Genomic DNA, 55,616 nt, shown 5'->3' with positions numbered 1-55,616 from the left:
CGGCCACCGCACCGTCGCCGGCCGCCACCACGCCCGCTTCGGGCGGCGGCGACGGTGCCCGTTGCCCGAACCCCCCGACATCGACCTCGACGTCTCCGTCGACATCCTTACCGGCAGCCACCGCGCCACGCCCCGCGGCGACGACGCCACTGGATGCCTGGTTGAGGGAAAGCCACACCTGCGAGCCGATGAGCACGACCGCGGTGACCGCCAAAGCGACACCCCAGGTCCAGCTCCACGCGTCGGTCAGGACGTTGGTGGCGTAGCCAGCGCCGAGACCGGCAGCGGCCGACAGGGCCGTCAGTACCGCTCTGCCAAGCCCACCCGCCACGACGTCTCCCGCCTATGCGAACGTCGGCTGTTACCACGGCCGTCGCATGCGCAATCTAGCGGTGGGCGCCTTCTCGCTCAACGAGGTGACGGGTTTCGGACCGACCACACCCACCGGCGGTGATCGGGACGGTCACTGTCCGGCCGCCCCGACCGCCGGTGGGAATCAGCTCATCTCCTCCTGGAGTCGCACCAGGAGCATCTTCTTGCCCTGCTCGCCCGCCTTGCGGTTGTTCTCCTGCATCTTCCGGAACCAGGTGGCCAGTTCCGTGTCGCCCCGCGCGTCGGCGTCGGCGATGTAGTTCTCCAGCTGCCAGATGTGCTGCAACGACATCTGCAACGCGTGGATCAGGTCGTAGTTCTGGTCCTTCACCGGGCTCGCCGGCTCCCTGACCATCGTGGCCACGGCACACCTCCCCGTCTCGGTGATCGGTGGAGGCAGCGCTTACCCGGCCCGGCCCCGATCACGCCCCGGGCGCGGGGCCCGGCGGCGACGGGAGGGTGCGGTTACCCGGGGCGGGCTCCGGGTAGGGGTTGCCGCATGGCGGAACTGGCGACGCTCTGGATCGTCCGGCACGGCGAGAGCACGGCGAACGTGGCGGCCACGGCGGCCGAGGCGTCCGGCGCCGAGCTGATCGACCTGACCCACCGGGACGCGGACGTGCCGTTGAGCCCGACCGGGGAGGAGCAGGCCCGGGCCACCGCGCGGTGGCTGGCCGGGCTGCCCGAGGCCCGCCGGCCCGACGTGGCGGTGGTGTCGCCGTACCTGCGGGCGGTGCGGACCGCCGAGCTGGCCCTGACCGGCACCGGGATCCCGCTCAGCCGCGACGAGCGGCTGCGCGACCGGGAGCTGGGCATCCTGGACGGGCTGACCGGGCAGGGGGTGCGCCGGCGGCACCCCGAGGAGGCGGCACGCCGGGACCGGCTCGGCAAGTTCTACTACCGGCCGCCGGGCGGGGAGTCCTGGACCGACGTGGCGCTGCGGCTGCGCGCCCTCCTCGGCGACCTGCGCCGCGACCACGAGGACCGGCGCGTGCTGCTGTTCGGCCACGACGCCCTGGTCTTCCTGACCCGCTACCTGGTGGAGGGGCTCACCGAGGCGGAGCTGATGGCGCTGACCCGCGAGCACGTCATCGCCAACTGCTCGATCACCGGCTGGTCCGCCGACGCCGACGGCCGGCTGACCCCGGACGTGTTCAACGACGTCGGCCACCTGCGGGAGCAGGGCGCCCGACCGACCAGGGAGGACGAGGTCCATGCCGAACCGGTCTGACACCCGGGTGATCACCCCCGGCCTGCTGCGGGACTGGGCGCTGCCCGTGCCGACCGGCGGCAAGGAGGCCCGGGGCACGGTGCTGGTGGTCGGCGGCTCGCGGTTCACCCCCGGTGCGGTGCTGCTCGCCGGCGTGGCCGCGTTGCGGGCCGGGGCCGGCGTGCTCCAGCTCGCCGCCGCCGAGTCCACCGCCTCCGCGCTGAGCATCCAGGTGCCCGAGGCGCTGGTGGTGGGGCTGCCGGAGACCCCCGAGGGCGCGGTCGCGGGCCTGCCCGGCGAGCTGCTGGGCGACCTGGTGGCGGAGGCGGACGTGGTGGCCCTCGGCCCCGGCCTGAAGGACATCGACGAGACCGGCCGCCTGCTGCGCCTGGTGCTCGACGCGGCCGGCCCCGAGACGTCGCTGGTGCTGGACGCGTACGCCCTCGGGGCCCTCAGCCACGCCCCGGACCTGCTGGTCGGGTCCGACCGGCCGGCGGTGCTCACCCCCAACCTCACCGAGGCCCGGCACCTGCTCGGCCGGGAGCCCGGCGACGACCTGGACGCCGAGGCGACCGAGCTGGCCCGCCGGTACGACGCGGTGGTCTCGCTCTACGGCCACATCGCCACCCCCGACGGCCGGAGCTGGCGGGAGGAGAGCGGCGACGCCGGCCTGGGCACCTCCGGCAGCGGAGACGTCCGCGCCGGCCTGCTGGCCGGGCTGCTGTCGCGGGGGGCGGAGCCGGCACAGGCCGCGTGCTGGGCGGCGTTCGCCCACGCGGTCAGCGGTCAGCGGCTGGTCCCCCGGTTCGGCCGGATCGGCTTCCTCGCCCGGGAACTGCTCGACGAGATTCCCCACACCCTCGCGACCGTCTGACACTTCCTGTCTGACCGAACGGATGTGTGTAACGCCACAGGCCGCTCCTACGCTGGTGGATCGGAGGAGGGCATCCCGCCCGCCTCCCGCCGGCCGCTCCCCGCCAGGGAGCGCACCCCGGCTGCAAACAGCCCCTGGGAGTCTGTGTGAAGAACCTCCGTCGCAAGACACTGGCTGCCGCGTCCGCCGTGACGCTCGGCGTCGGCCTCGCCGTCGCCGGCGGGGTGGCCCCGGCGGCGTCGGCCGCCGGCCCGGACACCACGTTCCTGGTGCTCGCCCCGCAGGGTGCCAAGACCGACAAGGCGGCCGCCCGCGTGGCCGCCGCCAACGGCACCGTGGTGGCCAGCTACGACCAGATCGGCGTGCTCGTCGTCCGGTCGACCAACCCCGACTTCGTCACGGACGTGGCGGGCGCGGGCGTCGACTCGGTGGCGTCCACCGCCGGCCTGGGCACCGCCCTCCAGGAGGGCGAGACCCTGGAGGTCTCCGCGGCCGAGGCGGCCAACACGACCGCCGACCCGACCAAGGAGCCCCTCTTCGGTCAGCAGTGGGACATGCCGATGATCGACGTCCCGCAGGCCCACGCCGTCAACGCCGGCCGCGCCGACGTGGTGGTGGGCGTGCTGGACAGCGGCATCTCCTCCAGCCACCCCGACCTGGCCAGCCAGATCGCGAAGAACAAGAGCACGTCCTGCCTCGGTGGGGTCTCCGACACCACCGAGTCCGCCTGGAACCCGACCACCTCCGACCACGGCACCCACGTGGCCGGCACCATCGCCGCCGCCGTCAACGGCGTCGGCGTGACCGGTGTCGCGCCGGGCGTCAAGGTGGCCGCCGTGAAGGTGGTCAACAACGACGGCTACATCTTCCCGGAGGCTGCGGTCTGCGGGTTCATGTGGGCCGCCGAGCAGGGCATGCGGGTGACCAACAACAGCTACTTCATCGACCCGTGGGAGCTGAACTGCCGCAACGACGCGCGCCAGCGTCCGGTGTGGAAGGCGGTCCAGCGGGCCCTGCGTTACTCGCAGAGCAAGGGCGTGCTGCACGTGGCGTCCGCGGGTAACAGCAACTGGGACCTCGCCCACAAGATCACCGACACGGGCAGCCCGAACAACGGGACCCCCGAGGAGCGCGAGAACCTCGCCAACTCCTGCCTCGTCCTGCCGGGCGAGGCGCCGGGCGTGGTGACGGTCTCGGCGGTCGGCCCGACCGGGGAGAAGAGCTACTACTCCTCGTACGGCCAGGGCGTGGTCGAGGTGACGGCGCCGGGTGGCGACACCCGCTTCCGTACCCAGGGCCGCAGCTCGACCCTCACCGACGGCATCCTGTCCACCACCTACAACACCACCACGAAGACCAACGGCTGGGGCTACAAGCAGGGCACCTCGATGTCCTCCCCGCACGCCGCCGGTGTGGCCGCCCTGGCCGTCTCGGCGCACCCGGGCATGACCCCCGGCCAGCTGTCGGCCTTCCTGGGCACCACCGCCGAGGCGATCTCCTGCCCCGGCGGCGTCTACAACCCGGTGCCGCTGATCGCCGCCGGCCCGAACGCCTACGACGCGACCTGCTCCGGCGGCCAGCGCAACGGCTTCTACGGCGCCGGCATGGTCAACGCGTACAACGTGGTGAAGTAACAACACGCACGACCAGTGGTGGGGCCCGGCGGTGATCCGCCGGGCCCCACCCGTTTTCGCTGCTCACAGCGGGGGTACGGGAGGAGGTGTCCGACGAGCGAGGAGGTCAACGGTGTCCACCGATGCCATCGTGGTGTTGAAAGAGGACCACAAGGAGATGCGCCGCCTGTTCAAGGCCTTCCAGGACGCCGAGGAGGGTCCGCCGGCGCGGCGGCAGAAGCTGGTGAACGAGATCCTGGAAGCCCTCACGGTGCACACCTACCTCGAGAACGAGGTGATGTACCCCGAGGTCCGCAAGCTCCTGCCCGACCTCGAGGACGACATCCTCGAGTCGTACGAGGAACACCACGTCGCCGACGTGCTCTGCGCCGAGCTGTTCACCATGGACGCCGGCGACGAACGCTTCAACGCCAAGACCACGGTGCTGATCGAGAACGTCCTGCACCACGTCGAGGAGGAGGAGCAGGAGTGGTTCCCCAAGATGCGCGAGGCGCTCGGCCGTAAGCAGCTCCAGGAGATCGGCGAGCGGATGATCGCGCTGCGCGCGGACGCGCCGCGCAAGCCGACCGACCCGAAGGCGATCAAGAAGTCGCTGGACGCGGTGACGGCCTGAGCGGACGGGATGTCACGGGCCCCGGTGCGCCGGGGCCCGTCGCCGTGCCCGGGGGCGCGGGCAGGATCCGCCGCAGCGCCGGGGGCGCGGCCCGGGGCCGCCACTCCCGCGGGTAGCCCACCGAGACCTCCTCGAACCGCACCCCGTCGTGCCAGGTGGTGCGGGGGATGTGCAGGTGGCCGTAGACCACGGCGGCGGCGTCGAAGCGCAGGTGCCAGTCGGCGGTGGACTCGGTGCCGCACCACTGGGCGAAGATCGGGTAGCGCAGCACCCGGGTCGGCTCGCGCAGCAGCGGCCAGTGGTTGACCAGCACCGTCGGCAGCCCGGGCTCCCGCTCGGCGAGCCGGCGCGCGGTCTCGGCGACCCGGGCGGCGCACCACGCGGACCGGCTCGGGTACGGGTCGGGGTGCAGCAGGAACTCGTCGGTGCACACGATCCCCGTCCGGTACGCCTCGGCCAGCGCCGCCTCGGGGGTGTCGAAGCCGTCCGGTCGCCAGCTGTGGTCGTAGAGCAGGAACAGCGGCGCCACCAGCACCGGCCCGCCCGCCCCCCGCCACACCGGGTACGGGTCCTCCGGGGTCAGCACGCCCAGCCGCCGGCAGGCGTCGACCAGGTACGCGTAGCGCGCCGCCCCGCGCAGCGCCACCGGGTCGGCCGGCGGGGTCCACAACTCGTGGTTGCCCGGCGCCCAGACGACCCGCGCGAAGCGGCGGCTGAGCAGGCCGAGGGCCCACTCGACGTCGGCCACGGTGTCGCCCACGTCCCCGGCGACCAGCAGCCAGTCGCGCGGCGAGGTGGGGCGCAGCCCCTCCACCACCTCGCGGTTGCCCCGGTGACCGACGTGCAGGTCGCTGATGGCGAGCAGGCTGCCGCCCTCGCCGTCCTCCCCCGCCATGCCGCTGATCCTAGGCAGCGACGCGCCCGGCCGCGAGGCCCCCGTCCCGACGGCGGGCCGCACGACCCGCCGCCGGGACCCGGAACCGATCAGCTGCCGGAGCCCGGCTCGGCCATCCTGCGGTGCTGCGCCGCCTTGAGCTTGTCCGGGACGATCTTGCCGGCGGCGGTCTGCACCTTGTTGAGCAGCGAGCCCGCGGTCACCGTCTGGTCGCCGCGCATCATCGCCGCGAAACCCTGCTCGGCCACGGTGCGCGGGTCGTCCTTGCGCCCCGAGCCGACCCGGGTGTCCTCCATCTCGGCACGGCTGAAGAACTCCGTGTCGGTCGGCCCCGGCATCAGCGAGGTCACCGTCACGCCGGTCTCCTTCAGCTCGTTGCGCAGCGCCTCCGCGAAGGACTGCACGAACGACTTCGAGGCGTTGTAGACGGCCTGGAAGGGGCCCGGCATGGTGGCGGCGATCGACGAGGTGAACAGGACCCGGCCGGCGCCGCGCCGCACCATGCCGGGCAGCAGCAGCTTGGCCAGGTGCACCGGCGAGCGCACGTTCAGGTCGACGACGGCCAGCTCGTCCGCGAGCGCGGTGCCCCCGACGAACTCCCCGCCGGCGCCCCGCCCGGCGTTGAGCGCCAGCGCGTCGACCGGCCGGCCGGTCCCGGCCACCGCCGCCGCCAGCTCCTCGACCCCCTCGGCGCGGGTCAGGTCGACCCGGACGGGGTGCACCCGCGGCCCGCCGTCGCGGCGCAGCCGCTGGGCCGCCGTGGCGATCCCGTCGTCCTCGGCGGCGACCACCAGGTCGTACCCGTGCTCGACGAACTGGACCGCCAGCTCGTACCCGATGCCGCTGGACGCGCCGGTCACCACGGCGAACGGCCGGTCCGTGCCCGATGTGGTCATCTGCTCGTCACTCCCCTCGTCGGCGGGCGGTCCGCGCGCACCGTGGCCGCTCCGGGTGTGCTGTGCCCCGGTCCGGGTCGGTTAATCCCGCCGTCGGCGCCCGCCCACCTCGCCGGGGCCCACCACCCGGGCGAGGTGGGCCGGGAACCGCCGGGGCCGACCCGGTAGGATCGGCACGGGCCGTGACTGGCGCGTAGGGATGGAGAACCATCGGGAAGCGGTCCCGTCATGAGGACGCATGCCGAGCGCCTGGGCCTTCCGCACGTCACTGGAGGTCGCATGTCGCTGAACGCCGAATCCACCGCCTTCCGCAGCGCCCTCGAGGTGATCCGCGCCGTCGAGCCGCGGGTGGCCGACGCCATCGGCGCCGAGCTCGCCGACCAGCGCGAGTCGCTCAAGCTCATCGCCAGCGAGAACTACGCCTCCCCCGCGACCCTGCTGACCATGGGCAACTGGTTCAGCGACAAGTACGCCGAGGGCACCGTCGGCCGCCGCTTCTACGCGGGCTGCCAGAACGTCGACACCGTCGAGGCGCTCGCCGCCGAGCACGCCCGGGAGCTGTTCGGCGCCGCCCACGCGTACGTGCAGCCGCACTCCGGGATCGACGCCAACCTGGTCGCGTTCTGGGCGATCCTGGCCGACCGGGTGGAGTCGCCCGCGCTGAAGAAGGCCCAGGTGCGGCAGGTCAACGACCTCACCGAGGCGGACTGGTTCGCGCTGCGCCGGGAGCTGGGCAACCAGCGGATGCTCGGCATGTCGCTGGACGCCGGCGGCCACCTCACCCACGGGTTCCGGCCGAACATCTCCGGCAAGATGTTCGACCAGCGCAGCTACGGCACGGACCCGGTCACCGGCCTCGTGGACTACGACAAGGTCGCCGAGGCCGCCCGCGAGTTCAAGCCGCTGATCCTGGTCGCGGGCTACTCGGCGTACCCGCGGAAGGTCAACTTCCGGATCATGCGGGAGATCGCCGACTCCGTCGGCGCCACCTTCATGGTCGACATGGCGCACTTCGCCGGCCTGGTCGCCGGGAAGGTCTTCACCGGCGACTTCGACCCGGTGCCGCACGCGCACATCGTCACCACCACCACGCACAAGTCGCTGCGCGGCCCGCGCGGCGGCATGGTGCTCTGCCAGCCCGAGCTGGCCGACCAGGTCGACCGGGGCTGCCCGATGGTGCTCGGCGGCCCGCTGCCGCACGTGATGGCCGCCAAGGCCGTCGCCCTCGCCGAGGCGCGCCGCCCCGACTTCGCCGACTACGCCCAGCGCATCGTCGACAACGCCCAGGCGCTCGCCGAGGGGCTGCTGCGGCGCGGCGGCAAGCTCGTCACCGGCGGCACCGACAACCACCTGGTGCTGATCGACGTCTCCGGCTACGGGCTGACCGGCCGGCAGGCCGAGCAGGCGCTGCTCGACTCGGGCATCGTCACCAACCGCAACTCCGTGCCGCAGGACCCGAACGGCGCCTGGTACACCTCGGGCATCCGGGTCGGCACCCCGGCGTTGACCAGCCGGGGGCTGGGCACCGCACAGATGGACGAGACGGCCGAGCTGATCCACACCGTGCTCAGCCAGACCAAGCCGGGCGCCAACCCGGACGGCACCGCGTCCAGGGCCAAGTACGTCCTCGACGCGGCCGTCGCCGACCGGGTCGCCAAGCAGGCCAGCGACCTGCTGAGCGGCTTCCCGCTCTACCCGGCCGTCGACCTCGGCTGACCGCTCCACCCGACGCCCCCGCCCGGCCCGACCGGGCGGGGGCGTGGGAGGTCAGTGGGGGCGGTGGCGGAGGGCGCGGAGGCGGTGCAGGACGTCGGTGCCGCCCCGGCCGAAGTGGTCGTGCAGGGCGCGGTAGTCGGCGTACAGCTCGTCGTAGGCCGCCGCCCGGGCCGGGTCGGGATGCCAGGTCTCGCGCCGGGCGGCACCCATCGCCGCCGAGGCGGCCGGCACGTCCGGGTACGCCCCGGCGGCGACCGCCGCGTGGATGGCCGCGCCCAGCGCCGCCGGGTGCGCGGAGTCGACCACGTGCAGCGGCCGGCCGAGCACGTCGGCGTAGATGCGCAGCAGCAACCGGTTGCGGGTCAGCCCGCCGGCCACGGTCAGCTCGTCGACGCTCACCCCGGCGGCGGTGAAGGCGTCGACGACGGTCCGGGCGCCGAAGGCGGTGGCCTCCAGCAGCGCCCGCCAGATCTCCTCGGGCCGGGTGGCCAGGGTCAGCCCGACCAGCACGCCGCTCAGCTCGTGGTCCATCAGCACCGAGCGGTTGCCACTGTGCCAGTCCAGGGCCAGCAGCCCGTGCCCGCCCACCGGCTGGTCCGCAGCGAGGGTGTCCAGCAGCTCGTACGGGCTCAGCCCCCGGCGACGCGCCTCGTCGGCGTAGCCGGCCGGCAGGGCGTTGCGGGCGTACCAGGCGAAGATGTCGCCGACCCCGCTCTGTCCCGCCTCGTAGCCCCAGGCCCCGGTGGTGACGCCCCCGTCGACCACGCCGCAGACGCCGGGCACCTCGCGGTACGTCTCCGCGTTCATGATCAGGCAGGTGGAGGTGCCGAGCACCGCCAGCATCCGGCCGGGCTCGACCGCGCGGGCCGCCGCAGCGGTGACGTGCGCGTCGATGGCGCCCGCCGCGACGGCTATGCCGACCGGCAGCCCGGTCCACGCGGCGGCCGCGGCGGTCAGCCCGCCGGCCCGGGCGCCCGTCGGCACGAGCGGGCCGTCGACGCGGGACAGCAGCCCGTCGAGGCGGGGGTGCAGGGCGCGCAGGAACTCCGCCGACGGGTACCGCCCGTCCTGCCGCAGCCCCTTGTAGCCGGCGGCGGAGACGTTGCGGGTCTCCCGGCCGCAGAGCTGCCAGACCAGCCAGTCCGCGGTCTCGATGAAGCGCTCCGCCCGGTCGAAGAGCGCCGGATCCTCCTGGAGCACCTCCAGCGCCTTGGCGAGCTGCCACTCGGCGGAGACCCGGCCGCCGTAGCGGGGCAGCCAGCGCTCGCCGCGGGCGGCGGCGACGTCGTTGATCCGGGCGGCCTGCCGCTGGGCGGCGTGGTGCTTCCACAGCTTCGGGTACGCGTGCGGCCGGCCGGCCAGGTCGGGCAGCTCGCAGAGCGGGGTGCCGTCGGCGAGGGCGGGCAGCATCGTGCAGGAGGTGGCGTCGACGCCGACGCCGCACACGTCCTCGGCCCGCACCCCGGCGGCGCGCAGCGCGGCGGGCACCGCGACGCGGAGCACCTCGCGGTGGTCGTCGGGGTGCTGCAACGCCCAGTCCGGCGGCAGCGGCGTCCCGTCGGGCAGCCGCTCGGTGATCACCCCGTGCCGGTACGGGTGGACGGCCTCGCCCCGCACGGCGCCGTCGGCGACGTCGACCACGACCGCCCGGCCGGAGAGGGTGCCGAAGTCGACGCCCACGACGAACCGGGGTGACCCGGCCGCCGGCCGCGCCGCGTCTCCTGCTGCCGCCACGGCTCCTCCTCCCGCCGCGCGGCGTCGGTGCCCCGGGCGGGCGGCCGGTCGGCGACGGCGGGAGGAACGCTAGCAACAACGCCGCGCGCCCGGCACGCCGCCGACGGGTGGCGGCGTGGTACGAACCGGCGCCGGGGCGGCGTCGTGCGAACCGGACCCGGGGCGGGCCCGAGCCTCACCCGGGGCGGACCCCGGGCGGCGGGCCGGAGGAGACGGGCCGCGGCCTCAGGCGACGGGCCGCTTCAGGTGGTAGCGGTGCACCTCGGTGCTGCCCTGGACGTTGTTCACGTCCTCGGCGGCGGAGACCAGTTCCCAGCCCTCCCGGCCGGCCCGGTTGAGGTGCGCGATCGCCGTGTCGCCGTACGCGGTGATGTCCCGGCGCGACCCGTCCGGGCCGTACCAGATGAAGCTGACATGGAAGTTGCGGCCCTGCCCCTGATAACGGCGGACCAGCAACGCGTACTCCCAGGCGACCATGGCGTCCATTATGAGTGTCCACCCAGGACGGCGGAACACGGGCAGTCGCCCTTTGCCGTGCGGTGAACGCGGTGTGTCATCCCACGCCGGCGGTCGCCGCCCGTCGGGCCGTCTCGTCGGCCACCAGCGCGGCCAGCCGGTCCAGCCCGAGGTCGATCTGCTCCGGGGTGACCGCGCTGACCGACAGCCGCAGCGCGTCCACCGGGGCGCCGTCGTCGTAGAAGTGCGCCATCGGCGTCCAGAGCAGCCCGTACTCGCGGGCGGAGCGGTGCAGCAGGGCGTCGTCGACGGCGAACGGCACGGTGACCACGACGAAGAACCCGCCGGCCGGCACGGTCCACCGCACCGGCGAGGTCTCCGCCGGGAAGCGCCGGGCCAGGCCGTCGACCAGGTGGCGCAGGTTGCGGCCGTACGCGGCCCGTTCCCGGACGGTGGCCGCCACGAGGCTGCACCCGTGCTCCAGCAGCGCCCCGCCGACCACCGCCTGGGCGATCGCCGAGGTGTTCACCGTGACCATGCTCTTGATCTTGGCGAGCTGGTCGGCGAGCAGGCCCACCGTGCCGTCGGCGCCGGCGACGCGCTGGTCGGCGACCACGTAGCCCACCCGGGCGCCGGGCAGCACCGTCTTGGCGAACGAGCCCAGGTAGACCACCCGCCGCGCGGTGTCCAGCGCCTTGAGCGTGGGCAGCCGCCCGGCGTCCCCCGCGGGGAAGAGACCGTACGGGTTGTCCTCCAGCAGCAGCAGGTCCTCCTCGGCGGCCAGGTCGAGCAGCCGCCGCCGGTCGGCCAGGCCGATGCTGGTCCCGGACGGGTTGGCGAAGTCCGGCATCACGTAGCAGGCGCGCGGGCGCAGCCCCGCCGCCCGGGCCAGGCGCACCTGCTCGCGCAGGTCGGCCAGGTCGATGCCGGCCGGGCCGCCGGCCACCGGTCGCACCGGCAGGTCCAGCAGCCGGGCGGCGCCGGTCAGCCCCACGTACGTCGGCGCGACGGCGAGCAGCACGTCGCGCGGGTCGGCCCGCAGCGCCCGCAGCACCAGGAACATCGCCTCCTGGCAGCCGACGGTCACCACGATCGCCTCCGGGTCGACCGTGACGCCCTCGTCGACGGCGAGGTTGCGGGCGACGAGGTGGTGCGCGATGCCCTTGGTGCGGCCGTACTGGAACAGCGTCCGGTGCACCTGCGCGGGGCTCTGCCCGAGGTCGTCGGCCAGGTGCCGGCGGAACGTCTCCAGGTGCCGGTGCAGCGCCGCGACGTCGAAGAACTCCTCGTACGGCCGGCCGGCCGCCAGCGACACCGCGTCGGGGTAGTGCTGGGCCACCTCGTTGAGGAAGTTCATCGAGTTCAGCGCGGGGTCGTCGACCGCCGGGTGCAGGTCGGCGACGTGCAGGTCCACCGGATCGGCCACCGCTCAGCCCTCCCTCAGCACGCGCAGCTCGCGGGCGGCCTCCGGATCGGCGCAGCCGGCCAGCGCCAGGGCGTCGCGGAACTCGCCGGCCAGCAGCGCCAGCGCCGTGCGCGCCCCGGCCCGGCCGCCGGCCGCGAGCGCCCACAGCATCGGCCGCCCGACCAGGACGCCCCGCGCGCCGAGGGCGAGCGCGCGCAGCACGTCGACGCCGTCGCGCACGCCGCTGTCCAGCAGCACCTCGCACCGGTCGGCCACCGCCGCCACCACCTCCGGCAGCACGGTGGCGGTGGCCGGCGCGCCGTCGAGCTGCCGGCCGCCGTGGTTGGAGACCACCACGGCGTCCGCGCCGGCGGCCACCGCCAGCTCCGCGTCGCGCGGGTCCAGCACGCCCTTCACCACCAGCGGCAGGGCGGTACGGCCGCGCAGCCACTCCAGGTCCGCCCAGGTCAGCGCGGGCGCGAAGACGTCGCCGGTGTGCGCGGCGATGGCGGAGACCCCCGGGGTGGCGGTGTGCGCGAGGTCGTCCCGGCCGGCCGGCAGGTTGGCCGCCACGACGTGCGGCGGGATGGCGAACGCGTTGCGCACGTCGCGTCGCCGCGGGCCGAGGATCGGCACGTCCACGGTGACCGTCAGCGCGGTGCAGCCCGCCGCGTGCGCCCGGTCCAGCAGGTCGGCGACCAAGCCCCGGTCGCGCAGCCAGTAGAGCTGGAACCAGACCGTCGCGCCGGTCTGCGCGATCTGCTCGATGGGCACGCTGCTCAGGGTGCTCGCCACGTACGGCACGCCGGCCGCGCCCGCGGCGGCGGCCAGCGCCAGCTCCCCGTCGGGGTGCACCAGCCGCTGGTACGCCATGGGCGCCACGGCCACCGGCATGGCGTACGAGGTGCCGAGCAGCCGCGCCTCGGTGCGGGGGGTGTGCACGCCACGCAGCACCCGGGGCAGCACGGCCACCCGGTCCAGCGCGCGGCGGTTGGCGGCGAGCGTGGTCTCGGCGCCGCTGCCGCCGTCGACGTAGTCCCACACGTCGGGCGGCAGCGCCGCCCGGGCCGGCCCGGCGAAGTCGGCCAGGCTGGCCGGCGACGGCTGCGCCACCGGCAGGTCCGACTTCGGCAGCACGCCCTCAACCATCGCCAGTCTCCCTTCCCACCGGCACCGCCCCGCTGGCGGTCGCCCCGCCGCCGGCCGGTCCGCCGCCCGCCGCGCCGTCACCCGTCGCGCCGTTGGCCGCCGCGCCGTCACCCGTCGCACCGTTCGCCGCCATGCCGTCGCCCGTCGCACCGCCGCCCGCCGCACCGTCACCCGTCGCGCCGCTGGCCGCCGCGCCGAACCGGCCGCGCAGGAACGCGGCGGCCTGGTCCTGGGCGCGCCCGCCGTCGTCGAACGCCCCGGGCATGGCGAAGAAGCCGTGGATCATGCCCGCGTACCGGGTGTGGGTGGTGGGCACGCCGGCGTCGCGCAGCCGCTGCGCGTACCGCTCCCCCTCGGCGCGCAGCGGGTCGTGCTCGGCGGTGATCACCAGCGCCGGCGGCAGGCCGGTCAGGTCCGCGGCGAGCAGCGGCGACGCCAGCGGGTGCCGCGCGTCGGCGGGGTCGGCGAGATAGTGGCCCCGGTACCAGGCGACCGAGCGGCGGTTGAACAGCAGCGGGTCCTCGCCGTCGCCGTCGGGTTCGCCGGTCTGGTCGGTGTTCGGGTACACCAGCAACTGGGCGGCGAGCCCCGGCCCGCCGCGCTCGCGGGCCAGCAGGGTGACGGCGGCGGCGAGGTTGCCGCCGGCGCTGTCGCCGCCGACCGCCACGCGCCGCGGGTCGACGCCGAACTCCTCCGGGTGCGCGGCGATCCACCGCGTGGCCGCGTGGCAGTCGTGCACGGCGGCGGGGAAGGGGTGCTCCGGGGCCAGCCGGTAGCCGACGGTGACCACCTGGCAGGGCACCGCGTTGGCCAGCCGCCGGCAGATGCCGTCGGCGGTGTCGACGCTGCCCAGCGTCCAGCCGCCGCCGAAGAAGTAGACGAGGGTGGGCAGTGGCCCCTCCCCCGCCGGTCGGTGGATCCGCACCGGCAGGTCGCCCGCCGGGCCGGGCACGCGCGTGTCGCGTACCTCGTGCACCGGCTCGACCGCGCCGCCGCCGGCGCGGATCGCGGCGAGGTCGGCGGCGCGGGCCTCGGCCAGGGTCTGGGTGTAGAGCGGCGGGCTGCCGGCCGCCTCGCGGGCGGCCCGGTACGCCGCCACCTGCGGATGGACGCTCACGCGGGCCCTCCTCGGGTGTGCACGGCCAGCTTGTCGACGCCGCGCAGGAAGAGGCTGCCGCTGTACGTCGGCGCCTCGGCGACGGTGAGCCCGGGGAAACGGGCCAGCAGCCTGGGCAGCGCGAGCCGGCCCTCCAGCCGGGACACCGCGGCGCCGAGGCAGAAGTGCAGGCCGGCGCCGAAGGCCAGCGACGGCGGGCCGCTCCGGCGCGGGTCGAAGCGGGCCGGGTCGGGAAAGCGGGCCGGGTCGCGGTTGGCGGCGGCGAGGATCAGCAGCACGTTGCGGTCCCGCCCGACCGGCACCCCGCCGACCTCGGTGTCGCGGGGCGCGGCCCGGGCCAGGAAGTGCACGGGGGCCTCCAGCCGCAGGATCTCGTCGACCGCGCCCCGGGTCAGCGCGTCGTCGCCGGGCAGCGCGGCGGCCACGTCGGGGTGGGCCAGCAGCAGCGGCAGCCCGTTGCCGAACATGTAGACGGTGGTGACGAAGGCGGCGTTGAACAGCACGATCAGGTTGCTGACCAGCTCGTCGGCGGCCAGCTCCACGTCGCCGGAATCGACCGCCTCCACCAGCGCGCTGATCAGGTCCTCAGCCGGCCGCCGGCGCCGGTGCGCGATCAGCTCCGTGTAGAAGTCGCGCAGCTCGGCGGCGGCGGTGTTGGCGGCGGCGAGGCGCTGCGGGGTCTTGCCCGCCACGTCCAGGAAGTCGTCGATCCGCTCCACCCGCTGCCGGTAGAAGTCCAGCTCCCCGGCGGGAATGCCGATGAACTCCGCCATCACCAGGGCCGGCAGCGGGTACGCGAACTCCGCGACGAAGTCGAGGGCGGCGTCCCCGGCGTCGGCCATCCGGTCCAGCAGCCCGTCGACGACCCGGTGCACGGTCGGCTCCAGCGCGCCCAGCCGGCGCGGGGTGAACGTCTTCGCGAACACCGCCCGCATCCGGGTGTGCTCCGGCGGGTTGACGAACATCATCGAGGTCTGCAGGGTGCGCAGCACCTCCTGCTCCTGCCAGCCCGGCGGGGCCTGCTTGTACCACTGCGGGTCGCGCAGCACCTGGCTGACGAGGTCGTAGCCGACGGCCACGGCGTCGACCGAGCGGTGCTCGGCGCGCGCCGGCACCGGGCTGACCGGCCCCAGAGCGTGCAGGGCGGCGTAGCAGGGGTACGGGTCCTGCCGGCCCTCGTCGCTGTAGAGCCGGGTCAGCAGCTGGGTGACGTCCATCCTCGTTCGGTCTCCCCCATCGACGGTGCGGCGGGCGGCGGGATCGCCCGCCGCCCGCGCCGAGGTCACAGGCCCAGCAGTCGCAGCGGCACGGCGTCGGCCAGTGCCTGGTTGCCGGCGTCGTTCGGGTGGATGTGGTCCCCCGAGTCGTACGCGGGCAGCAGCCGGCTCGGCTGCGCCGGATCGCGCAGCACCCGGTCGAAGTCGAGCAGCCCGTCGAACTCGTCGCTGCCGCGCAGGTACGCGTTCACGGCCTGCCGGGTGGCCTCCTTCTCGGGCGTCCACACCCCCGGGTTGCCGTGCCCCTCGTACGGGGTGAGCGTCGACACCAGGCTGCGCAGGCCGCGCGCCTTCACCTGCTGGTTGACCTGCCGCAGCGAGGCGATGATCTGCTCGGCGGAGTCGCCGGACATCCAGATGTCGTTGATGCCGAGGTGGGTGATCACGGTCCGGGCGTCGGTCTGCGCGAAGACGTCCTCGTCGAGCCGGGCCAGGGCGTTGGGGCCGAGTTCGTGGTAGCCGGGGAAGCCGCCCGCCCCGGGCTCGGGGCCCTCGTGGTTGAGCCGGTTGCCGGCGAGGCTGAGGTTGAGCACGCCCGGCGTGCGGACGTCCGGGCGGGCGTCGAGGAGCCGGTCGGCGAGCAGGTCGGGCCAGCGCTTGTTGGCGTTGACGGTGCTGCCGTTGCCGTCGGCGATGGAGTCGCCGAAGACCACCACCGAGCCCGGGCTGTGCCGGCGCTGCACGTCGATGCCGGAGAGGAAGAACCAGCAGCAGTTGGGCCGGATCGTGAACCCGGCCCCGCCGGCGGCGGAGGTGAGGTCCGTGGCGCCGATGAAGTTGGTCTGCCGGGACTGGCCGTGGAAGGTCACCGGCCCGGTCGGGGTCGGGAAGTGCACCGTCAGCACCAGGTCCTGCTGGTCGCCGACCGGCAGTGCGACGGGGTCGCTGACCAGCTCGACGCCCCGGTTCATGGTGGCCGAGGTGGCGCCGCCGAAGGTCAGCGTCCGCAGGGTCGAGGTGTCGATGTCGGACAGGTCGTCGGGGGTCGCGGTGTTCGGCTTCGCGACGGTGGCGCGGCCGACCTTGACGGCCTGCTCGCCGTACATGTTGCTCAGTCGCACCCGGAACTGCGGTCCGCCCACCGTGGTGTGCACGACCATCCGGACGCTCTGGTCGTTGAGGCCGTTGTTGGTCAGGCCGGTCGCGTTGCCCCGGGTGACCGCGGCCGCCCAGCTGCCCGCCCAGACCGCCCGCTGGTGGCGGGAAGCCTCGGCGTCGGACGGTCCGGCGCTGGCCACCATCGCCGGGGTGCCGGCGACGAGCAGGGTGGCCGCGGACGCGATGACATGCCATCTCTTCGGGGTCGACATTGAACCTCCATCGTTGGCAGCCCAGGGCCGTCCGCTGACGGCACCGCCTGGACGATGGTCCAGAAACCTAGCCGCCCAGTTTCGCGACCGTCAATCAACCTGATCGACGTGATCAAATGTCCTCCGGTCCGTCCGGAGCGCCGTTCAGGCTCTGTCCCGTGACAGCCGGTGGTCCCTACGCTCACGGACGGCGGCGGCGCGGTCGCCCGGCCGCCGGCCGTCCCGGGCCGCCCGGGGCGCGGCCACACTTCTGCGCGAGGGGGCTGTCGGATGACCGACCGACCGGAGCGACGGGCCGGCTACGTGCACCGGGCGCTGGAGCTGTTCGCGGGCTTCGGCGACCGGGAGGCGCTGGTCGGGGACGGACGCCGGCTCAGCTACGCCGACGTCGCCGCGCAGGTGCGTGGGCTGGCGGCGGCGCTGCGCGGGCACGGCGTACGGCCGGGGCACGCGGTGCTGCTCGCGCTCGGCAACCCGGTGGAGGGACCGCTGGTGCAGCTCGCCCTGCACCTGCTGGGCTGCCGGACGATGTGGATCGCCCCGGTCACCTCCCGCCGGGAGGTGACCGAGTTCGTCCGGCTGGCCCGCCCCGACGCGTTCGTCTACGACGCCCGGGACCCGGCCGGCCTCGGCCCGGAGCTGGCCGCCGGGCTGCCCGGCGTGCCCGTGCTCTGCCTCGGCCCGGGCGGCGCGGGCCCGGACCTCGTCGCCGCGGCGGAGCGCGCCGCCGGGGTCGACCTGCCGGCCGAGGTGCCGGTGCCGGAGTCCTTCCTGCAGACCAGCGGGACCACCGGCACCCCGAAGCTGGTGCACCACCGGGAGAGCTTCTACACCCAGATCCTCGCCCTGGCCGCCGACTTCCGCGCGGCCGGGTACCCGCCGCTGCGGCACCTGTCGCACTCGCCGATGTGGCTGGCCAGCGGCCAGATCACCACGCTGTTCAACCTCTTCACCGGCGGGGTGCTGTTCCCGCGCGACGGCTGGGATCCGGCCCGGTTCATCGACACCGTCGACCGGGAGCGGATCAACTCGACCTTCGTCACCCCGCCGATGCTCTACGAGGTGCTCGACCACCCCGCCCTGGCCGGCGCGGACTTCTCCGCCATGTTCATGTTCAACGTGGGCGCCGGCCCCGCCGCGCCCGCCCGGCTGCGCCAGGCGATCGCCCGCTTCGGCCCGGTGCTGCGCATCGTGTACGGCCTCAGCGAGGCCGTCGTGGTCACCGCCCTGCCGGGGCTCACCGACGACCCGGAGCACCCGGAGCGGCTGCGCTCCTGCGGCCGGCCGTACGGCGACGTGCGCGTCGAGATCCGCGCCGAGGACGGCACCGTGCTGCCCCCCGGCTCCGACGGCGAGGTGTGGGTGCACACCGACCTGCGCTTCGCCGGCTACCACGGCCAGCCCGAGCTGACCGCCGAGACGCTGGTCGACGGCTGGGTCCGCACCCGCGACGTCGGGCACCTCGACGCCGACGGCTACCTCTACCTCGTCGACCGGTTGCAGGACCGGATCCTCACCCGGCGGCGCAGCTGGCCGATCCACTCCCGCCCGATCGAGGACGTCCTGGCCGGGCACCCGCAGGTGCGGGCGGCGGCCGTGATCGGCGTGCCGGACGAGGCGGCCGGCGAACTGCCGTACGCCTACGTCGTGCCGGCACCCGGCGCGACGGTAACCGCCGGGGAGCTGATCGACCTGGTCACCGCCGAGCTCAGCGACACCTGGGCGCCGGGCGGGGTGCAGTTCGTCGACCGGCTGCCGCTCAACCGCTCCGCCAAGGTGGACAAGCGCGCGCTGCGGGCCCGCTACGCCGCGGACCACCCGTCGTCGGTCGAGCACCCGGAGGCGTCGATCGGCAGCCTGGCGTGACCTCCCGGCGGGAGCTGACCGTCCTGGTCGCCGCCGACCTGATCTCCAACCTGGGCAGCCGGATCTCGGTGGTGGCCATCCCCTGGCTGGTGCTGGAGACCACCGGCAGCCCGGCGAAGATGGGCGCGGTGGCCGCCGCCGAGACGCTGCCCTACCTGCTCTCCAGCGCCCTGGGCACACCCTGGGCGGACCGGATCGGGCTGCGCCGCACCTCGATCCTGGCCGACGCCGGCAGCGCCGCTCTGATGGTGGCGGTGGCCCTCGCCCCCTGGCTCGGCTTCGGCGCGCTGGTCGCCCTGGTCGCCCTCGTGGGCGCGTTGCGGGGCGTCGGCGACCGGGTCAAGCACGTGATGTTCCGCCCGGCCGCCGAGGCCGCCGGGGTCCGGCTGATCCGGCTGACCTCCGTCTACGACGGCCTCGGCCGGCTGGTCACCCTGCTCGGCGCGGGCCTGGGCGGGCTGCTCGTCTGGTGGTTCGGGGTGACGCAGGCGCTCCTCATCGACGCCGCGAGCTTCGCCGCCTGCGCCCTGCTGGTCGGCCTGCTGGTCCGGCCGCCGGCCGCCCCGGCGGGACCGGCGGCGCCGGAGGGATACCTGCGCGCGCTCGCGGGCGGGTTCCGCCACCTGGGCCGCGACCGGATGCTGCTGACCATGCTGCTGGTGATCTCGGCGCTGAACATGGTGGTCAACGCGAGCGTCGCGGTCTACATCCCGCTCTGGGTGGCCGACGTGCTGCGCAGCCCCGCCGGGCTGGGCCTGGTGCTCGGGGCGTTCTCGGCCGGCGCGCTGCTGGGCAACCTGCTCTTCGCGGCGTACGGTCCCCGGCTGCCCCGGTACCTGACCTTCGTGGTCGGTGCGGCACTCAGCGGCGCCCCGCGGCTGCTGGTCCTCGCGCTGAGCGAGGAGCTGGCGGTGGTGCTCGCGGTGACGTTCGTGTCCGGCATCGGCATCGCGGCGGTCAACCCGCTGCTCGGGGTGGCGATCTACGAGCGGGTGCCCCCCGAGCTGCAGACCCGGGTGATCGGGCTGGCCGGGTCGCTGGCGTTCGCGGGCCTGCCGCTGGGCGCGCTGCTGGGCGGCTGGTCGGCGACCGCGTTCGGCCTCGTCGCCGCCCTGCTGGCCATGGCGGCGTTCTGCCTCGTCGTGACCCTGCTGCCGCTCCTGCCCGGGCTGCGCCCCCGGCCCACGACCGCGCCGCCCGAGCGGGCGCCGGGTGTCGTGGGTCGGGCGTAGGGTCGGGGCATGGCCACGTGGGAGGACGTCCGCCGGATCGCGCTGGCTCTGCCGGAGGCGGGCGAGCACCCGTCCTACCAGGGGGCGCCGGCGTGGAAGGTCCGCGGCAGGGCGTTCGTCTGGGAGCGGCCGCTGCGCCGCGCCGACCTCGACGCCCTCGGCGACGCCGCGCCGGACGGGCCGGTCCTCGGCGTGCGGGTGCCGGACCTGGGGGCGAAGGAGGCGCTGCTCGCCGACGACCCCGCCGTCTACTTCACCACCGCGCACTTCGACGGCTACCCGGCGGTCCTGGTCCGGCTGGACCGGATCGACCCCGACGAGCTGGCCGAGCTCGTCGTCGAGGCGTGGCAGGACCGGGCGCCGAAGCGGCTCGCGGCGGCGTACCGGGCGGGGCGGCAGGCGTAGCCCGGGCGGGGCGACGTCAGCCCGGCAGCGCCGCCGCGACGGCCTCCTCCGGGGTGGACACGTGCGACAGGCCGGGAACGGGGGCGCCGGTGGCGTCGAGGATCCGCCAGCCGCCGAGCACCACCACCGGGACGCCGCCGCGCCGCATGGCCAGGGCCACCTCGGAGAGCGTCCCCCAGGAGCCGCCGACCGCGATCACCGCGTCGGCGCTCCAGACCAGGATCGCGTTGCGGGCCTGCCCCATGTTGGTCACGACCGTGGCCGACACGTCGGCCGCCGGGCCGGGGGCGGTGCCGTCGTCGGGGCGTACGCCGATGACCAGGCCGGCGCGGGAACGGGCGCCGGCGGCGACGGCGGACATCACCCCGCCGCCGCCTCCGCAGAGCACGGTCGCGCCCCGCTCGGCGAGCAGCTCGCCCACCCGGCGGGCGTGCGCCAGCTCGGCGTCCGACGCGGTTGCCGGCCCGCACACCGCCACCTGCACCATGCCGCCATGATGCCCGACGCGACGTGGCTCCCCGGCGGATGCCGCCGGGGAGCCACGAGGTGGTCGGGTCAGAAGACGGAGACGCCGTATCGGCTGAGCGCCTCGGTGACCGGCTGGAAGAAGGTGGTGCCGCCGGTGCGGCAGTTGCCGCTGCCGCCGGAGGTCAGCCCGAGGGCGGTGCTGCCCGAGTAGAGCGGGCCGCCGCTGTCGCCGGGCTCGGCGCAGACGTTGGTGGCGATCATGCCCCGGACGGTGCCCTCGGCGTAGCGGACGGTGGCGTTGAGGCCGGTCACCGTGCCGCTGCGGGTGCCGGTGGTGCTCCCCTGCCGGGTCACCTGCTGGCCGACGGACGCGTTCCCGGCGGCGGTGATGTCCTGCGAACCCACCGAGCCGTCGATGGCGATCGAGGTGTTGGTGTAGCGGACGATGCCGTAGTCGTTGCCCGGGAAGCTGGTGCCGGTGCGGTCGCCGAGCTTGGTGCTCTGCGCCGAGTTGGCGTACCAGGCGGAGACCGCGTCGGTGCAGTGCCCGGCGGTGAGGAAGTAGTAGGTGCTGCCGCTGCGCACGTTGAAGCCGAGCGAGCAGCGGTAGCCGCCGCCGTAGATGGCGTCGCCGCCGGAGATCCGCATGCTCAGCGTGCCGGCGAGCGGGGTGATCCGGGCCGTGCCGCCGGCCGCGGCCACCGCGGCGCGGATGCGCGCCGCATGGGCGGCGCCGACCGTGCTGTCCACGCCGACGACCACCTGGTTGCCGACCGGGTCCACCCAGAGGGCGGTGCCCGTGACCCCGAGGTCCACCCGGGACTGGGCGGCCTGGAGGGCTCGGGCGCTGTGGGTGACGAGGCGGGCGACGCCGCCCGCGGCGCGGACCGTGGCGGCGGCCTGCTCGTCGGTGACGGCGACGACGGTACGGCCCGACGCGGCGTCCAGGTAGGAGCCGGCGGTACGGTCGGGACCGAGGCCGGCCGCGAGGCTGGCGGCCCGCTCGGCGGTCAGGGCGGAGGGCGCGGCGTGGGCCGGTGACACGGCCACGGTGGCGCCGAGGAGAGCGACGGTGACGGCGGACATCACACCACGTCGGGTGAGTCTCACGCGTACCTCCCGGGGAGGGCTGGATCGGCTGTCTGCCGATCGATGTAGACATATTCACACTGGTCAACGCGGACGTAAAGGGTTCCGGGCGGCGCGTCCGGTCGCCCGCACGACGGCGCGGTGGTCAGCTGCCACTGCTCGCACCGGGAGCGCACCAGCGCCACCTGGCGGAGGTGGCCCTGCCCGACGGGCCGCTGGCCGGGGACGGGCCGGTCGACTAGCGTGCGCTCATGCCATTGACGTTGACCGAAGCGACGGACCCGTTCTGCCTGCGCGACGGGGAGAGCGCGGCGCTGCTGCGCGACCACCCGTGGCGGCGCTTCGCGGTGCTGGGCGACAGCGTGGCCGAGGGGCTCTGCGAGCCCGTCGACGGCTACCCCGAGGTGCAGTGGGCCGACCGGATCGCCGCCGAACTGCGCGCCGTCCGGCCGGAGCTGGCGTACCTGAACCTGGGGCTGCGGGGGCTGCGGGCGCACGAGGTGCGCGCCGCCCAGCTCGCCCCGGCGCTGGCGTTCCGCCCCGACCTGGCGCTGGTGGTCTGCGGCGGCAACGACGCCTTCGGGCGGGGCTACGACGCGGACGCGGTCGACGCGGAGCTGACCGCGATGATCGAGGCCCTGCGCGCCGCCGGAGCGGACGTGATCACCGTCGGCATGTTCGACGTGTCGCTCAGCCCGGCCGTGCCGGAGCGGCACCGGGCCGGGCTGGGCGAGCGGATGCGGCGGCTCTCCGCGCACACCGGGGCCCTCGCGGAGCGGCTCGGCACCCTGCACGTGCGGCTCACCGACCACCCGCTCACCGCCGACCCGACGATGTACGGCAGCGACGGCCGGCACGGCAGCGCCCGCAGCGACGCGGTCGCCGCCGCCGAGACCGTCCGCCGCCTCGGCGCCCACCTCGCGCACACCCGACCCGTCGGCTGACGGCGGCGCCCGGGCCGGCTTTCGCCTGCGCCGGGACACGAGGAGGGGTCCGGTTCCTCAGCCCGCCGGCGGTGGGCTCAGGCGAGCTGGTCCAGTGTCCGGGTGACGTTGTGCGCGACGATGGCAAGCATGCCGGCCCTGTCGGGGAAGTCGCCGTCGAGCAGGCGCAGCGGACCCGCCACCAGCGACAGGTATGTCGCGAGCCGGTAGAGGCGCAGCCGGTGGCCGTCGAGACCGTCGACGGCCAGCGCCGGATACGCGTCGCCGAAGCGTAGTTCGAGGAAGGCGTGCTCCCACTCCGCGTCGAGGAACACCGCACCCTCGATGTCGACGAGCACCGGGCGGTCCCGCTCGTCCACGAGCACGTGGTCCGGCCCGAGTTCACCGTGGATCAGGCCGTACCGGGAGCGGGGCGCCACGGCGGCGCAACGCTCGGCGAGGGCGTCGGCGAGGCGCTGCCGGACGGCGGCGATCCGCTCCACCCCGGCGGCGGCCTCGGTCAGGTCCCGCAGCGCCCGGTCCAGCACGATCCGCTCCACCGGCCGGCCGGGCGCCGGGCCGTGCGACCCCGGCCGGCCGTACCGGTCGTGGCGGCGGGCGTGCATGCTCCGGACGGCGTCACCGAGCCGGGCCAGCACCACCTCGGCCCGTCGCGGGTCGCGCTCCCGCAGGTGCTGGAGGGTGCCACCCCGGACGTCCTCCACCACCGCCACCTCGCCGGGCAGCAGGCCCGCGGTGGGGGCAAGCAGCAGCCGGGGCACCCGCACCCCGGCGGCGGTGAGCTCCCGGTGCGCCGCGGCGAACAGGCCGGCCCCGGTGGCGTGCCCGAACGGGTCGTCGCGTTCCGGCGCCGCCCGCGCCGGCCAGTAGTCCTCCGCCGGATGCCAGACGTAGGCGACGCCGGTGGACCCGTCGTCGAGGGTCAGCCGGTAGACGCCCTTCTTCGTGCCGCCGGCCAACCGCTCGGCCGACACCAGCACCCGCCCGCCCCCGAACGCCGCCCGCGCCACCGCCCGCAACTCGCCGACCGTCAACCCCACCCGCGGCCCACCCACCCGAAGATCCTCCCCCACTCCCGCCCTCCCGCCTCCCCTCAACGTGGATCATGCAGTTGTGGTGCCGGGCTCACCCCTTCCTGTCCGATGTGCACCCCAGCACGACTGCATGATCGACGCGTCAGAGGGCCGGGCGGGGCGGGGCGGGTCAGGGGTGGGTCAGGGGGTCACCAGGAGGCCCGAGAGGAGGACGCCGCGGGCCAGGTTGAGCACGCCGTCGCAGCCCGGGAAGCCGGTACGGATGCAGGCGCCGGCGGCCCGGCGGCCGAACAGGTACGGGGCGATGCTGTACGGCACCTCGGCGCTGACCGTCTCGCCGGTCCCGATCCGCACGAAGTCCAGCGGGACGTCGTCGGCCTGCACGTACTCCTGAAGGATGAAGCCGCCCCGCCCGACGGCCCGGGTCAGGCCGTCCCGCCACGTCTGGGCGTCGGTCTCCCGGCCGATCAGCACGTCGACCCCGGCGGAGCCGTCGGCCGGCTTCGCCACCAGGCCCACCCGGTCGGCCACCGCCCGGTCGAGCAGGTCCGCCGTCAGCGACCAGGTGCGCGGCACGTACCGGTGCACCAGGTCCCGGTCGGCGGCCGGCAGCGTGTCGGCGTCCTCCCAGAGCCAGGCGAAGGCGCGCTTGTTGGCGACCAGCCAGGCCGCCGCCGACACCCACATCGGCACCGTGCCCGCCGCCAGCGCCGCCTCCAGGGCGTCCACCCCGGCGCTCGGGGTGACCCGGTTGGGCACGAAGAGCCGAAACACCCCGTCGACCGGGGCGCCGCCGGCCACCAGCCGCTTCCGGTCGTCCAGCGTGACCTGGGAGACCGGCGCGATGACCAGGTCCAAGCCGCACGCGGCGGCCCGCTCGACCACCGGCGACAGCAGCCGGATGAACCGCTGCGGGTCGTCGAGTCCCGGGTACTCGGAGTCGAAGTCGACCAGCATGGCGACCCGGGCGCCCTCGGGCAGGCCGAGCCCGGCGCGGATCGCGGCGAACCGCCGGTCCACCGCCGAGGGCGCCGCCGCCAGGCGGACCCGGTCGGTGAGGCCGCGCCGCCGGTAGAGCTCGACGAAGCGGCGCACCGTGGTGTCCGCGTCGAACGCCCCGCCGAGGCTGCTGTCGATGTTGTACTCGACGAAGCGGGGCACCCCGTCGCAGAGCAGCACGTCCGGCCGGAACGCGTCCAGCAGCGTCTCGGTCAGCGGATCGTCGTCGTCGAGCAGCCGGGTGTCGCCGTCGGCGACGTTCAGCAGCCGGCGCAGCTCCCCCGCCGTGCCGGCCCGCCGCCGGCACGCCTCGAAGATGAGCTGCGCGAGCCGGTCGGAGACGGCGTTGAGCACGCCCAGCGAGGTCTCGTCCATCACCGGCGGCCGGGCCAGCCGCCACTGCTCGTTGTACGTGGCGCGGCCGTCGAAGACCTCCCGCCAGGACTCGGCCCCGGCGGCCACCATCTCGGCGCGCACCGGCGCGGGCAGGTCGAGCCACGCGCGCGCCGCGGCGGGCCAGCGGTAGTCGGCGTCGTTCATTCAACCCTCCTTCATGACGTGTCCGATGGCGGCCAGGAGCTGCTCGCGGCCGGGCTGCACGGCCCGGTCCAGCGCCGGGGCGAACGGCAGCACCGCGCCGTCGGGGCGGGTGACCCGGCGCGGCGGCGCGACCAGCCGCACCCGCTCGACCATGGTCGCGATGATCTCCCCGGCGATGCCGCAGGAGCGGTTGGAGTCGTCCACCACCACCAGCCGCCCGGTGCGCGCCACCGACTCGGCGAGCGCGTCCCAGTCGAACGGGTAGAGCGTGCGCGGGTCGAACACCTCCACCGACACCTGGTCGGCCAGCTCCTCGGCGACGGCGAGGGCGTCGTGCACCAGGTGCCCGACCGCGACCACGGTCACGTCGTCGCCGAAGCGGTGCACCCGGCCCCGGCCCAGCGGCACCGGCGCGAGCGCGGCGAGGTCGACGTCGTCGCGGACGTCCAGCGCCCCGGCCGGGGCGAAGACCACCACCGGGTCGTCGCACCGCACCGCCGACACCAGCAGCCCGTACGCGTCCGCCGGGGTGGCCGGCACCACCGTGGTCACCCCGACGTGGGCGAAGAGGCTGTACGGGTGGTCGGAGTGCTGCCCCGCCCAGCCCGTCCGGGAACCGGAGCCCGGCACCAGGTACGTGACCGGCACCGCGCACTGCCCGCCGGTCATCAGCGGGAACTTGTGCGCGTGGTTGACGATCTGCTCGAAGACCAGGAACAGCAGCGACGGGATCTGGAACTCGACCACCGGCCGCATCCCGGCCAGGGCCGCCCCGGTGGCGAAGCTGGTGAACGCCTGCTCCGACAGCGGGGTGTCGAGCACCCGCTCCGGGCCGAACCGCTTGACCAGCCCGGCGGTGACGTTCGAGGCGGCCACCCGGATGTCCTCGCCGAGCAGGAACACCGACTCGTCGCGGGCCAGTTCGTCGGCGAGCGCCCGGGTGAGCGCCTTGCGGTAGGAAAGTCTGGGCATCTACCCACCTCCGGTGCGGGCGGTCAGGCCGCTGGCGTACAGGTGCGCCAGGGCGTCGGCCGGATCCGGCTCGGCGCCGGCCAGCGCGAACTCGACGGCCGCCGCCAGGGTGGCCTCCACCTCGGCGTCGACCTCCGCCCGATCGGCGGCGCGGAGCCGCCCGCCCTGGATGTCCACCGGGTCGCGGGAGCGGCCCCGGGCCACCTCGTCGGGCGGGCGGTAGTCGAGGCGTACCGCGTGCTCGAAGGTGTGGTGGGCGTCGAACCGGTAGGTCCGCGCCTCGATCAGCTCGGGGCCGCCGCCGGCGCGCATCCGGTCGACGGCGGCACTCGCGGCGTCGCGTACCGCCTCGGGGTCCTGACCGTCCACGACGGCGGCCGGGATGCCGAAGGCGGCGGCCCGGCCGGGGATGCTGCCGGCGACCGCGCCCGCGACGGGCATGGTGGTGGCGTAGCCGTTGTTCTCGCAGACGAACAGCACCGGCACCCGCCACAGCGCGGCCAGGTTGAACGCCTCCAGCAGCATCCCCTCGTTGACCGCGCCGTCGCCGAAGAAGCTCACCCCGACGACGTCGTCGCCGCGCCGGCGGCGCGCCCACACCGCCCCGGTGATGATCGCCCCGGACGCGCCGACGATGGCGTTGGCGCCGAGCACGCCGACGCCGAAGTCGGCGGCGTGCATCGACCCGCCCCGGCCGGCGTTGAGGCCGGTGACCCGGCCGCACAGCTCGGCCATCATCCGGGCCGGGTCCGCGCCCTTGGCGAGCACGTGCCCGTGCCCCCGGTGGGTGCCGGCGAGCACGTCGTCGGCGCGCAGCGCGGCGCAGACCCCGGCGGCGATCCCCTCCTGCCCGAGGTACGGGTGGATGCCCCCGACGACGTGCCCGGAGCGGACCAGCTCGATGGCCCGCTCCTCGAACCGGCGGATCAGCCGGACCGTCCGGTAGAGCCGGACCGCCTTCTCCAGCCCGTCGCTCCCCGGGTGCGTCCTCCCCCGGTCGTGGCGCGACACGTCAGCGTCCCTGCGGGGCGCGGTGGCGCCAGATGACCGGGCAGTACTCGGGGTCCGCGTAGTCCGGCCGCCCGTCGAGGGTGCGGCGGACCAGCACGTCGTGGTTGTACGCGGCGAGGGTGCCGTCGGAGAGGCGGTACTCCCGCCAGGCGTTGTCGCCGTCCTGCAGGTGCAGCGAGACCGCCCGGCGCGGGCGGCCGCTGACGTTGGCGCCGCTGCCGTGGTAGGTGCGGCAGTGGTGGAAGCTCATGTGTCCCTTGGGGATCACCATTGGCACCTTGCGGATCCGCACGCCGTTGTGGGCCGCGTTCTCGGCGAGCATCTCCTCCAGCTGGTCGCGGTCGCGGTCGGCGAAGTGGCGCACCACCGTGTCGTCGGCGCCGATCTCCTCCCAGCGGTGCGAGCCGTCGACCATGGTGATCGTGCCCATCTCCTCGCCGCAGTCGTGGAAGGGGATGAACGCGGTGAGCATGTCCTCCGACGACGAGGACGCCCAGTAGTGCTTGTCGAAGTGCCAGGGCACGATGTTCGACGGCTCCCCGGAGACCGGCGGCTTGTAGATCAACGTGGACTGGAAGACGCGGATCTCGGTGGCCCGCGCGAGCCGCGCGGCGACCGCGCCGATCAGCGGCTTGCGCAGGATCGACCCGAGCCCGTCGTGCTCGTGGTGGACGTAGTCGTTGTGCCGCTGGACCGGGCCCTTCGACGGGTCCCAGTAGGCGAGCCGCGCCGGGCGCACCGGCAGGCGGCGGTCCCGCTCGCCGTCGTAGTAGCGGTCGGCGGCCGCCGCGAGGGCGTCCACCTCATCGTCGGTCAGCAGCTTCTTCGACAGGTACCAGCCGTGCTCGGCGTAGAACGCCACGTCCTCGTCGGAGGGCAGCAGCGCCTCCTCCTGGACGGTCAGTGCCGGCTCGAACTCGGTCGCGGTCACGCCCGCACCTCCTGCGCTGTCGGGGCCGCGGCGGTGGCTCCCGCCGCGGCCAGTTCCCGTTCCTTGGCCTCGTAGAGCGCCTTGATGTTGCCGCTGCCGAAGGTCCGCGCCCCGCGCCGCTCGATCAGCTCCAGGAAGAGCGTGCGGCGCACGTGCATGGACTCGGTGAAGATCTGCAGCAGCTGCCCGCCGTGGTCGCGGTCGACGAGCACGCCGAGCTCACGCAGCCGGTCCAGCGGCGCGTCCACCGGGCCGACCCGCCCCTCCAGGGCGTCGTAGTAGCTGGCCGGGGTGCCGGCGAAGCGCACGCCCCGCTCGGCGAGGACCGTGACCGCGGTGACGATGTCGTCGGTGCGCAGCCCCAGGTGCTGCACCCCGGCGCCCACGTGCTGGTCGAGGAAGGCGTCGAGCTGCCCCGGCCGGCGGGAGCGGTCCGGCTCCAGCAGCACCAGGGTGACCCGCCCCGACGGGCTCTGCACCACGGTGGAGTTCATCGCCTGCCCGGCGACCTCCACGTGCTCCGTGAAGATCTCCGCGAACCCGAACACGTCCCGGTAGTACCGGACGGTCTCGTCGAGCTGCCCCGGTGGCACGCAGACCGCCAGGTGGTCGATCTCGGCGAGCAGCTTTCCGCCGCCGCCGTCGGGAGGCGTCATGTCGACCGCCCCGGGCAGGAACTCGCCCGGGTCGCCGCGCCGGGACACGAGGCGGTGCAGCACGTCGCCGAAGCCGCCCACCTCGGCGGTCACCACCTCGGCGTCCGCGCCGGTGTGGGTGGTCGGCGGCGTCACCCCCGCCGCGCCCCGGCGCACCAACTCGGCGTACGCGCCGGCGGCGTCGTCGACCTCCAGCGCGACCACGGCCACGCCGTCGCCGTGCCGCTGCACGTACCGCGCCGCCGGGTGCTCGGCGGTGAGCCCGGTGGTGAGCACCATCCGGACGTCGCCCTGGCACAGCACCAGCGACCGCTGGTCGGCCAGCCCGGTCTCGGGGCCGCCCTGGCCGCGCAGCTGGAAGCCGACCGCCCGGTCGAAGTAGAAGGCCGCCTGCCGGGCGTCGCCCACGAAGAGTTCGATGTGGTCTATCCCACGGATGTCCATGTCCTCAGCCCTTTCACGGTTCCCCGTGGTTGCCGTCCGGGCGCGGTCCGCCCGGGATGGTGCATGGTCAGTCCCTCGGCCGGGCGGCCCGCGCGAGCAGCAGGCTCACGTTCTGCCCGCCGAAGCCGAAGGAGTTGGTCAGCGCGTATCCGGTGTCCGTCTGCCGCGGCTCGGCACGGATGTGGTCTGCCGGGCAGGCCGGGTCCGGGTCGTCGAGGTTGTGCGTCGGCGGCAGCAGGCCCCGACCGAGCGCCAGCGCGGTGGCCGCCGCCTCCAGCGCCCCGGAGGCGCCGAGCAGGTGGCCGGTGAGCGCCTTGGTGGAGCTGACCGGCACGCCGCCGTCGCCGAACACCTCGGCCAGCGCGGTGGTCTCGGCGATGTCGCCGAGCTTCGTGGCGGTGCCGTGCGCGTTGACGTAGCCGACCCGTGCGGCGGGCACGCCGCCGCTGGCCAGCGCGCGCCGCATGCACTCCGCCGCGCCGGCGCCGTCGGGTCGCGGGGCGGTCGGGTGGTACGCGTCGGTGGTCACCCCGTACCCGGCGACCTCGGCGTAGCCGGCGACGCCCCGGGCGGCGGCGTGCTCGGCGCGTTCCAGCACCAGCAGGGCCGCGCCCTCGGCGAGGACGAACCCGTTGCGGCGGGCGTCGAACGGCCGGCTCGCCGCCGTCGGGTCGGCCCAGCCCCGGGCGAGCGCCCGGGCGTTGCCGAAGGTGTCGGAGAAGGTCGGGAACAGCGGCGCCTCGCTGGCCCCGCAGAGCACCACGTCGGCCTCGTCGGCGCGGATCAGCCGCAGCGCGTCGGCGATCGACTGGGCGCCGGAGGCGCAGGCGGTGCCGACGGAGGAGGTGTAGCCGCGGATGCCGTACCGGATGGCGATCCGGGCCGACGGCATGTTCGGCAGGATGCCGGTGAGCAGGTAGGGGCTGACCGCCGCCCGGCCCCGCTCGGCGCGGGCCAGCACCTGCGCCTCCAGGGTGGACATCCCGCCGACGCCGCCGACGATCACCCCGATCCGGCCCGGGTCCACGTCCCGGCCCACCTCGATGCCGGCGTCGGTGAGCGCGTCGGCGGCGGCGAGCAGGGCGAGCACCACGACCCGGTCCAACACCCTGGTCTCCGGCCCGGAGGCCACGGTGCGCGGGTCGATGTCCGGCAGCACGCCGGCCACCTCCAGCGACCCGGCCGCCGGGTGCCCGGCCGGCGGCCGGGTCAGCCCGGACCGGCCGGCGCAGAGCGCGTCGAAGGTGGCGTCGACGCCCCGCCCGACGGGGGTGAACAGCCCCATCCCGGTGATGACGGCCGTCATGACGGCGACTCGGTGAGGTACCGCTCCCGCAGGGCCACCTTGCGCACCTTGCCGGTGACGGTGACCGGGATGTCGGCGGCGCGGACCGGCACGACCCGGCGCAGGGTCGCGCCGACGTCGGACCCGAGCGCGGCGCGGACCCGGTCGGTGCGGTCCTCGGCGGGGTCGGCGCCGGCGGCGAGTTCCAGCAGCACGTCGGTGACGACCCCGTCGACCCCCGAGGTGATCACCACGGTGCAGTCGGTGACGTCCGGGCAGGCGGCGAGGACCCGTTCCTCGGACAGCGCGGTGTAGAACCGCCGCCCGTCCCCGGCGTCGACCGCGTCGACGGCCCGGTCCAGGTGGTAGTAGCGGCCCTCGTCGTCGGCGTACACCAGGTCCCCGGTGAGGTACCAGCCGCGCTGCCGGGACCGGTACGTGGTGGCCGAGTCGTTCCAGTAGCCGCGGAACAGCGACGGCGAGTCGATGCCGAGCCAGCCCACCTCGCCGGTCGGCACCGGCTCGCCCCGGGCGTCGAGCACGGCGACCCTCGCGAACCGGTAGGGCCGCCCGACGCAGCGGCCGTACCGGTCGGTGTCGACGCGGTGGGTGACGTGGAACATCGAGTGGCCCATCTCGCTGGAGCCGAGCCCGTCGATGAAGACCGAGCCGGGCACCCGGGTGATCCCGTCGCGGGTCACCACGTCGCGGGAGCCGACCGCGACCAGCCGGCGCACGTGCGGCTCGTGCGAGCAGTCGCCGGTGTTGAACCACAGCGACACCGAGTCCAGGTCGTACGCGGCCAGGTCGAAGCGGGCCAGCTCCGCCCAGGTCACGGAGAAGCCGAACACCCCGTCGGGACGCCAGCGCTGGATCGCCTCCAGCACCCGCTCCCCGCCCTGGTCGGAGAGCAGGAGCATCTCGGCGGAGTTGCCGAGGGCCTGGTTGACCATGAGCACGGTGGCGGTGTGCGGGGCGGGCAGCGCGTTGAGGATGCGTCGGGTCCCCTGCGCCTGCGGCATGGCGAGCAGGTGCCGGGTGGCGGCGAAGAGGCTCGCGTGCGAGTGCAGCACCGCCTTGGGCACGCCCGTGGTGCCGGAGGTGTGGGTGATGACGACCGGGTCGTCGCCGTGGTGCCGGTAGTGCTCCGGCGCGGCGGCCGGGTCGCCGGTGCCGGCCTCGGCGGGCGTGCCGAGCACCGGGACGCCGAGGTCGTGGCCGGCGAGCAGGGCGCCGTGCGCGCCGTCGGCGAGCACGCCGACGCCGCGCAGCCGGCGGACGTACTCGGCGGCGATCTCGGGGCGCAGCCTGCCGTTCATCAGCGCCGGGATCGCGCCGAGCCGGGTCAACGCGAGGAAGCTGAGCACCATGTCGGCGGCGGCGGTGGCCCAGACGGCGACCGGGTCGCGGGGCCCGATCCCCCGCTCGTGCAGCCAGGCGGCGCGGGCGGCGACCCGCTCGTCGAGCCGGCCCAGGGTGAGCGGCCGGTCGGCCGGGTGGCCGTCCACGGCGGTGTCGAAGGTGAGGCCCGGCCCGTCCGGGTCGGCGCCGTGCGCCAGCACCCGGGCCAGCACGTTGCCGGCGCCGATCCGCTCGTCGGCGGCCAGCACCCCCCGCAGTCCCCTGTTGCTCATGGTGCGTCTCCTCCCCCCAGCAGCACCGCGACGGCGGTGGTTCCGGCTGCCCCGGCCGGACGGCCCGCGTCGCCGTCGTCGGGTGCCTGTTCGATCAGGACCAGCAACGCCCGGTCGGCGTCGCCGTCGTGCAGCAGCAGCTCGGCCTCGGCGGCGCCCTCGGCGCGCGGGTCGCCGGCCGGCGCGAGGCAGACCACCGGCCCGCCCAGCCCCCAGCGGGCGGCCACGTGCCCGGCCACGCTGTTGGGCACCGACTGGAAGAAGAACAGCGGCCCGGGTCGGCCGCCGCCGGCGACCGTGGCCCGCACGTGCGCCGCGCTGGCCCGGTCCCCGGCCGCGCTGACCAGCACGACCGCGGTCCGTTCGCCGCCGGGGGCCGGCCGCTGGCCGTACGCCCGGGTCAGGCAGCGCTCGGCGACCGCCGCGACCAGGGGCGGGAAGCTGGAGTGCACGTACCCGGGCACCGGCGGCGGCGCCGCGTCGCCCGGCTCGGGCCAGGCCGCCTCGGCCAGCACGGTGAGGCGGCCGGCAGTCCCGCTCATGCCGCACCGACCAGCAGCGCCGTGTTGGCGCCGCCGAAGGCGGCGTTGAGGCTCAGCGCGTACCCGGTGGCGGCGGGCCGGGGCGCGTCGCGCACGACGTCCAGCGGGCAGGCCGGGTCGGGGCCGAGCCAGCCGGCGTTGACGGGCAGTTTCCCGTGCCGCAGGGCGAGCACGGTCACCACCAGTTCCAGCAGGCCGGAGGCCTCCAGGGCGTGCCCGTGCAGCGCCTTGGTGGAGCTGACCGGAACGTGTGCCGTCGCCGCGCCGAGCGCGGTGCGCAGCGCCGCCGCCTCGGCGGCGTCGCTGTGGCCGGTGCCGGTGGCGTTGGCGTTGACGTACCCGATCGCCTCCGCCGGGAGCCCGGCCCGGCGCAGCGCCGCGGTGACCGCGCGGGCCAGGCCGCGCCCGCCCGGCTCCGGCTGGCAGGGGTGGAAGGCGTCCCCGGCCCGGCCCCAGCCGAGCAGGTCGGCGACCGCCCCCCGGGCGACGTCCCGCGACTCCAGCACCACCGCCGCGACGCCGTCGCCAAGCAGCAGCCCGGTGCGCCCGGCGCTGAACGGGCGCACCGCGCCGTCGGTGGCGAGGGCGCGACCGGCGTCGAAGAGCGCGTACTGGTCGGACTCGACCAGGTAACCGGCGGCCACCACCGCCCGGGCGACGTCGCCCCGACGGATCAGGGCCGCGGCGTCGGCGACCGCACTGCTGGCCGAGACGCAGGCGGTGGTGTACGCCCGGGCCGGGCCGGTGAGCCCCGTCCGGGCGGCCAGCGCGGTGGTGAGCGCCGGCACGGCCCCGCCGCCGTGCACGGCCAGCAGCAGGGCGGTGCCGGCCCGGCGGCCGGCGTCGAGCCCGGCGGCCCGGCAGGCCGCGTCGACCGCCTCGGCGAGCTCGTCGGCCAGGTCGCCGGCGTCGGGCAGGGTGGCGGCGGCGTCGACCCGGCGGGGCGTCGTGTCGAAACGGTCCACCGGCCGGAACGCGGGCGCCCCGGCCAGCACGCCGGCGAGCTGCGCGTCGGGTCCCCTGCCGAGCGCGCTGGTCGCGTGGACGCCGGTGAGCTGGACGGCCACCCGCTCAGCCATCGGCGGCGACGGTCAGGGCGGCGCGGAAGACCGCCAGGGCGTCGTCGACGGTCCGGATCCCGGCGAGCTGGTCGTCGGTGAGGTCGAGCCGCCGGTCGTGGCGCTGCTCGACGAGGTGCACCAGCCAGGCCAGTTCCATGGAGCCGATCCGGTCGCCGACGTCGGCGGCCGGTTTCCCGGCCAGTTCGGCGAGCATGGTCACCAGCTCGGCCCGTTGCAGGTCGGGCTGACCGGCCATCAGGAGTTGTCGCTCGTCGCCCCGGCGACCCGGTCGGCGATCATCGTGGTGAACTCGCCGACCGTCATCAGGGCCAGCTTCTCGGACTCGTCGTCGGCGAACTTCAGGCCGTAGCGGTCCTCCACCCGCACGGCGAGGTCGGCGAGGGCCAACGACTCCAGGTCCACCCCGGACGGGCCGAGCGTGGTGTCGTCGTCGATGCCCTCGACGTCGTAGTTCATGTCCTCGAGCTGCTCGACGACGAAGGCGCGGATCTCGGGTCGCATGGTTAACCTCTTTCCGTGAGCCAGTCACCGGTGCCCGGTAGGGACACCGCGTACGTGTGGATCGGTCGGGGCGTCGGCGGTCGGCCGGCCCCGGCCGGGCGGCTGTTGCGGCGGGCGGCTGCCACGCTGCTCGGCCGCGCGGAGGCGGAGATCGTGGTGGAGCGCGGGCGCGACGGGCGCCCGCTGGTCTGGGCGCCCGGCGCGGGCGCCCGGGTGCGGCTGCCGGTCAGCGTCAGCCGGGCCGGGCCGGTGGTGGTGGTCGCCGCCCGGGCGGGTGGCCCGGTGGGGGTCGACGTGGAGCGGTGCCGGCCGCTGCCCGCGTCGGCGCTGGCCCGCCGCTGGTACGCCCCCGCCGAGGCGGACTGGCTGGCCGGTCGCCCGGCCGACGGGCAGGCGACGGACTTCCTGCGGTTGTGGACGGCGAAGGAGGCCGTCGGCAAGGCGCTCGGGGTGGGGCTGCGCGACGGCGGCCTGCGGCGGCTGATGCCGGTGCCCGTCGGTCCCGGCGGGTCGCTGCGGCTGGTGCCCGGCCTCGCGCGGCTGCACGTGGGGCATCCGCCCGTGGGCGGGGGCCTGATCCTGGCGGTCGCCGTCGACGCGGTCGACGCGGTGCCGGTCGAGGTGGTGCGGTGCGAGGCGGAGGGGTGCCGGACGCAGGCGGACGGCGCAGCGGCGCGGCGCAGCGGTCACGTCGCCGCCGTCCGCAGCGCGTCGACGGAGCGGACCAGCTTGCCGGTGGTGGTGCGGGGCAGCTGATCGACCAGCCGCAGGGTGCGGGGGCGCTTGTAGCCGGCCAGCCGCTCGGCGAGCAGCTTGTCGAGCACCTCCTCCGACAGCGGCCCGTCCGGCTGCACGTACGCGGTGATCCCGCCGTCGAAGACGACCACGGCGGCGGCGACGCCGGGCAGCGCGGCGACGGTCGCCTCGACCTCGCTCAGGTCGACCTTCAGGCCGCCGACGGAGACCTGCGAGTCGAGCCGCCCGCGGACGGTGACCAGGCCGGTGTCCGGGTCCACGGCGCCGGCGTCGCGGGTGCGCAGCCAGCCGTCGGCCCAGCGGGTGGGGTCGCTCAGCCCGACGTACGGCGACGCGGGGCAGCTCACCCAGAGCTCGCCGTCGACCTCGCGGACCTCGATGCCGGGCGCCGGGGCGATCGACGGGCGGTGCCGGCCGTGCAGGTCGGTGCCGATGACGCCGACCTCGGTCATCCCGTACATGTTGCCCAGCGGCACGCCGTAGCGGTCGGTGAAGGCGCGGGCGACGGCGGCCGGCACCAGTTCGCCGCCGGTGGTCATCCGCTTGAACTGCGGCAGGGGGCCGGCAGGGCGGGTGGAGGCGAGCAGTCCGATGTGGAACGGCACGCCGAGCACGGTGGCCGGCGAGTCGCCGGCGGCGATGGCGGCCAGCACGGCGTCGCCGGCGAGCCGCTCCGGCGGCACCAGCTCGACGCCGGCGTGCAGGCCGTAGAGCAGGCCCCCGACCAGGCCGAGCACATGCACCATCGAGGGCAGCAGGACGATCCGTTCGCCGGGCAGCGCCACGCCGTCGATGCGGGTGTAGCGGCGCACCTCGGCGACCAAATCGTCGGCGGTACGACCGATCACCTTGGACGGTCCGGTGGAGCCGGAGCTGAGCTGGATCACCGCGTGCCCGCTGACCGCCGGGCGGTCGGCGTACGCGGTGACGCCCTCGGTGACGTCGACGAAGACCCGCAGCCCGCCGCCGCCGGTGCGGACCGGGGCCACGACCACCTGCGGGGTGAGCCGCGCCAGCGCCCGGTCGACCTCGTGGTCGGTGAGCCGGTGGTCGAGCAGGATCGCCTGCGCCCCGCTGCGCCAGGTGGCCAGCAGGTTCACCACGTACGCCAGCGAGGGCGGCATCCGCAGCGCGGCGGCGCCCCCGGGGCGCAGTCCGGCGGCGCCCAGGCGGGCCTGCGCCTCGGTCACCAGCCGGCGCAGAGTGGCCCGGTCGACCGGTTCGGGCAGTCGGAGACAAATGTCGGCCGGATGGCCGTCGAGCAGAATTTCGTCAACCCAGAGCGGGTCCGTCGCCGCAGGATTTCCCGTCGTCACTACCGTTCACCGCCCAGCCTCAAAGAGGGCGGATCCGCCCATAAGGTGTGCCTGTCGGGGTGCTGCGGGGAACCTTACGACGCCGCCCGGACGCATAGCTAGATGCGAATGGCTAGATCAGAAAGGGCGGCCGGCCGGATTGCCCACGGCCGGTTCGGCGGGCAGGATCGGGCGCGTACGGCGGCTCAGGGTGACCGCCGGATGACCCATCGTGCGTACGGCGCGAGACGTCCACCGGACGGCCGATGGTGCTCTTCGAGGGGGATCGTGGAGGGGGGTCAGGGTGCCGGTGGGAGCACGACGCGGGCGGTGCGCCGCTCCCCGTCCATCGCGCGCATCGCCCGGGCCAGGGTGCCGGCGTGCAGCTCCGTCTCGCCGCGCTCGCGCATCAGCTCCGCCACGGCCTCGATCGCCCGCGCCTCGGCCGCCAGGGCCTGGGCGGCGAACACGCAACCGAGCGGGTCGAAGTGCCCGCTGTCGCGGGCCGGGTTGAGCCGGGCGACCAGGTCGACGACGCGCAGGTACCGCTCGACGAGTTCCTGTTCGGCCCGGGTCAACGCGGGCAGGTCACGTTCGCTCACCCCCGCAGCCTGCCACCGCCCCCGGCGCCCGGCAGCCCCGCTGCGGCGCAGGCCCGCGACGCGCGGCCGACAACCGGGCGGGCGGGATCAGGCCGGCGCCGCGGCGGGGGTCTGGGCGTGGATGAGGAAGCGCAGCGACCGGGCGTCGGTGAAGCACTCCCGCATCGGCCGGACCAGGTCCCGGTGCTCCGGGCTGCGTTCCCACGCCTCGAAGTCGGCCAGGCTCGCCCACTCGCTGGTGATCAGCCACTGCTCCGGGTCGGCCGACGAACGGCAGACCTGGTCGACGAGGTGCCCGGGCACGCCGCCGGCCACCAGGTGCCGGACCGCCTCGTACGCGGCCAGGAACGCCTCCGTGCGCTCGTGCGGCACCCGCACCAGGAAGACCACCCGCGCCCGCTGTCCGCCCGCGCGCTGCGCCCCGACCCGGGACCCGCCGGGCGTCGTACCGGTGACCTGCTCGCTCACGGCGTCGCTCCCCTCTGCGGCGCGGCCCCGCGCAGGACCAGCGCGCTGTTGAAACCGTCGAAGCCGCGGGCGCAGACCAGCGCCAGCCGGCTGCGCGGTCGCCGGTGCTCCCGCAGGAAGCCCAGCTCGCAGCCCTCGGCCACCTCGTCCGGACCGGCGGAGGCCGGCAGCGTGTCGTGCCCGAACGCGAGCAGCGCGGTCGCCACGTCCAGCGCCGAGCCGCCCTGGTGGGCGCGGCCGGTCAGCGGCTTCTGGGTGCTCACCGGGGGCGGCCGGTCGCCGAAGACGGCGCGCAGCGCGGCGGCCTCGCTGCGGTCGTAGCGCGGCACGCCGAGCGCGTCGGGCAGCACCACGTCGACCGTCTCCGGCCCGACGCCGGCCCGGTCCAGGGCCAGCCGCATCGCGCGGGCGTACTGCACGGGGTCGCCGGCCGTGTCCGCCGCGGTGTGGACGGCGTCGTGGGTGGCGCCCCAGCCGGTCACCTCGCCGTACACGCGGGCGCCCCGGGACAGCGCGTGTCCCAGCTCCTCCACCACGAACACCGCGCCGCCCTCGGCGGGCAGGTAGCCGCTGGCGGCGGCGTCGAACGGCCGGTAGGCCCCCTCCGGGTCGGCGGAGTCGCTGAGCAGGCCGGAACGCAGCTGGCAGGCCAGGGCGTACGGGCTCAGCGGGCACTCGGTCGCGCCGGCGATCACCACCGGCGTGCCCCGGCGCACCGCCCGCGCGGCGTGCGCCAGGCTGTCCAGCCCGCCGGCCGCCTCGGCGACCAGCACCCCGCACGGCCCCTTGAACTGGTGGTGGATGGAGAGCTGGCCGACGCTGGCCGCGTAGAACCAGGCGATCGACTGGTACGCCCCCACCGTGCGCGACGGCCCGCCCCAGAGCCGTTGCAGCTCCCGCTGCCCGAACAGGTTTCCGCCGGAGGAGCTGGCCAGGGCCACCGCGTACCCGTACGGGTCGGGGGCCCGCTCCGGCAGGCCTGCGTCGGCCAGCGCCAGCCGGGTGGCGGCGAAGCCGAGGTGCGTCCACCGGTCGGTCTGCACCAGCCGACGGTTGTCGGCGTACGCGGCCGCGTCGAAGCCGGGCACCTCCCCGCCGTACCGGGTGGGATAGCCGGCGGGGTCGAACAGGGTGATCGGTCCGGTGCGGCGGGTGCCGGCCAGCACGGTACGCCAGTGCGCGTCCACGCCGATCCCGCTGGGCGCGACGACGCCGATGCCGGTCACCACGGCCCGCGCGGTCACGCGCGCACCCGCCCGGGCAGCCGGCGGAACACCATCGCCGACTGGAAGCCGCCGAACCCGCTGCCCACCGAGAGCGCCACGTCGACGGGCAGCTCCCGCGCCTCGTTCGGGACGTAGTCCAGGTCGCACTCCGGGTCGCGGGTGCTCCAGTTGGCCGTCGGCGGCACCACGCCGAACTCGACGGCCAGGGCGCACGCGGCCATCTCGATCGAGCCGATCGCGCCGAGCGAGTGCCCGACCATCGACTTGATCGAGCTGATCGGCACCCCGTACGCGGCCTGCCCCAGCGCCCGCTTGAACGCGGCGGTCTCGTGCCGGTCGTTCTGCCGGGTGCCCGAGCCGTGGGCGCTGATGTAGGAGACCTGCTCGGGGGCGATGCGGCCCTGCTTCAGCGCGGCCGAGATGGCCAGCCCCATCTCCAGCCCGTCGGGTCGCAACCCCGTCATGTGGTAGCCGTTGCTGCGGCTGGCGTAGCCGGCCACCTCGCAGTAGACGTGCGCCCCGCGGCGCCGGGCGTGCCCGGCCTCCTCCAGCACCAGCACCGCCGCCCCCTCGGCGAGGACGAAGCCGTGCCGGTCGGCGTCGAACGGGCGCGAGGCGTGCGCCGGATCGTCGTTGTCCGGGCTGGTCGCCTTGATCGCGTCGAAGGAGGCGACAGTGACCGGGGAGATCGGCGAGTCGGCGGCCCCGGCCAGCACGATGTCGGCCTCGCCGTCGACGATGAGCTGGTGGGCGTACCCGATCGCGTCGATGCCGGAGGTGCAGCCGGTGGAGACCACCTGCGCGGGGCCGTGCAGCCCGTGCCGGCACGCCACGTCCGCGGCGAGGCTGCTGGGCACGAGCGCCTGGTAGAGGTACGGGCCGCCGCGTTCGGCGTCGACCAGCCACCGGCGGCCGGTGTCGCTGACCGCGACGTACTCCTGCTCCAGGGCGGTGGTGCCGCCGACGGCGGTGCCGAGCACCACGCCGGTGCGGTCTCGCTCGGCGTCGGTGAGCTCCAGGCCGGCGTCGGCGAGGGCCTCGGCGGCGCAGGCGAGGGCGAACTGCACGTACCGGTCGGCGCGCCGCAGCTCGACCCCGGTGAGGCCGGCGACGACCGGGTCGAAGTCGCACTCGGCGGCGATCTGGGACCGGAAAGCCGACGGGTCGAAGAAGGTGATCCGCCGCGTCGCCGTCCGCCCCTCGGTGATCGTCTTCCAGAACCGGTCCCGGCTGGCGCCGCCGGGGGCGACCACCCCGACGCCGGTCACCACCGTGCGGCGCGCGCTCACGGCGTCACCTCAATTCGCGACTGCGGGGCTCGCAACCCCGGCTCACTCCTCGCGCTCACGATGTCACCTCGGTTCGCGACTGCGGGGCTCGCAACCCCGGCTCACTCCTCGCGCTCACGACCCGCCTCGCTGTTCGACCAGCTCGGTGTCGACGTGGCCGAGTTCGGGCCGGGGCGCCAGCGGCCCGAGGTGGAAGACCACCTCGGCCGGCTCGTCGCCGGTGTTGCGCAGCCGGTGCCGCACGTTGCGCGGCACGAACAGCGCCTCGCCGGCGGTCAGCGGCACCGGCTCGTCGTCCAGGTCCACGGTGATCGTGCCCCGGGCGACGTAGAGGAACTCCTCGCTGTAGGGGTGGTAGTGCTCGGCGATCCGCTCCCCCGGGCGCAGCATCGCCACCCCCATGAAACCCGAGGTGCTGCCGACGGTCTTCGGGCCGAGCAGCACCCGCAGCTCGCCGCCGCGGCGGCTGTCCGGCACGACGTCGGCGGCGGCGACCAGCCGCAGGGCGCGCTCACTCATCGCCGGCTCCCGTCGCCCGGTCGGCGCCGGCCAGCCGCTCGATCTTGTCCTTGATGACGGCGAGCTGCACCGCGCTGTTGGCGTTGATCCGGTCGGTCATGCCCGCGTCGTCCACCGGCGCGGTCGGCTTCATCGCGAAGTCCTGCACCCACGTCATCCGGGTGCCGCCGGACTCCTCGACGTAGCGCCAGTGGATGCGCATGTACTCGAACGGCCCGGTCTCCACCCGCCGGGCGCTGACCTGCCGGGTGGCCGGATCGGCGGTGCGTTCGCTGACCCAGCTCCACACCGTGCCGTTCTCGTCGGGGTGCATGGTGAGCCGGAACCGCACGGTGTCGCCGTCGCGGTGCAGGATCTCCGCCCGGGCGTACTCGGTGAACAGCTGCGGCCAGTTGGCGACGTCGTTGGTGACGTCCCACACCAGCGGCAGCGGCGCGGCGATGAGGACGCTGTTCTCGGTGTGCCCCGGCGTCCCGGCGCCGCGGGCGACCAGCTCGGCCACGCCCGCGATGCTGAGCTGCCCCGCCTGCTCGGGGATCCGCACCTGCCATCGGTCGGCGACCACGGCGGAGAGTTCGAGCAGCGCCAGCGAGTCCATGCCGAGTTCCTCCAGGGACGCGGCCGGGGCGCGGGCGGCCGCGTCGGCGTCCAACCCGCAGTTGGTTACCAGGATGTCGGTGATCTCGGCGGTCAGCGGACGGCCATGGGTGACGGTCAACGAAGCCTCCTGTGGTGTGCGTCGGACGGGTCGGCGAGCAACTGGTCGACCAGGCCGGTGGAGTAGCGGCCCTTGCGGAACCCGGCGTCGTCGAGCACCCGCCGGACGAACGGAATGGTGGTGCGGACCCCGGGGCCGGCGATGTCGAACTCGTCGAGGGCGCGTTCCAGCCGGTTGAGCGCGAGCTCCCGGTCCGGTGCCCAGACCGCCACCTTGGCCAGCAGGGAGTCGTAGTGCGGGCCGAACAGGTAGCCGGCGTGGCCGTGCGTGTCGACCCGGGTGAACGGGCCGCCGGGCGGGACGAAGCGGTCCAGCCGGCCAGGCGTCGGCGCGAAGCCGCGGTCCGGGTCCTCCATGTTGACCCGGCACTCGATGGCGACGCCGTGCGGCCGGATGTCCTCCTGCCGCCAGCGCAGCGGCACCCCGGCGGCGATGTGCAGCTGCTCGTGCACCAGGTCGATCCCGGTGATCATCTCGGTGACGGGATGCTCGACCTGGATCCGACAGTTGATCTCCAGGAAGTGGAACCGCTCGTCGGGGTCGACGAGGAACTCCACGGTGCCGGCGCCGGTGAAGCCGGCGTACAGGGCACCGCGCAGGGCGCACTCCGCGATGGCCTCTCCGGTGCCCGCCGACAGCGCCGGGGCCGGGGCCTCCTCCACCAGCTTCTGGTGTCGGCGCTGCACCGAACAGTCCCGGGTGCCCAGGTGCACGCCGTTGCCGTGGGAGTCGCACAGCAGCTGCACCTCCACGTGCCGGGCGCCGGTCAGGTACCGCTCCACGTACACCCGGTCGTCGCCGAAGGCCGCCTGGGCCGCGGCCCGGGTCCGCGCGTACGCCCGGGGCAGCTCCGCTCGGGTGGCGACCACCGTCATGCCCCGGCCCCCACCGCCGGCCGCCGCCTTGACGATCACCGGGTAGCCCACCTCGGCGGCCACCTCCGCCGCCGCGGCGGCGGTGGGCACCGGCGCGACGCTGCCCGGCGGCAGGGGCAGCCCGGCCCGGCGCATCAGCGCCCGCGCGGAGGACTTGTCGGCCAGCACGGACATCACCTCAGGCGGCGGGCCGATGAAGACCAGGCCGTTGTCGGCGCAGATCTCCGCGAAGTCGGCGTCCTCGGAGAGGAACCCGTAGCCGGGGTGCACCGCCTGCGCGCCCACCTGCCGGGCCGCCTCCACGATCGCGGCGGCGTTGAGGTAGCTGCGGCGGCTGGCCGGCGGCCCGATCCGCACGGCCTGGTCGGCCAGGCGCACGGCGACGGAGTCGGCGTCCGCCGTGGAGTAGACCACCGCCGTACGCACGCCCAGCTCGCGGCAGGCGCGCAGCACCCGCAGGGCGATCTCCCCCCGGTTGGCGATCAGCACCTTCTCGAACATCGCCGCCCGCCCCTCAGACCGGATCCAGCGCGAGCAGCGGCTGGTCGTACTCGACCGGCTGGCCGTCGGCGGCGAGGACCTCGGCGACCCGGCCGCCCCGGTCGGCGGTCACCTCGTTCATCAGCTTCATCGCCTCGACGATGCCGATGACCTGCCCGGGGCGGACCAGGTCGCCGACGGCGACGAAGGGCGCGGCGCCCGGCTCCGGCGCGCGGTAGAACGTGCCGACGATGGGCGACCGCACGGCGTAGCGGTCCGGCGGCGACGCGACGGCCGGCGGGGGCGCCGGACTCGCCGCGGCGGGCGCGGCACCGGCGGGCGCGGCGCCGTGCCACTCCACCTCCAGCACCGTGTCCCCGCTGCGCAGCCGTACCCGCCGCAACGGGCCGGCGAGCTCGGCGACGAGGTGGCGGGCCTGCCGCCGCAGCCCGGCCAGCACGACGTCCACCCCGTGCCCCACCTCCGCGCCGGACGCCGTCTCCGCGTCGGACGCCGGGGTCGCGTCGGGCGCCCGGGTCGTGTCGATCGGCCGAGCCACGTCGGACGCCCGCTCCGCGTCGGGAGCCGACGGCGGGGCGTCGACCGGGGTCCCGCCGGCGCTCACCGGGCACCCGCCCGGGCACCGAGGCGGGCGGCGCCGAAGCGCCGGAAGCGCTGCCGCCGCCGGCGCACCAGCGTGGCGGGCGGCACGTCGAGCAGCGGCAGCAGGTGCGCCAGCACCGCCTCGCGCAGCGCCCGGGCGGCGGCCTGCGGGTCGTGGTGGGCGGCCGGGGCCGGCTCGGGGACGAGGTCGTCGACGATCCCGAGCCGGCACAGGTCGGGGCCGGTCAGCCGCAGCGCGCGGGCCGCCTGCGGGGCCGCTGGCCGGTCCGGCCAGAGGATGGCCGCGCAGCCCTCCGGGCTGATCACCGAGTAGACGGCGTGCTGGAGCATGAGCACCCGGTCGGCCACCGCGAGGGCCAGCGCGCCACCGCTGCCGCCCTCGCCGGTGATCACGGCCACGACGGGGGTGGGCAGCACGGTCAGGGCGAGGATGTTCTCCGCGATGGCCGCCGCCTGGCCCTGCTCCTCGGCCCGTACGCCGGGATCCGCCCCGGGCGTGTCGACCAGGGTGACCACCGGTAGGCCGAGACGGGCGGCGAGGCGCACCAGCCGCAGCGCCTTGCGGTGCCCCGCCGGGCTGGCCATGCCGAAGTTGCGCCCGACCAGCTCGGCGGTGGTGTGTCCCTTCTGGTGCCCGACCACCATGACGGGCCGGCCGTCGAGCCGGGCCAGCCCGCCCACCACGGCCGGGCAGTCCGCGCCGAGCCGGTCGCCGTGCAGCTCGACGAAGCCGTCGAACGCCGTCTCCAGGTAGTCCAGCGTGGTCGGACGGCCCGGGTGCCGGGCCAGCCGTACCGTCTCCCAGGCGTCGCCGCCCGGGGCCGCCGCCGTCGTCGCGGCCCCGCCGGCCAGCCGCGCCACCAGCGGCGACGGTTCCTGCCGGGGTACGCCGGCACGGGATGCGGGCCGCCGCCCGGCCCGGGCGGCGGCGAGCAGCGCCACCAGCCGGCCCCGCAGGGCGTGCCGGGGCACCACCATGTCGACCTGGCCGTGCCGCAGCAGGAAGTCGGCGGTCTGGAAGCCCTCCGGCAGCTCCCGGCCGGTCACCTGCCGGATCACCCGGGGACCTGCGAAGCCCATCCGCGCGCCGCTCTCGGCGAGCACCACGTCGGTGTTGGTGGCGAACGAGGCGGCCACGCCCCCGTACGTCGGGTCGGTGAGCACGCTGACGGTGAGCAGGCCGGCCTCCCGCAGCGCGGCGATCGCCTGGCTGACCGTCGCCATCTGCATCAGCGACAGGGCGCCCTCCTGCATCCGCGCCCCGCCGGAGGCGGTGACCAGGACCAGCGGGACCCCGTCGGCCAGGGCCCGCTCGGCCGCCAGGGTGATCAGCTCCCCGACCACGCAGCCCAGGCTGCCGCCGAGGAACCGGAAGTCCATCACGGCGAGCACGCATGGGTGCCGTCCGAGGGCGGCGGTGCCGCAGACGACCGCCTCGGCCAGCCCGGTGCCGGCCCGCGCCGCGGTGAGCCGGTGCGGGTACGGCAGCAGGTCGACGAAGCCGATCGGGTCGACCTCGGCCGGCCGTTCCGGCAGGGCGGTGAACGACCCCGGGTCGACGAGCTGGAGCAGCCGCTCGGGCGCGTCGACGCGGGCGTGCGCACCGCACTCGGGGCAGACGTCGAGGTTGCGCCGCAGCCGCTTGCGGTACAGCAGGGTGGCGCAGCCGCCGCACCGGGACCAGAGCTGCCCCTCGCGGGGCGCGGTGGCGGTCACGACGACCGCCCGGCGGGTGCGGCGTCGAAGCGGTAGAAGCACCGGGCCATCGCGTCGCGCGGCTCGCGCCACGTCGGCAGGTACGGCGACACGTACGGCTGCAGCCGGGCACTCACCCGGGCGAACTCGGGGTGCCCCCGGGCCGCCTCGACCGCTCCCCCGCCGGGCGTCTCCGTCTCCAGCAGGTGCACGTACAGGTCACCCAGCCGGTAGAGCGACCGGTGCCGGACGCCGACCAGGCGCGGCAGCTCGGTCGCGTCGGACTCGGCGAAGATCTCGGCGACGCGCGCCTCGGCGCTCGGCACCACCTTCGCGACGATCAGCGAACGGTCCATGGACGGGCCTCCCTCCACGGCATCCGGCGTCGTGACGACGGCGCCGGCCGAGCCGGACGACTGGCGACACGATGCGGCCACGGGCGTCACGGCGGCGTCACCGGCGATCGCCGGGCGGCGACGCAGCTCTCGTGACGCTGCGTTGACGCCAGCTGTGCATCGGCTGTGCGGCACCGATCACCGAAGTGGACTATCCGCAGTTAGGAACGGTTCTCGTGGAGACCGACAGGCAAACGCCATCCTGCCCAGGATATTGACCGAGAGTGACCACAATTGATAATCTTCGTCACGGTCAGCCCGGCGGCCGCGGCGCGCGACGCCGTGCCGCGGCGGAGCGATCCGACAGTGGGGTCATGGGCAGCCGCGCCGGGGACAGCAGACGAGTCGGGACGAGCGTTCCGCAGGGGGTGCCGCCGTGGCCGCTGATCCGTCGACGCCGACCACGGCGTGCCGTCCCGACGCCGAGATCTCACTGCACCTGCTCGGCGGGTTCCGGCTGCTGCACGGCGACGCGCCGGTCGTGGTGCCGCGCGGCCTGCAACGGGTCATCGCGCTGATCGGGCTGCGCCCCGGCGCCACCCGCAGCCACCTGGCCGGCCTGCTCTGGCCCGACGCGCCGGAGGACCGCGCCCTGTCGTCCCTGCGGACCGCGCTGTGGCGGCTGCGCCAGGACCCCTGCTGCCCGTTCACCACCTCCGGCGACACGATCTCCCTCGCCCCGGTCGTCCGGGTCGACGTCGACGCGCTCGTCGGCACGGCAGCGCGGGTGCGCGACGGCGACGACCCCTGCGCCGTCGCCGCGCTCGCCGCCGGCCGGCACGACCTGCTCCCCGGCTGGTACGACGACTGGGTGCTGGCCGACCGCGAGCGGCTGCGCCAGCTGCGCCTGCACATGTTGGAGGAACTGGCCGGCCAGCACCTGGCGGCGGGCCGCCACGGCGCGGCCCTGGAAGCCGCGCTGGAGGCGATGGCCGCCGAGCCGCTGCGCGAGACGCCGCACCGGCTCGTGGTCCGCATCCACCTCGCCGAGGGCAACGCCTTCGAGGCCGTGCACGCCTTCTACGTCTACCGCGACCTGCTGCTGCGGGAACTGCGGCTGGAGCCCTCGGCGGCGATGACCGCCCTGCTCGACGACACCCTCGCGCCCATCCGGGAGGCCACCCGCGCCACCGGGGCCGGGCCGCGCCGGGGACCGTCCACCCGGGTCGCGCCCCACGCCCGCTGAGGCGGCGTCACCGGCGCGGCGGCGCGTGTGACGGACAGGTGACAGTCGCCGGGGCACGGTGGGCCGCACACCAGTCCGTGGTCTCCGACATGGTCGCGGCGCACCACCGGCGAGAGGGGTCCCATGAGCCGTCTACTGATCGTCAGCAGGATCATCCCGGGCGCGGAGGGTCGGGTGGCGCAGATCTTCGCCGAGTCCGACGCGACCGAGCTACCCGCCCTCACCGGGGTCCGCCACCGGTCCCTGTACTGCCTGCACGACTTGTACGTACACCTGATGGAGACCGCCGACGTGGCCCCGGACGCCCTGGCCGAGGCCCGCAACCACCCGCTCTACCGCCAGGTCAACGAGCGGCTCTCCGCGCACACCACGCCGTACCTGCCGACCTGGCGCTCGCCGCGCGACGCGATCGCGGGCTGCTTCTACCGGTGGGACGCCGCCGACGCGACGTCGTCGCACCCGGCCGGCTGAGCGGGGCGGTCGCCATGTCGTCCAGACCACCCCACGTCCTGATCATCGGGGCCGGCACCGGCGGGCTGTGCCTGGCGCACGGCCTGCGCCGGGCCGGGATCAGCGTCGCCGTCTACGAGCGGTACCGCACCCGCGGCGAGGGACTGCTCGGCTACCGGGTCGGCATCGGGCCGACCGGAAGCCGCGCGTTGCGCGAGTGCCTGCCGCCCGCCCTGTTCGACGTCTACCTCGCCACCTGCGCCCGTTCCCCCCGCTACTTCAACGTCATCACGCAGGGGATGCGGCGCACGGCCTCGTTCACGCTGCGGCCGGACACCGACCCGGTGAACACCGAACGGTCCGTGGCCCGGATGACCCTGCGCCAGGTCCTGCTCACCGGCATGGAGGACGTGGTCCACTTCGACAGGACCTTCACGCGGTACGACCAACGCGACGACGGCACCGTGACCGCGCACTTCGCCGACGGCAGCACCGCCACCGGCGACCTGCTCGTCGCCGCGGATGGCACGCACTCGGCGGTGCGCCGCCAGTACCTGCCGCACGCGGTCACCCGCGACGCCGGCACCATCAACATCGCCACCCGGATCCCCCTGACCCCGCACACCCGAGGGCTGCTGCCGGAGCGGATCGAGCAGGGCATCTCGCTGATCTTCGGCACCGGCGGGATGATGGGCGTGCTGCACGTGATGGAGTTCAAGTGGGACCGCGACGGCGCGCTCAAACCCGGCGTCGACCCCGCCGTCGCCGAACTGCTGCGCGGCTGGCCGGGGCTGCGCCACGACAACACCCGCGACAACATCAACCTGGTCGTCTGGAGCACGGCCCGCCGGTTCCCGCCCGACGTCATGCAGCGGCGCGGCGAGGACCTGGTCCTGCTCGCCCTGCGGCTCACCCGGAACTGGCACCCGCACCTGCGCGAATTGCTCGCCCGCGGCGACCCGGACAGCGCCCTGCCCATCAAGGTGGCCACCAGCGAGCCGGTGCCGCCGTGGAAGAGCAGCACCGTCACCCTGCTCGGCGACGCCATCCACACGATGACGCCGGGACGCGGGGTGGGCGCCAACACCGCCCTGCGCGACGCCGCCCTGCTCTGCCGGCAGCTGCGACTGGCCGCGACCGGCGACAAGACGCTGCTGCAGGCGGTGGCCGACTACGAGGCCGCTATGGTGCCGTACGGGTTCGCCCGGGTCGCCGACTCGCTCAACCGCAGCGGCACCAGCGGAGACGACCGGATGTACAAGCCGGTCGTCGGCCGGCTCGCGCTGCTCGGCGCGCGAGGCTACTTCGGCGTCACCAGCCGGGTACCCCGGCTCGCGCGCCGGTTCGTCGACGACTTCTACAGCTACCGGGGCGAGGAGGACTGACCGTCCGACGGGGACCCCGGCGCCGCCGTGAGCGCCGGGGTTTCCGCGTGCCCCGCCCGCCGGCCCGCGGCCGTCCGGACGGCGACCCTCCGTCGCCCGCCGGACACCGCGGGTGCGGTCCCGTCCCGCCGCCACGGCGGGCACCCGGTCCTGCCTGTCGGCGCCATCGGGCGTGTGCGAAGCTGCGGCGAGTTTTTCTCGCGGGTTTCCGGACGTGAACGATAGGGAGGTTTGCCGTGGCGTGGTCTTTCGGGCACTGGCTGATACTGATCGTGGCCTTGGTGGTGGGTGCGGCGGGCGGTTGGTTGTGGCGCGGCCGGCGGGACGCGGCGGCCGCCACGCACGGCTCGCCCATGGTGGACGGTGACCCGGTCGCCGGCATGACCGCCGTGGTGGTCGACCCGCCGCCCGTCGCCACCCTGGACGAAGCGCGCCCCGAGGTGACCGTGGACCCCGCGCCGGACGCCGTCGCCGACCGCGTCCCCGTCGCGCCCGGGGCCGTCGCCCCGACCGACGCCGACGCCCCGCGGGCCACGGTCGTCGCGTCCGACGTGTCCCGGTCCGACGACGTCGACCCCGCCGACATGGCGCTGACCGGCGACCCGGTGCCGGCGCCCGACACCGACCCCGTACCGCCCGGCACCGCCGCCGACGCCCGGCCGGAGCACGAGGTCGTGCTGCCGGTGGCGGCCGAGGTGACCGGCCCCGTCGACCGGCGACCGGCGGAGGAGCCCGCCCCGGCCGCCGAGCCGGAGGACGTTCCCGTCACCGCGGCGGAGCCCGTCCCGGCCGCCGTCGCCGCGGCGCCCACGAGCGCGACCCTGACCCCGGCCGAGCCGGAGGCCGCACCCGCCCCCACCGCCGCCGCCTCGGCCGAGCCGGAGTCCCGCACGGCCGCCCCGGCCGAGTCCGACACCGCACCCGCCCCCACCGCCGTCGCTTCGAGCGAGCCGGAGGTCGCGCCCGTTCCCGTCGCCGCCGCACCCGTCGAGCCCGAGCCGGCCGAGCCGGAGGTGACGCCCGTTCCCGTGGCCGCCGCTCCCGTCGAGCCCGAGCCGGCCGACGCGCCGGCCGAGCCGGAGCCGGCCCGCGCCACCCCGGCCGAGCCGGTCACGGCCGGCGCCGCCGTGGTCGAGCCGGTCACGGCCACCGACGCAGCCGTCGAGCCGGAGTCGACGCCGGACGGGCCGGCCGCGCCGGTGGTCGTGCCGGCACCGCGCGGCGAGGCGGCCACCCCGGCCGCGACCGACTCCGACGCCGCCGACGACTTCCGCCGGATCCAGGGCGTGGGTCCGAAGATGGCCGCGGCGTTGCAGGCGGCCGGCATCCGGACGTACCGGCAGCTGGCGGAGCTGGACGAGGCCGCCCTGCGGGAGACGATCCGGGCGGCCGGGCTGCGGGCCGCGCCGAGCCTGGCGACCTGGCCGCAGCAGGCGAAGGTGCTCGCCGGCGCTCCGCAGGAGGCGGCCGCCGCCCTGCCGACCCCGGTGGGCGGCGCGGACGCCTGACCGGCGTCGCCCCCGGCCGCCGTGTTCCCTGTCGGCGCCGGACGGCGGCGCCCGGCACCGGGTACCGCCACCGAAACGATCCGCCGTCACCGACGTCGCGGCGCCCCGTTCACCGGGCGCCGCGACGTCGGCGTTCCGGGCCGGGGCGCGAGCGGGAGGACCGGGCGGCGGCACCGGCGGCCTGCCGGCCCCGCACGCCGCCGCCCGACCCTGCGGACCGGCTCGCCCACCCGTCGGCCGTCCGCCGCGCCGGCCCCTGGGCGGCGGCGCCGTTAGCCGTTCATCGCGAATGGGTACAACGCCAGCACCTCGATCCACCACACCATTGCGGAGGCAGCGATGCGCGGCACGTCGATATTCGGAGTCCTGGTCGTCATCTGGCTGATCATCGGCGCGGTCGCCGCCGGGCAGCGTGGCTACTACAGCGGTGACGACACGAACTGTGCCGAGGCCGGCACGATCCTGGTGACCATCGTGGCCGGGCCGCTGAACTACATCGGCGCCAACCCGAAGGTCGACTGCGCACTGCCCCAGCCGTCCAAGTAGGACCGTCGTACTCCGGCCCGCGCCCTCTCGGGGCGCGGGCCGCACCGTGTCCGGGGACGCCGCGCCGCCAGCGGGGTGCGGTCGGGCCGCGACCCCGGCCGTCGCCCCGGCGGGACGCCCGAGGCGCAACGGCACCGGTCCCTCTCCCGGGCGCGGTCGGAGTGCCGCCGGCGGGCCGGGGCTCGCGGCGCGTGCGCCACCCCGCGTCACACCGCGTACGGCATCCTAGGAGGCTGGGTTCCTCGGTGTCGGCGTCCCGGGCCCGCCGCCGCGACCCGACGTTTGTCGGCCCGGGCGGCGGGAACCGGCGTTGCGCCAGCGCGCCGCACGGAACGGGAGCACCGGGATGAGGATCGGCTACAAGCTCGCCTCGGAGGGGTACGGACCGCAGGAGATCATCCGCCAGGCCGTCCGGGCCGAGCAGGCGGGCTTCGACTTCGTCGAGATGAGCGACCACTTCCACCCGTGGCTCGACACGCAGGGGCACTCGTCGTTCACCTGGAGCGTGCTCGGGGCGGTCGCGGCGAAGACCGAACGGATCGGCCTGGCCACCGGAGTCACCTGCCCGACCGTCCGGTACCACCCGGCGATCATCGCGCAGGCCGCGGCGACCATGGCGCTGGTCTCCGACGGCCGGTTCACCCTCGGCGTCGGGGCCGGGGAACGGCTCAACGAGCACGTGGTGGGGCAGGGTTTTCCGAGCGTACGCGGCCGGCACGAGCGACTCCGGGAGGCGTTGGAAATCATCCGGCTGCTCTGGCAGGGCGGCTACCGGTCCTACGAGGGCAGGCACCTGCAGCTGGAGGACGCCCGGATCTTCGACCTGCCGCAGACCCCGCCGGTGATCGCGGTGGCCGCGAGCGGCCGCTCCTCGGCGACGATGGCCGCGGAACTCGGCGACGGCCTCTTCGTCACCGAGCCGAAGGCGTCGATCGTCGAACACTACCGGCAGGCCGGTGGCGACGGTCCCCGCTACGCGGAGGTGCCGATGGCCTGGGCCACCGACGAGGAGCAGGCCGTGCGGGCGGTGCTGGAGACCAGCCGGTGGATGGTGACGGGCTGGAAGGTGATGAGCGAGCTGCCGAACCCGGTCAACTTCGACGCCGCCAGCGCGTACGTCGAGGAGCGGCACGTGCGGGAGCTCTTCTCCGTCGGTCCGGACCCGGCGGCGCACGTGGCGGCCGTCCGCCCCTACCTCGAGGCCGGCTACGACCACATCGTGCTGCAGAACGCCGGCCCCGACCCGGACGGCTTCCTCGACTTCTTCGCCGACGACCTCGCCGCCCGGCTGCGCGCCCTCGGCTGAGCCGTCCGGCGCGCCCTCGGGGCGCGGGCGCGCGGCGCCGGCCGGCGGAACGCGGGCAGGCACGGCGGACGGACCGGCGGCGGACGGCGCGACGGTCGCGCGCCCACGACGCGCGGCGGCCGCACGCCCACGACGCACCGGGAATCGCGCGCCCACGACGCACCAGGGGGTGTCCACGACGCACCAGGGGGCGCGTCCGGGCCCCGCCGCCGCGATCGCGATGATCGGCTGGCGGGGTCGGACGCGCCCCCTGGTCGGGCCCGGACGGCCCGCCGACGGTCAGCGGAAGCAGTTCGGGACCGGCACCCTGCTGCCCTCGCAGTTGGTGGGCTCGTTGTCGATGATGTCGGTCTCGTCGTCGACCTTGACCCGGGCCTTGTCGACGAAGAGGCCGCCCGGCCGCACGGTGGCGACGTTGCCGGTGACCCGGCTGGAGTAGAGGGAGACCTGGCCCAGCGACGCGAAGATGCCGCCGCCCGTGGACGCCGCGCCGACGGCGTGGTTGCGGTCGACCTCGCTGTGGCGCACCAGGAGGTTCGACTTCTGGGCGTGGATCCCGCCGCCGGAGCCCCGCGCCGTGTTGCCCGAGACGACGCTGTCGTCGAGCGGAACCAGGCCCTGGAAGGTGGAGATGCCGCCGCCGTTGCCCGTGGCGGTGTTGTCGCGCACCTCCAGGCCGCGCAGGAAGATCAGCGCGTCCGAGTTGGCGATGCCGCCGCCGGTCTGGGCGGTGTTGCCCACCACCTTCGTGTCGGCGACCCGGGTACGGGCCGAGAAGCTGGCGATGCCGCCGCCCTGCGCCGCGTTGTTGTGCGCGAAGGTGCTCGAGTGCACCTCGGCCGCGCCCCGGTAGTTGGCGAAGCCACCGCCGTACGCGACGGCGCTGTTGCCCCGGAACCGCGAGGTCTCCAGGCTCAGCACGCCACCGTTGAGCAGGCCCCCGCCCTTGCCCGCGGTGCCGGCCGCGTGGTTGTCGACGAACGTGCTCCCCTTGACCACCAGGTGGCCGTCGTTGAAGACCCCGCCGCCGCCCCCCTCCGCCGAGAGGGAGGTGCTGTCGACGATCGTGGTGCGCTCGACCACGGCGGACGCGCCGTGCACGACGTGGATGCTGCCGCCCTCGGCGGCGGAGAGGCCGTTGCGGAGCACGACGTCGGAGAGCGTCAGCTCCCCACCGTCGCGCACGGTGAAGAACCGGAACGCCTCGGCGTGCACGTCCCGGACGATGGTGGCGCCATCGCCCCGGATGGAGATCGGGTGGTAGATGACGGGCAGCCCGGCACGGTCGTGCTGCGGGTTGCGCGGGGGCGCCTCGGCGTCGCCGGGGTTCTCCGCGCTGTCGGCGGCCTCCCGGGCGTCGCGGATGCCGCCGTCGTAGTCGTCGGGCTGCTGGAAGGCGTGGGTGAGCTCGTACGTGCACTTCGACGCCAGCCGCAGGTCGGCGCCGCCGTCGGCGTTGGCCCGGACCAGCGCCGAGATCAGCTTCGCCGAGTCGCACGGCACCGGGACCTCCGCGCGGTGCCCCTGGCCCGGGCGGCCGGAGCGGCCGTCCGGCTTTCCGCCGCGCCGCTCCTCGCGGGCGTGGTCGCGGTCCTCGACGGCGTCGCCGAGGTCGCGCTCGGCGGAGCGGTCGTCGGCCAGCAGCGCCAGCGACGGCGGGTCCGCGGCGGCGGGCAGCTCCCGGTCGGCGGCCACGGCGGCCACCCCCGTCAGCCCGGCCGCCCCGGCCACCAGGCTGCCCGCCACGAGGCCGCCGGCCAAGAACCACCGCGACCGCCGCCTGGGTGGTGCCGCCCGCCGGCCCCCTTGATATGTCGTCATCAGGCTTCCCTGCCTCTCGCGCGTGCGTGATCCGACCGCGTCGAACGGGACGCGGGGCGGCTGACGTCACGACAGCCGCCGAAGGCTCACGATACGACCGCGAAACGGGCAAGTCCGTCGAACATGAATAAAGGTACTATTCACCTTGATGGGCGCGATCGGGCGCTCCGCGAACCGGACCGGAACGGGACGCCGGGTCAGCCGCCGACGTGGATGCCGGGCCGGCGGGCGGGGTCCGGCTCCGACTTGCGGATGATCTCCCGTACCACGGGCGGGGTGTCGCCGCGGCCGAGGATGAGGTAGCGCAGCAGGTGCCCGAGGGGGTTCCCCTCCGACCACTCGAAGTGCGCGTGCGGGCGTACGCCGGTGGCGTCTCGCAGCGCCAGCAGGATCGCCGCGATGGCGTTGGGCACCGCCGGGCTGCCGGCCCGCAGCACCCGGAAGCCGCCCACCTGCACGCCGCGCACCCGCAGCACCTGGCTGAACTCCGACGGGTCGACCACGTCGATCTCCAGGAAGAGGATGTCGCCCTTGCCGGGCACGGGGTTCATCCCCCGCTGCGCCCGCTCCTTGACCGTGTACTCCTTGACCGCGCCGCCCGCCCGCTTGTGGGCGATCAGGTGCAGCCGGCCGTCGTGCGCCAGCGACTCGGCGATGAACCGGCGGGCCGGCTCGTCGAACTCGATCCGCTCCGTGCGCAGCTCGGTGGTCCGGGTCACCCGCGAGACCAGCGAGACCACGACGATGCCGAGGATGAACAGCGCGGAGATGGCGATGCCGTCCGGCTTCGCGACGACGTTCTCGGCGAGGGCGTACAGCAGGACCAGGGTGAGCACGGCGAAGCCGCCGGCCGCGACGCGCTCCCGGCGGCGCGCCGCGGCGATCGTCACCGCCACGGCGGCGGAGACCATCATGGCGAGGATCCCGGTGGCGTACGCCCCGGCCTGGTCGTTGACGTCGGCCCGGAACACCAGGGTGATCGCGATGCTGACCACCGTGTAGACGATCACGACCGGCCGGACGGCCCGGGCCCACTCCGGCGCCATGCCGTAGGTGGGCAGGTAGCGGGGCACGATGTTGATCAGGCCGGCCATCGCGGAGGCGCCGGCGAACCAGAGGATCAGCGCGCTGCTGACGTCGTAGACGGTGCCGAAGGCCTCGCCGAGGCGCTCGTGGGCGAGGTACGCCAGCGCCCGGCCGTTCGCGGCCCCGCCCGGCGCGAACTCCCGGGCCGGGATGAGCACGGTGGTGACGAGGGTGGTCGCGACCAGGTACACCGACATGACCAGCGCGGCGGTGGTGAGCAGCCGGCGGGTGTTGCGGATCCGCGCCGCCAGCCGTGCCTCGCGGTCCGCGCCCGCGCCGCCCACCAGCGGCATCATGCTCACCCCGGTCTCGAAGCCGGAGAGCCCCAGCACCAGCAGCGGGAACGCCAGCACGGCGGTCACCGCCACCTCGCCGGGGCCGCCACCGGCGCTCAGCGCGGCCGTCCAGTCCGCCAGCGTCCCCGGGTCCGTCGCGATCGCGACCAGCCCGTCCGCCACGATCAGCGCGTTCAGGGCCAGGAAGACCACGACCAGCGGGACGGCCACCGCGACCGCCTCGCGGAAGCCGAGCAGGAAGACCCCGCCGAGGACGAGCAGCAGTACGACGGTGACGCCGACCGCGACGCCCGTGCCGCCGACGCCCTCGGGCACGTGCGGGTTCTCCAGCAGGTGCACGGTGGCGTCGGCCGAGGAGAGGGTGATCGTGATGATCCAGGAGGTGGCCACGAAGCCGAGCAGGACCAGCACGAAGATCTTGCCGCGCCAGAACGGCAGCAGCCGTTCCAGCATCGCCACCGAGCCCTGCCCGTGCGGGCTCTCCCGGGCCACCCTGCGGTACATGGGCAGCATGCCGAACAGCGTCAGCGCGACGATGAGCAGGGTGGCCAGTGGGGAGAGCGCCCCGGCGGCCACCGCCGCGATCCCGGGCAGGTACGACAGGGTGGAGAAGTAGTCCACCCCGGTCAGGCACATGACCTGCCACCACGGGTGCGAGCGGGCCTGTCCCTCCGCGGCCTCGGGGCCGAGCGGCTGCACCCGGTGCGCGAACAGCCACCGCCGCAGCGGGCTCAGCGGCGCGGCGGGCCGGGCGGGGCTGGCCTGCGCCTCCGGGACGGCGACCGGGCGCCCGGCGC

The 55,616-nt window shown here is 75.3% G+C and carries 52 protein-coding genes, 2 pseudogenes and 1 riboswitch (1 of these 55 running past the window's edge); of the genes and pseudogenes, 16 read left to right on the top strand and 38 right to left on the bottom strand.

Annotation, left to right across the window (positions count from 1 at the left end; all coding sequences use genetic code 11):
* Both AB0G08_RS21410 and AB0G08_RS21405 read right to left on the bottom strand, forming a co-directional pair.
* Positions 1 to 331, bottom strand: partial view of a hypothetical protein gene (locus AB0G08_RS21410; protein WP_358090620.1) — the 5' portion only. 50 nt of this gene lie to the left of the window's left edge; the window shows 331 of its 381 coding nt (coding positions 1-331); the start codon lies at positions 329 to 331; its stop codon lies beyond the left edge, outside the window.
* Between the two features lie 165 nt (positions 332 to 496).
* Complete coding sequence (locus tag AB0G08_RS21405) at positions 497 to 727, bottom strand: hypothetical protein (protein ID WP_358090645.1); 231 nt, start codon at positions 725 to 727, stop codon at positions 497 to 499.
* A 144-nt stretch (positions 728 to 871) separates the two neighbouring features.
* Between AB0G08_RS21405 and AB0G08_RS21400 the strand changes: the two genes are divergently transcribed.
* The 4 genes from AB0G08_RS21400 to AB0G08_RS21385 all read left to right on the top strand — a co-directional run bounded on the left by AB0G08_RS21400 (position 872) and on the right by AB0G08_RS21385 (position 4,703).
* The gene (locus AB0G08_RS21400; RefSeq protein WP_358090616.1) at positions 872 to 1,603 is read left to right on the top strand and encodes a histidine phosphatase family protein; all 732 of its coding nucleotides are present in this window, start codon (positions 872 to 874) and stop codon (positions 1,601 to 1,603) included.
* A complete protein-coding gene (locus AB0G08_RS21395; protein ID WP_358090612.1) occupies positions 1,587 to 2,456 on the top strand; it encodes an NAD(P)H-hydrate dehydratase in 870 nt (289 codons plus the stop codon). Before AB0G08_RS21400 ends, AB0G08_RS21395 begins: the two co-directional genes overlap by 17 nt.
* A gap of 146 nt (positions 2,457 to 2,602) precedes the next feature.
* Complete coding sequence (locus AB0G08_RS21390) at positions 2,603 to 4,090, top strand: S8 family serine peptidase (protein WP_358090609.1); 1,488 nt, start codon at positions 2,603 to 2,605, stop codon at positions 4,088 to 4,090.
* Positions 4,091 to 4,202: 112 nt separating this feature from the next.
* Complete coding sequence (locus AB0G08_RS21385) at positions 4,203 to 4,703, top strand: hemerythrin domain-containing protein (RefSeq protein WP_358090606.1); 501 nt, start codon at positions 4,203 to 4,205, stop codon at positions 4,701 to 4,703.
* Here the strand turns inward: AB0G08_RS21385 and AB0G08_RS21380 are convergent.
* Both AB0G08_RS21380 and AB0G08_RS21375 read right to left on the bottom strand, forming a co-directional pair.
* Positions 4,672 to 5,598, bottom strand: coding sequence for a metallophosphoesterase (locus AB0G08_RS21380; protein WP_358090602.1), 927 nt, complete (start codon positions 5,596 to 5,598; stop codon positions 4,672 to 4,674). The genes AB0G08_RS21385 and AB0G08_RS21380 overlap by 32 nt on opposite strands.
* Before the next feature lie 89 nt (positions 5,599 to 5,687).
* Entirely contained in the window at positions 5,688 to 6,494 is an 807-nt protein-coding gene (locus AB0G08_RS21375) for an SDR family NAD(P)-dependent oxidoreductase (RefSeq protein ID WP_358090599.1), read from the bottom strand.
* 172 nt (positions 6,495 to 6,666) lie between these two features.
* A riboswitch (ZMP/ZTP riboswitch) is annotated at positions 6,667 to 6,756 on the top strand.
* Positions 6,757 to 6,773: 17 nt separating this feature from the next.
* Here AB0G08_RS21375 and AB0G08_RS21370 point away from each other — a divergent pair.
* Positions 6,774 to 8,210, top strand: a complete 1,437-nt coding sequence (locus AB0G08_RS21370) for a glycine hydroxymethyltransferase (RefSeq protein ID WP_358090596.1) — start codon at positions 6,774 to 6,776, stop codon at positions 8,208 to 8,210.
* Positions 8,211 to 8,261: 51 nt separating this feature from the next.
* On the opposite strand, the gene AB0G08_RS21365 is transcribed toward AB0G08_RS21370, so the two are convergent.
* The 7 genes and pseudogenes from AB0G08_RS21365 to AB0G08_RS21335 form a co-directional block, all read right to left on the bottom strand.
* Positions 8,262 to 9,944, bottom strand: a complete 1,683-nt coding sequence (locus tag AB0G08_RS21365; protein WP_358090592.1) for a ribulokinase — start codon at positions 9,942 to 9,944, stop codon at positions 8,262 to 8,264.
* A 225-nt stretch (positions 9,945 to 10,169) separates the two neighbouring features.
* Positions 10,170 to 10,430 carry a hypothetical protein gene (locus AB0G08_RS21360; RefSeq protein ID WP_121398707.1) on the bottom strand — a complete coding sequence of 87 codons (261 nt, stop codon included), beginning with the start codon at positions 10,428 to 10,430 and terminating at the stop codon, positions 10,170 to 10,172.
* Between the two features lie 67 nt (positions 10,431 to 10,497).
* Positions 10,498 to 11,826, bottom strand: a complete 1,329-nt coding sequence (locus AB0G08_RS21355; RefSeq protein WP_358090589.1) for a PLP-dependent aminotransferase family protein — start codon at positions 11,824 to 11,826, stop codon at positions 10,498 to 10,500.
* 3 nt (positions 11,827 to 11,829) lie between these two features.
* Positions 11,830 to 12,954: an alpha-hydroxy acid oxidase gene (locus AB0G08_RS21350; RefSeq protein ID WP_358090585.1), complete on the bottom strand. Its 1,125-nt coding sequence runs from the start codon at positions 12,952 to 12,954 to the stop codon at positions 11,830 to 11,832.
* Positions 12,955 to 13,150: 196 nt separating this feature from the next.
* Positions 13,151 to 14,071: pseudogene (locus AB0G08_RS21345) on the bottom strand (alpha/beta hydrolase); the annotation flags it as partial.
* A complete protein-coding gene (locus tag AB0G08_RS21340; protein WP_358090582.1) occupies positions 14,068 to 15,288 on the bottom strand; it encodes a cytochrome P450 in 1,221 nt (406 codons plus the stop codon). The gene AB0G08_RS21340 and the pseudogene AB0G08_RS21345, both read right to left, overlap by 4 nt.
* Positions 15,289 to 15,353: 65 nt before the next feature.
* Positions 15,354 to 16,631, bottom strand: coding sequence for an SGNH/GDSL hydrolase family protein (locus AB0G08_RS21335; RefSeq protein WP_358090642.1), 1,278 nt, complete (start codon positions 16,629 to 16,631; stop codon positions 15,354 to 15,356).
* 297 nt (positions 16,632 to 16,928) lie between these two features.
* On the opposite strand from AB0G08_RS21335, the gene AB0G08_RS21330 reads away from it, so the two are divergent.
* From AB0G08_RS21330 to AB0G08_RS21320, 3 genes are read left to right on the top strand one after another with little or no spacing between them, the layout of a single operon-like run.
* Positions 16,929 to 18,524: an AMP-binding protein gene (locus AB0G08_RS21330; protein ID WP_358090579.1), complete on the top strand. Its 1,596-nt coding sequence runs from the start codon at positions 16,929 to 16,931 to the stop codon at positions 18,522 to 18,524.
* Complete coding sequence (locus AB0G08_RS21325; protein ID WP_358090576.1) at positions 18,521 to 19,756, top strand: MFS transporter; 1,236 nt, start codon at positions 18,521 to 18,523, stop codon at positions 19,754 to 19,756. Before AB0G08_RS21330 ends, AB0G08_RS21325 begins: the two co-directional genes overlap by 4 nt.
* A gap of 9 nt (positions 19,757 to 19,765) precedes the next feature.
* Positions 19,766 to 20,161: an MmcQ/YjbR family DNA-binding protein gene (locus tag AB0G08_RS21320; protein ID WP_358090572.1), complete on the top strand. Its 396-nt coding sequence runs from the start codon at positions 19,766 to 19,768 to the stop codon at positions 20,159 to 20,161.
* A gap of 16 nt (positions 20,162 to 20,177) precedes the next feature.
* On the opposite strand, the gene AB0G08_RS21315 is transcribed toward AB0G08_RS21320, so the two are convergent.
* Complete coding sequence (locus AB0G08_RS21315) at positions 20,178 to 20,648, bottom strand: dethiobiotin synthetase (protein ID WP_358090569.1); 471 nt, start codon at positions 20,646 to 20,648, stop codon at positions 20,178 to 20,180.
* Between the two features lie 68 nt (positions 20,649 to 20,716).
* Positions 20,717 to 21,715 carry a trypsin-like serine protease gene (locus tag AB0G08_RS21310; RefSeq protein ID WP_358090565.1) on the bottom strand — a complete coding sequence of 333 codons (999 nt, stop codon included), beginning with the start codon at positions 21,713 to 21,715 and terminating at the stop codon, positions 20,717 to 20,719.
* 254 nt (positions 21,716 to 21,969) lie between these two features.
* Between AB0G08_RS21310 and AB0G08_RS21305 the strand changes: the two genes are divergently transcribed.
* On the top strand, positions 21,970 to 22,662 hold the full coding sequence (locus AB0G08_RS21305) for an SGNH/GDSL hydrolase family protein (protein WP_358090562.1): 693 nt from the start codon (positions 21,970 to 21,972) through the stop codon (positions 22,660 to 22,662).
* A gap of 77 nt (positions 22,663 to 22,739) precedes the next feature.
* Here AB0G08_RS21305 and AB0G08_RS21300 read toward each other — a convergent pair whose 3' ends face one another.
* The 12 genes from AB0G08_RS21300 to AB0G08_RS21245 form a co-directional block, all read right to left on the bottom strand.
* Positions 22,740 to 23,717 carry a phosphotransferase gene (locus AB0G08_RS21300; protein WP_358090559.1) on the bottom strand — a complete coding sequence of 326 codons (978 nt, stop codon included), beginning with the start codon at positions 23,715 to 23,717 and terminating at the stop codon, positions 22,740 to 22,742.
* Positions 23,718 to 23,876: 159 nt separating this feature from the next.
* Positions 23,877 to 25,235, bottom strand: a complete 1,359-nt coding sequence (locus AB0G08_RS21295; protein WP_358090556.1) for a hypothetical protein — start codon at positions 25,233 to 25,235, stop codon at positions 23,877 to 23,879.
* Positions 25,236 to 26,207 (bottom strand): transketolase C-terminal domain-containing protein, encoded by a 972-nt coding sequence (locus AB0G08_RS21290; RefSeq protein ID WP_358090553.1) that lies wholly within the window; start codon positions 26,205 to 26,207, stop codon positions 25,236 to 25,238. It lies immediately after the preceding gene.
* On the bottom strand, positions 26,208 to 27,173 hold the full coding sequence (locus AB0G08_RS21285) for a thiamine pyrophosphate-dependent dehydrogenase E1 component subunit alpha (RefSeq protein ID WP_358090639.1): 966 nt from the start codon (positions 27,171 to 27,173) through the stop codon (positions 26,208 to 26,210).
* 46 nt (positions 27,174 to 27,219) lie between these two features.
* On the bottom strand, positions 27,220 to 28,149 hold the full coding sequence (locus AB0G08_RS21280; protein WP_358090550.1) for a phytanoyl-CoA dioxygenase family protein: 930 nt from the start codon (positions 28,147 to 28,149) through the stop codon (positions 27,220 to 27,222).
* Positions 28,146 to 29,249, bottom strand: a complete 1,104-nt coding sequence (hppD, locus tag AB0G08_RS21275; RefSeq protein WP_358090547.1) for a 4-hydroxyphenylpyruvate dioxygenase — start codon at positions 29,247 to 29,249, stop codon at positions 28,146 to 28,148. The genes AB0G08_RS21280 and hppD overlap by 4 nt, the downstream gene beginning before the upstream one ends.
* A gap of 67 nt (positions 29,250 to 29,316) precedes the next feature.
* The gene (locus tag AB0G08_RS21270) at positions 29,317 to 30,555 is read right to left on the bottom strand and encodes a beta-ketoacyl-[acyl-carrier-protein] synthase family protein (protein ID WP_358090544.1); all 1,239 of its coding nucleotides are present in this window, start codon (positions 30,553 to 30,555) and stop codon (positions 29,317 to 29,319) included.
* Positions 30,552 to 32,168, bottom strand: a complete 1,617-nt coding sequence (locus tag AB0G08_RS21265; protein ID WP_358090541.1) for a class I adenylate-forming enzyme family protein — start codon at positions 32,166 to 32,168, stop codon at positions 30,552 to 30,554. Before AB0G08_RS21265 ends, AB0G08_RS21270 begins: the two co-directional genes overlap by 4 nt.
* Positions 32,165 to 32,710 carry a beta-ketoacyl synthase chain length factor gene (locus tag AB0G08_RS21260; protein ID WP_358090538.1) on the bottom strand — a complete coding sequence of 182 codons (546 nt, stop codon included), beginning with the start codon at positions 32,708 to 32,710 and terminating at the stop codon, positions 32,165 to 32,167. Before AB0G08_RS21260 ends, AB0G08_RS21265 begins: the two co-directional genes overlap by 4 nt.
* The gene (locus AB0G08_RS21255; protein WP_358090535.1) at positions 32,707 to 33,789 is read right to left on the bottom strand and encodes a beta-ketoacyl synthase N-terminal-like domain-containing protein; all 1,083 of its coding nucleotides are present in this window, start codon (positions 33,787 to 33,789) and stop codon (positions 32,707 to 32,709) included. The genes AB0G08_RS21260 and AB0G08_RS21255 overlap by 4 nt, the downstream gene beginning before the upstream one ends.
* Entirely contained in the window at positions 33,782 to 34,027 is a 246-nt protein-coding gene (locus AB0G08_RS21250) for an acyl carrier protein (RefSeq protein WP_358090531.1), read from the bottom strand. Before AB0G08_RS21250 ends, AB0G08_RS21255 begins: the two co-directional genes overlap by 8 nt.
* The gene (locus tag AB0G08_RS21245) at positions 34,027 to 34,293 is read right to left on the bottom strand and encodes an acyl carrier protein (RefSeq protein ID WP_334606965.1); all 267 of its coding nucleotides are present in this window, start codon (positions 34,291 to 34,293) and stop codon (positions 34,027 to 34,029) included. The genes AB0G08_RS21250 and AB0G08_RS21245 overlap by 1 nt, the downstream gene beginning before the upstream one ends.
* A 15-nt stretch (positions 34,294 to 34,308) precedes the next feature.
* On the opposite strand from AB0G08_RS21245, the gene AB0G08_RS21240 reads away from it, so the two are divergent.
* Positions 34,309 to 35,049 (top strand): 4'-phosphopantetheinyl transferase superfamily protein, encoded by a 741-nt coding sequence (locus AB0G08_RS21240; RefSeq protein WP_358090528.1) that lies wholly within the window; start codon positions 34,309 to 34,311, stop codon positions 35,047 to 35,049.
* On the opposite strand, the gene AB0G08_RS21235 is transcribed toward AB0G08_RS21240, so the two are convergent.
* From AB0G08_RS21235 to AB0G08_RS21185, 11 genes are all read right to left on the bottom strand, one after another.
* Entirely contained in the window at positions 34,980 to 36,365 is a 1,386-nt protein-coding gene (locus AB0G08_RS21235) for a long-chain fatty acid--CoA ligase (RefSeq protein ID WP_358090525.1), read from the bottom strand. The genes AB0G08_RS21240 and AB0G08_RS21235 overlap by 70 nt on opposite strands.
* A gap of 278 nt (positions 36,366 to 36,643) precedes the next feature.
* Positions 36,644 to 36,946, bottom strand: a complete 303-nt coding sequence (locus tag AB0G08_RS21230) for a hypothetical protein (protein WP_358090522.1) — start codon at positions 36,944 to 36,946, stop codon at positions 36,644 to 36,646.
* 87 nt (positions 36,947 to 37,033) lie between these two features.
* A complete protein-coding gene (locus AB0G08_RS21225) occupies positions 37,034 to 37,336 on the bottom strand; it encodes an antibiotic biosynthesis monooxygenase family protein (protein WP_357878944.1) in 303 nt (100 codons plus the stop codon).
* Positions 37,337 to 37,410: 74 nt separating this feature from the next.
* Positions 37,411 to 38,658, bottom strand: coding sequence for a beta-ketoacyl synthase N-terminal-like domain-containing protein (locus AB0G08_RS21220; protein WP_358090519.1), 1,248 nt, complete (start codon positions 38,656 to 38,658; stop codon positions 37,411 to 37,413).
* Complete coding sequence (locus AB0G08_RS21215) at positions 38,655 to 39,929, bottom strand: beta-ketoacyl-[acyl-carrier-protein] synthase family protein (RefSeq protein ID WP_358090515.1); 1,275 nt, start codon at positions 39,927 to 39,929, stop codon at positions 38,655 to 38,657. Before AB0G08_RS21215 ends, AB0G08_RS21220 begins: the two co-directional genes overlap by 4 nt.
* Before the next feature lie 114 nt (positions 39,930 to 40,043).
* Complete coding sequence (locus tag AB0G08_RS21210) at positions 40,044 to 40,448, bottom strand: cupin domain-containing protein (protein WP_358090512.1); 405 nt, start codon at positions 40,446 to 40,448, stop codon at positions 40,044 to 40,046.
* Positions 40,441 to 41,166, bottom strand: coding sequence for an SRPBCC family protein (locus tag AB0G08_RS21205; protein ID WP_358090509.1), 726 nt, complete (start codon positions 41,164 to 41,166; stop codon positions 40,441 to 40,443). Before AB0G08_RS21205 ends, AB0G08_RS21210 begins: the two co-directional genes overlap by 8 nt.
* Positions 41,163 to 42,542, bottom strand: coding sequence for an acetyl-CoA carboxylase biotin carboxylase subunit (locus AB0G08_RS21200; protein WP_358090506.1), 1,380 nt, complete (start codon positions 42,540 to 42,542; stop codon positions 41,163 to 41,165). Before AB0G08_RS21200 ends, AB0G08_RS21205 begins: the two co-directional genes overlap by 4 nt.
* A gap of 13 nt (positions 42,543 to 42,555) precedes the next feature.
* Complete coding sequence (accB, locus tag AB0G08_RS21195; protein WP_358090503.1) at positions 42,556 to 43,146, bottom strand: acetyl-CoA carboxylase biotin carboxyl carrier protein; 591 nt, start codon at positions 43,144 to 43,146, stop codon at positions 42,556 to 42,558.
* On the bottom strand, positions 43,143 to 44,861 hold the full coding sequence (locus tag AB0G08_RS21190) for an acetyl-CoA carboxylase carboxyltransferase subunit alpha (RefSeq protein WP_358090500.1): 1,719 nt from the start codon (positions 44,859 to 44,861) through the stop codon (positions 43,143 to 43,145). The genes accB and AB0G08_RS21190 overlap by 4 nt, the downstream gene beginning before the upstream one ends.
* Positions 44,858 to 45,196, bottom strand: a complete 339-nt coding sequence (locus AB0G08_RS21185; protein ID WP_357878900.1) for a TcmI family type II polyketide cyclase — start codon at positions 45,194 to 45,196, stop codon at positions 44,858 to 44,860. Before AB0G08_RS21185 ends, AB0G08_RS21190 begins: the two co-directional genes overlap by 4 nt.
* Before the next feature lie 415 nt (positions 45,197 to 45,611).
* Here AB0G08_RS21185 and AB0G08_RS21180 point away from each other — a divergent pair, with 415 nt between their 5' ends.
* The 6 genes and pseudogenes from AB0G08_RS21180 (at position 45,612) to AB0G08_RS21155 (ending at position 51,616) form a co-directional block, all read left to right on the top strand.
* Positions 45,612 to 46,421 (top strand): BTAD domain-containing putative transcriptional regulator, encoded by an 810-nt coding sequence (locus AB0G08_RS21180; protein ID WP_358090497.1) that lies wholly within the window; start codon positions 45,612 to 45,614, stop codon positions 46,419 to 46,421.
* 123 nt (positions 46,422 to 46,544) lie between these two features.
* A complete protein-coding gene (locus AB0G08_RS21175) occupies positions 46,545 to 46,892 on the top strand; it encodes a TcmI family type II polyketide cyclase (RefSeq protein WP_357878906.1) in 348 nt (115 codons plus the stop codon).
* Between the two features lie 14 nt (positions 46,893 to 46,906).
* Entirely contained in the window at positions 46,907 to 48,256 is a 1,350-nt protein-coding gene (locus tag AB0G08_RS21170) for an NAD(P)/FAD-dependent oxidoreductase (RefSeq protein WP_358090494.1), read from the top strand.
* Positions 48,257 to 49,485: 1,229 nt separating this feature from the next.
* Positions 49,486 to 49,764: pseudogene (locus AB0G08_RS21165) on the top strand (DUF4332 domain-containing protein); the annotation flags it as partial.
* 339 nt (positions 49,765 to 50,103) lie between these two features.
* Positions 50,104 to 50,310, top strand: coding sequence for a hypothetical protein (locus AB0G08_RS21160; RefSeq protein ID WP_357878918.1), 207 nt, complete (start codon positions 50,104 to 50,106; stop codon positions 50,308 to 50,310).
* Positions 50,311 to 50,656: 346 nt separating this feature from the next.
* Positions 50,657 to 51,616 (top strand): TIGR03557 family F420-dependent LLM class oxidoreductase, encoded by a 960-nt coding sequence (locus tag AB0G08_RS21155; protein WP_358090490.1) that lies wholly within the window; start codon positions 50,657 to 50,659, stop codon positions 51,614 to 51,616.
* A 279-nt stretch (positions 51,617 to 51,895) separates the two neighbouring features.
* Here the strand turns inward: AB0G08_RS21155 and AB0G08_RS21150 are convergent, their stop codons facing one another.
* Positions 51,896 to 53,437 carry a right-handed parallel beta-helix repeat-containing protein gene (locus tag AB0G08_RS21150; protein WP_358090486.1) on the bottom strand — a complete coding sequence of 514 codons (1,542 nt, stop codon included), beginning with the start codon at positions 53,435 to 53,437 and terminating at the stop codon, positions 51,896 to 51,898.
* A gap of 197 nt (positions 53,438 to 53,634) precedes the next feature.
* Positions 53,635 to 55,616, bottom strand: a 1,982-nt coding sequence (locus AB0G08_RS21145; protein WP_358090482.1) for an amino acid transporter, incomplete at its 5' end; no start/stop codon positions are given.

The sequence above is a fragment of the Micromonospora sp. NPDC023644 genome (assembly GCF_040640115.1).
In the GTDB taxonomy this organism is placed as follows: Bacteria; Actinomycetota; Actinomycetes; order Mycobacteriales; family Micromonosporaceae; genus Micromonospora.
This window is presented reverse-complemented; position numbering and strand designations above follow the sequence as displayed.

What these genes read in the sequence shown, in the direction of transcription:
- AB0G08_RS21405 (WP_358090645.1), bottom strand. Translation starts at nt 727, where the DNA reads ATGGTCAGGGAGCCGGCGAGCCCGGTGAAGGACCAGAACTACGACCTG.
- AB0G08_RS21400 (WP_358090616.1), top strand. Translation starts at nt 872, where the DNA reads ATGGCGGAACTGGCGACGCTCTGGATCGTCCGGCACGGCGAGAGCACG.
- AB0G08_RS21395 (WP_358090612.1), top strand. Translation starts at nt 1,587, where the DNA reads ATGCCGAACCGGTCTGACACCCGGGTGATCACCCCCGGCCTGCTGCGG.
- AB0G08_RS21380 (WP_358090602.1), bottom strand. Translation starts at nt 5,598, where the DNA reads ATGGCGGGGGAGGACGGCGAGGGCGGCAGCCTGCTCGCCATCAGCGAC.
- AB0G08_RS21375 (WP_358090599.1), bottom strand. Translation starts at nt 6,494, where the DNA reads ATGACCACATCGGGCACGGACCGGCCGTTCGCCGTGGTGACCGGCGCG.
- AB0G08_RS21370 (WP_358090596.1), top strand. Translation starts at nt 6,774, where the DNA reads ATGTCGCTGAACGCCGAATCCACCGCCTTCCGCAGCGCCCTCGAGGTG.
- AB0G08_RS21360 (WP_121398707.1), bottom strand. Translation starts at nt 10,430, where the DNA reads ATGGACGCCATGGTCGCCTGGGAGTACGCGTTGCTGGTCCGCCGTTAT.
- AB0G08_RS21350 (WP_358090585.1), bottom strand. Translation starts at nt 12,954, where the DNA reads ATGGTTGAGGGCGTGCTGCCGAAGTCGGACCTGCCGGTGGCGCAGCCG.
- AB0G08_RS21340 (WP_358090582.1), bottom strand. Translation starts at nt 15,288, where the DNA reads ATGGACGTCACCCAGCTGCTGACCCGGCTCTACAGCGACGAGGGCCGG.
- AB0G08_RS21330 (WP_358090579.1), top strand. Translation starts at nt 16,929, where the DNA reads ATGACCGACCGACCGGAGCGACGGGCCGGCTACGTGCACCGGGCGCTG.
- AB0G08_RS21320 (WP_358090572.1), top strand. Translation starts at nt 19,766, where the DNA reads ATGGCCACGTGGGAGGACGTCCGCCGGATCGCGCTGGCTCTGCCGGAG.
- AB0G08_RS21315 (WP_358090569.1), bottom strand. Translation starts at nt 20,648, where the DNA reads ATGGTGCAGGTGGCGGTGTGCGGGCCGGCAACCGCGTCGGACGCCGAG.
- AB0G08_RS21310 (WP_358090565.1), bottom strand. Translation starts at nt 21,715, where the DNA reads ATGTCCGCCGTCACCGTCGCTCTCCTCGGCGCCACCGTGGCCGTGTCA.
- AB0G08_RS21305 (WP_358090562.1), top strand. Translation starts at nt 21,970, where the DNA reads ATGCCATTGACGTTGACCGAAGCGACGGACCCGTTCTGCCTGCGCGAC.
- AB0G08_RS21295 (WP_358090556.1), bottom strand. Translation starts at nt 25,235, where the DNA reads ATGAACGACGCCGACTACCGCTGGCCCGCCGCGGCGCGCGCGTGGCTC.
- AB0G08_RS21290 (WP_358090553.1), bottom strand. Translation starts at nt 26,207, where the DNA reads ATGCCCAGACTTTCCTACCGCAAGGCGCTCACCCGGGCGCTCGCCGAC.
- hppD (WP_358090547.1), bottom strand. Translation starts at nt 29,249, where the DNA reads ATGGACATCCGTGGGATAGACCACATCGAACTCTTCGTGGGCGACGCC.
- AB0G08_RS21270 (WP_358090544.1), bottom strand. Translation starts at nt 30,555, where the DNA reads ATGACGGCCGTCATCACCGGGATGGGGCTGTTCACCCCCGTCGGGCGG.
- AB0G08_RS21265 (WP_358090541.1), bottom strand. Translation starts at nt 32,168, where the DNA reads ATGAGCAACAGGGGACTGCGGGGGGTGCTGGCCGCCGACGAGCGGATC.
- AB0G08_RS21260 (WP_358090538.1), bottom strand. Translation starts at nt 32,710, where the DNA reads ATGAGCGGGACTGCCGGCCGCCTCACCGTGCTGGCCGAGGCGGCCTGG.
- AB0G08_RS21255 (WP_358090535.1), bottom strand. Translation starts at nt 33,789, where the DNA reads ATGGCTGAGCGGGTGGCCGTCCAGCTCACCGGCGTCCACGCGACCAGC.
- AB0G08_RS21250 (WP_358090531.1), bottom strand. Translation starts at nt 34,027, where the DNA reads ATGGCCGGTCAGCCCGACCTGCAACGGGCCGAGCTGGTGACCATGCTC.
- AB0G08_RS21245 (WP_334606965.1), bottom strand. Translation starts at nt 34,293, where the DNA reads ATGCGACCCGAGATCCGCGCCTTCGTCGTCGAGCAGCTCGAGGACATG.
- AB0G08_RS21210 (WP_358090512.1), bottom strand. Translation starts at nt 40,448, where the DNA reads ATGAGTGAGCGCGCCCTGCGGCTGGTCGCCGCCGCCGACGTCGTGCCG.
- AB0G08_RS21200 (WP_358090506.1), bottom strand. Translation starts at nt 42,542, where the DNA reads ATGTTCGAGAAGGTGCTGATCGCCAACCGGGGGGAGATCGCCCTGCGG.
- AB0G08_RS21185 (WP_357878900.1), bottom strand. Translation starts at nt 45,196, where the DNA reads ATGGACCGTTCGCTGATCGTCGCGAAGGTGGTGCCGAGCGCCGAGGCG.
- AB0G08_RS21175 (WP_357878906.1), top strand. Translation starts at nt 46,545, where the DNA reads ATGAGCCGTCTACTGATCGTCAGCAGGATCATCCCGGGCGCGGAGGGT.
- AB0G08_RS21170 (WP_358090494.1), top strand. Translation starts at nt 46,907, where the DNA reads ATGTCGTCCAGACCACCCCACGTCCTGATCATCGGGGCCGGCACCGGC.
- AB0G08_RS21160 (WP_357878918.1), top strand. Translation starts at nt 50,104, where the DNA reads ATGCGCGGCACGTCGATATTCGGAGTCCTGGTCGTCATCTGGCTGATC.
- AB0G08_RS21155 (WP_358090490.1), top strand. Translation starts at nt 50,657, where the DNA reads ATGAGGATCGGCTACAAGCTCGCCTCGGAGGGGTACGGACCGCAGGAG.
- AB0G08_RS21150 (WP_358090486.1), bottom strand. Translation starts at nt 53,437, where the DNA reads ATGACGACATATCAAGGGGGCCGGCGGGCGGCACCACCCAGGCGGCGG.